Here is a 56,470-nt window from a genome sequence, read left to right as displayed (position 1 = left end):
GCTTCGAGCAGTACGACATCAACCTGCGCCTGCCGCCGCCGTTGATCCCGCGGGAACACCGCTACACGGTCGCCGGCCGTATCGGCGCCGACGGGCAGGAGCTTCGGCCGCTGGACGAGGCGGCACTGGAGGAGATCGCCGACAGGATTTCAGCCGAGGGCTTCGGCGCCGTCGCCATCGGTTTCATCCATGCCTACACCAATCCCGCGCATGAGCGGCGGGCAAGGGAAATTCTTGCGCGCAAGCTCGACATTCCGATCTCGATCAGTGCAGAGGTCTCGCCGCAGATGCGCGAGTTCGAGCGGTTCAACACAGTCTGCGCCAATGCCTACGTGCGCCCGCAGATCGGTGAATACCTTCTGCGCCTGCAGGAGCGGCTGAAACAGATGGGCGTGACGGGGCCGGTGTTCATGATCCACTCGGGCGGCGGCCTGATCTCGGTCGAGACGGCATCGCGGTTTCCGGTGCGGCTGGTCGAATCCGGCCCGGCCGGCGGCGCTATCTTCGCCGCAGACATCGCCCGCCGTTTCGGCATTTCGTCCGTTGTTTCCTACGACATGGGCGGCACCACCGCGAAGATCTGCCTCATCGAGGATTTCACGCCCCGCACGGCCCGCACCTTCGAGGTCGCGCGCACATACCGGTTCTGCAAGGGATCGGGCATGCCGATCTCGATCCCCGTCATCGAGATGATCGAGATCGGCGCGGGCGGCGGCTCCATCGCCTGGATCGACGCCATGGGCCGCATCCAGACCGGGCCCGAAAGCGCGGCTTCGGAGCCGGGCCCGGCCTGCTACGGCCGGGGCGGCGAAAGGCCGACCATCACCGACGCCGATCTTGTACTCGGCAAGATCGACCCCGACAACTTCGCCGGCGGCGCTATCAGGCTGGATCGCGGCGCTTCGGAGGCCGCCATCGCGCGCGATATCGGCGACCGCCTTTCGCTCGGCGCACTTTCGGCCGCCTTCGGCATCTGCGAGGTGGTGGACGAGAACATGGCCAATGCCGCGCGCGTTCACGCGGTGGAAAATGGCAAGAATATCTCCGACAACGTCATGATTGCCTTCGGCGGCGCGGCTCCGCTGCATGCGGCGAGACTGTGCGAGAAACTCGACATCGATCGCTGTCTGGTGCCGCGGGGTGCGGGTGTCGGCTCGGCCATCGGCTTCCTCAAGGCGCCGTTCGGCTATGAGGCGCTTGCCTCGCGGCTTGTGCGACTGTCGCGCTTCGACGCCGGCGAGGTCAACACGCTGCTCGACAGCCTGAAGACGACGGCGGAAGGTTTCGTGCGCGCCGGCACGGATCGGAGGATCGCGCGCGATATCACCGCCTTCATGCGCTATGCGGGGCAGGGCTGGGAGATTCCCGTTCCCTTGCCCGACCGTCCCTTCAACGCCCGCGACGCGGCATGGCTGATGGACGAATTTCGCTCCCATTATACCCACTTTTTCGGCCGCGCGATCGATGGCCTCGACGGGCTGGAGATCGAGATCGTCACCTGGTCGGTGAAGGCGCAGGACGAGCAGGAGGTGCCCGTGCACCACGAAATCACGCGCGGCAGCCGCACTGTTTCGTCCGCCGCCGTGCGCGACGTATTCGATCCGGCGACGGCCTCGATGCGAGGCTCGCTCATCATCGAGCGCGCCGATCTGCGGCCCGGCGACCGCGTGCCCGGCCCGGCGGTGATCGTGGAGCGCGAGACCTCCACGGTCGTCACCACCCTGTTCGACGCCGTGTTGCAAAACGACGGCTCCATCCTGCTCGTCCGCAAGGAGATCGTGGCATGAGCGACATCGGCAACATCCGCATGCAGGTGATGTGGAACCGCCTGGTTTCCGTCGTCGAGGAACAGGCGCTGACCCTGCTGCGCACCGCGTTCTCGACCTCGGTGCGTGAATCCGGCGACCTCTCGGCCGGCGTCTTCAACCCGAAGGGCGAGATGCTGGCGCAGGCGGTGACCGGCACGCCCGGCCACGTCAACACCATGGCGGAGGCGGTCGCTCATTTCATGGCCGCGATCCCGCGCGACGACATGTTCGTGGGCGACACCTACGTCACCAACGACCCCTGGCTCGGCACGGGACATCTGCACGACATCACCATGGTGTCGCCGTCGTTCCTCGACGGCAAGCTCGTCGCCTTCTTCGCCTGCACGGCGCATGTGGTCGACGTCGGGGGGCGCGGTTTCGGCGCGGACGGCAAGTCCGTCTACGAGGAGGGCATCCAGATCCCGATCATGAAATTCGCCGAGAAGGGCGTGGTCAATCGCGATCTCGTGCATCTGCTGCGGGTGAATGTGCGCGAGCCGAACCAGGTGGTTGGCGACTTCTATTCGCTTGCGGCATGCAACGACGTCGGCCGCCGCCGGCTGACCGGCATGATGCGCGAGGCAGGCCTGTCTTCCCTCGACGATCTCGGCACGTTCATCTTCTCGCGCACCCGCGAGGCGATGCTGGAGCGGATCGCCAGCCTGCCCAAGGGAAGCTGGTCTAACGAACTGACGACCGACGGCTATGACGAACCGGTGAAACTTGCCGCGACCGTGTCGGTCGGCGAGGGCGGCCTGCATGTCGACTTTTCCGGCACCGATGCGATGAGCCGATGGGGCATCAACGTCCCGATCATCTACAGCAAGGCTTACGCCTGCTATGCGCTCAAATGCGTCGTTGCACCCGACATCCCCAACAATGCGGCCTCGCTGGCCCTGTTCACGGTATCGTCGCCGACCAACATCCTCAACGCCGCGCGTCCGGCGCCGGTGTCCTTGCGTCACGTCATCGGGCACCTGGTGCCGGACCTGATCCTCGGCGCGCTGGCCACGGCGCTTCCTGGCCGGATCCTCGCCGAAGGAGCGGGCGCGCTGTGGAATATCCACCTGTCCGTGCGGCCTGTTGCCGGCGCGGAAGGGCGTCGCGCCGAGGTGCTGATGTTCAATTCCGGCGGCATGGGCGCGCGCCCCGGTCTCGACGGTCTTTCGGCCACGGCCTTCCCGTCCGGCGTTCACACCATGCCGATCGAGGCGACCGAGAACACGGGTCCGATCGTCATCTGGCGCAAGGAGCTGCGGCCTGATTCCGGTGGCGACGGCGAGTTTCGCGGCGGTCTCGGCCAGATCATCGAGATCGAGGCGCTCGCGGGCCACGAGTTCGATTTCTCGGCGATGTTCGACCGCGTCCGCCATCCGGCACGGGGGCGGGCAGGGGGAGTGGATGGCCGTGCAGGCGTCGCGCGGCTTGATGACGGCACGCCGATGCGACCAAAAGGCTGGCAGCACGTGCCGGCCGGCCGCCGGCTCGTGCTCGAATTGCCCGGCGGCGGCGGCTACGGCCCGCCCGAGCGCCGCAGCAGCGAGGCACGCCAGCTCGACCTGACCAGAGGATACGTTTCGGGGAGTTCCACATGAGCTATATTTCATCCCGGCTGTCGGTCGTGAAGCCGTCAGCCTCGATGGTTGCCTCGCAGGCAGCCAGAGCCTTGCGCGCCAAGGGCATCGATGTCATCGACCTCGGCCTCGGCGAGCCGGATTTTCCGACTCCGCCCCATATCATCGAAGCGGCCTTCGCGGCTGCCAGAGCGGGTGAGACGCTCTATACGGCCGCCGCCGGCACACTGGCTGTACGGGAGGCCGTGGCGGCAAAGTTTCGTCGCGAGAACGGGCTGGGTTACAGCGCGGATGACATCGTCGTCGCCAACGGCGCCAAGCAGATCATCTTCAACGCCCTGATGGCCACGCTGGAGCCGGGTGACGAGGTGATCGTGCCGGCGCCCTATTTCGTTTCCTACCCGGAAATGGTGAAGCTTCTCGGCGGTTCGCCCGTGGCGGTGGAGTGCCCGGAGGCCGATGGCTTCCGTCTCACCGCGGAGCGGCTCGAAGCCGCGATAACGCCGCGCACCAAATGGTTGTTCCTCAACACGCCGGGTAACCCCAGCGGCGCGACCTACGCGGAGGAGGACCTGAAGGCGCTCGGCGCGGTCCTTGCGCGGCACCCGCAGGTGCTCGTGCTCTCCGACGAAATCTATGAGCACATCATCTTCGACGGACGCACCTTCGTTTCCTTCGGCCAGGCGTGTCCCGGTCTGAGGGAACGCAGCCTGATCGTCAACGGCGTCGCCAAGTCCTACGCCATGACGGGTTGGCGCGTCGGCTATGCGGCGGGCCCGGCTCCGCTACTCAAGGCCATGTCGACGATCCAGAGCCAGTCCGTCACCTCGGTCTGTTCCATCGCGCAGGCCGCAACCGTCGCGGCCCTCAACGGGCCGCAGGACGGTGTGGCGCGATTCCGCGACGCATTCGAACGGCGCAGGAACCTCGTGGTCGACGGCATCGCCGGCATTGATGGCCTGACGCTCGCAGCACCGGAAGGTGCCTTTTATGCCTACATCGGCTGCGCCGGCCTGATCGGACGCCGGACACCGGACGGCACGGCGCTGGAAGACGACGCCGCGGTGTCGAACTACCTGCTGCACAGGGGCAGGGTTTCGTCGGTGCCGGGCGTGGCATACGGCCTGTCGCCCTATTTCCGCATCTCGACCGCCACCGCCGACGATATTCTGACCGAGGCAGTGGCGCGTATCGGGTCCGCCGTGGAAGAACTGGAGTAAATCGTTATGGCACGTTACGAACGCATTCTTCTCACGGGCGCCGCCGGCCGGCTGGGCACGGAACTGCGCAAGGGTCTGGCGCCGCTCGCCGGCAAGATCAGGCTGGGCGCGCGAAACGCCTTCGATGATCTTGCATCCAACGAGGAACAGGCTGTTTTCGATCTCGCCGACATGGAGGCCACTATCGAGGCGACCCGCGATTGCGATGCGATCGTCCATTTCGGCGGCGCATCGCTGGAATCGCCCTGGCAGACCATTCTCGACGCCAATATCCGCGGCTCTTATCATGTCTACGAAGGTGCGCGGAAACATGGCGCGCGACGTGTCGTCTATGCATCCTCGGTGCATGCCATCGGCTATCACGAGATCGAGGCCCACATCGGCGTCGATGCGCCCGTGCGGCCCGACAGCCTGTACGGAGTGTCGAAGAACTTCGTCGAGAGCCTGAGCCGCCTTTACTGGGACAAGTTCGGCATCGAATCCGTTTGTCTGCGTATCTTCTCGTCCTTCCCCGAACCGGCCGACCGGCGCATGCTCTGGTCCTACCTGTCCTTCGCCGATTGCATCCGGCTGGTCGAGGCGTCGCTGACCGCGCCGCGCGTCGGCCACACCATCTCGTTCGGCCTGTCGGACAACAAGGTGAAGACCGTGGACAACGGCGGCGCCAGCCACCTGGGCTACATTCCGCGGGACAGCTCGGAACCGTTCCGGGCAGCAGTCGAGGCAAGGACGCCCTTGCCCGATCCGAAGGCGGCGGCGGTGAAATATCTGGGGGGCTGGTTCTGCGAACTGGGGCATCCGGACGATGAAAAGCCGAATCCCTGACACCACCGGCGCACCACACCATCCCCCGGGCCGGCTGAGGACGGCCCCGCACGGGGGCTTCGGCGGGAGGATGCCGAAGTTCGTTTATGCAAACCCGCTGCATTGACGGCCGTCAATGCAGGCCGAACTCCTGCAGCAGCGCCTCGCGATAGCGCGTGAACGCCGGGGAACTGCGGTCACGCGGACGGGGCAGATCAATGTCGAGCAGCCGGGGTGCGCGATGCTTCTCCTTCGGCAGAACGAGCACCCGGTCGGCCAGATAAACCGCCTCTTCCAGATCGTGCGTCACCAGCACCATGGTCACCTGTTCCTCGTGCCAGATGCGGGTCAGTTCGTTCTGCATGGTGATTCTGGTCATGGCGTCGAGTGCCCCGAAGGGTTCGTCCAGCAGCAGGATCTCCGGCTGCACCGCCAGTGCGCGGGCAATGCCCACCCGTTGCGCCATGCCCCCGGAGAGCTGGCGCGGGAAGGCATCGGCGAAATCGGTGAGCCCCACGAGAGAAAGGTAGTGCCGCGCCTGCGCCTCGGCCTCCCTGCGCGGCACCTTGCGCGCCCCCTGCCGCAGCTCCAGCCCGAAGGCCACATTGCCGAGCACGTTCACCCAGGGAAGCAGGCGCGGCTCCTGGAAGATCATCGCCCGCTCCGCGCCGACGCCGCTGACCTGACGGCCGCTGACCCGCACATCGCCGGCGTCGGCCGTTTCCAGCCCCGCGAGGATGCGCAGCAGCGTCGTCTTGCCGGAGCCGCTGGCACCGACGATGACCAGGCTCTCCCCGGCGCCGATCGCGACATTCAGGTTGCGTATCACCGGGAAATCGCGGCCGGCAATGCGGAAGGACTTGGAGAGATCCCGGATCGAGACCTCCCCCCGCGTGGAAGCGGGGGAAGAGCCGTTGGCGGAAAGCGCTGCGGCTGTCATGGCGGACCTCAGTTCCCCGCCTTGGCGGAAGCGGGCCGGAAGATAATCCCGGACACGTTGATCTTGCCGGCGGGCAGGGTTCCTTCGCGCGAGAGAGCCTCCACCCAGAAGCCCACGTCGCGATCGGTGATCGGCGCGCCGGGCTGGAGACCGAAGCCGAGCCAGAATTTCGCCAGCCCGCCATCCTCGCCGCGCGAGTCGAGAAGCTTGCCGACCACCTTGCGCGCCTCCTCCGGGTTCTCGCGCGCCCAGTCCGCCGCGCGGGCCGCGCCCTCGACGAAGTAGCGGGCGGCCTTCGGGTGCGCCTCGGCGAAATCGCGGCGGAACACCACGAAACCGCCGGCGAGTTCGCCCAGCACATCGGTATCGGTGAAGATCGGCCGCACACCGCCATTGGCTTCGAGCTGGCCGCCGAAGGTGGTCTGCCAATAGCCGATGCCGGCGACGTCCACCTGCTTCGCGCGCAGCGTCTGTTCGAGCTGCGGGCCCGGCACCACCACCAGCTTGGCGGATTTCGGCGGCAGCCCCTTCTGGTGGAAGGCTTCGCGGATGGTGTAGTCGAGGTGCGCGCCGAGTGTGTTGACCGAGATGGTCTTGCCCTTCAGGTCCTCGATGGTCTTGATCGGGCTGTCCTCCAGCACGTAGAAGACGCTTTCCACGCCCTTCTTGATGCCATTGGACGGATAGGCGATGAGGAAGTCGTTACCGCCGGCGATGGAGTTCAAGACCGCCGAGGTGGCGGCGGAACCGAGATCGATGCTGCCGCCGGCAAGGGCGAACAGCGTCTCCGGCCCGCCACCGGCGAACCCCTTGTTCTCCAGCTTGATGCCATAGGGCTCATAGTAGCCCAGCACCTCCGCCAACTCGTGCGGGCTGACGCTGCCGCGGTTGGGGAGAAAGCGGAAGGTGTAGGGGTCGGACGCATCGGCCGGGGAAGCGGAGGTACCGGCGAAGGCGGGCGCGATGCCGGATGCTGCGAGGCCGGCGGCGAGAAGCGCGGCCGCGCCAAGCTTGCGGAAGGAAAAGGTCATGGTCGTGCCTTTCTGGTAGAGAACGGGAAAAGTGCGTCAGACGGGGGCGTTGCTCCACCGGCACAGGCGCCGCTGCAGGAGAACGATGGTGTAGTTGGCCGCGAGCCCCAGCGCCGCGAGCAGGAAGATGGCCGAGAACATCAACGGGATCTGGAAGTTGAACTGGGCGTTCATCACCTGGAAGCCGAGGCCCTGGTTCGCGCCGATCATCTCGGAGGCGATCAGCATCAGCAACGCCATCGTCGCCGACAGGCGCAGGCCCACGAATATGGAGGGCAGCGCCCCGGGCAGCACGACCCGGCGGAACACCTGCAGGCGCGAGGCGCCGTAAACCCGTGCCATCTCCACCAGCTTGGGGTCCACCTCCTTCACGCCGCCGATGGTGGACAGCAGGAGCGGGAATATCGTGGCCCAGAAGATGACGAACACCTTCGACAACTCCCCGAGCCCCAGCAGCAGGATGAAAACCGGGTAGAGGGCCAGCGCCGACGTCTGGCGGAAGAGCTGGAGAATGGGGTCCAGCGCCCGCTCCACCGCCCGGATCTGTCCCATGAAAAGGCCGAGCGGAACGGCCACCGCCACGGCAGCCACGAAGGCGATGCCCGATCGCTGCAGGCTGATGCCCAGGTCCGCCAGCAGCGAGCCTTGCGTCATGCCGCGCCAGAAGGCGGCGGCAATGTCATCCAGAGGCGGGAAGACGGAGGGGTTCACCCAGCGCTGGATGCTGGCCACATGCCACAGCAGCAGGAAACCGATGAGCAGTCCGTAGCGGGAAAGGAAACGCCCGGCCCCCTCCAGCAAGGACTGCAGCGGCTTTTGGCCGCCGGTTTCTTCCTCACCGTTGAGGGCGACGACGGTGCTGTTCACGTCCTGAACGCTCATGTCGTTCTCCTTCTGTGTGAGATGCTCACTCCGCCGCCTGCACGGCGGGGCGGCTCCAGCGGTTTTCCGGCTTGGGCAGGCCAAGATTCTCGCGCAGCGTCCGCCCCTCGTAGGCGGTGCGGAACAGGTTGCGCCGCTGCAGCTCCGGCACCACCAGATCGATGAAATCCTCAAGCGCGGTGGGCAGATAGGGCGGCAGGACGTTGAAGCCGTCGGCGGCTTCGTTCTCGAACCACTCCTGCAGCTTGTCGGCGGTCTGGAGGGCCGAGCCCACGAAGGTGTAATGGCCGCGCGCCGTCGCGATCCACGAATAAAGCTCGCGGATGGTGAAGTTGTTCTCATCGGCGATCTGGCGGATGAGTACCTGCCGGCTCTTGTTGCCCTCGGTCTCTGTCGCCGGGGGCAGGGGGCCGTCCAGCGGATAGCCGGAAAGGTCGAGCGTGCCGCCGGTGAGGGAGTTGAGGAGCGCCACGCCGTCTTCCGGAACGATCAGATCGGTGAGGGCGCGGTATTTCTCGCGCGCCTCTTCCTCTGTCCGCCCGACGAAGGGGGCGAAGCCGGGCATGATGAGCACATGGTCCGGATTGCGGCCCGCAGCCCTGGCGCGGCGCTTGATGTCGCGATAGAATTCCTGCGCGGAGTCGAGCGTCTGGTGGGCGGTGAAGATCACCTCCGCCGTTTCCGCCGCAAGCTGGCGGCCCGCCTCGGACGAACCCGCCTGCACGATCACCGGTTGTCCCTGCGGCGAGCGCGAGATGTTCAGCGGCCCCTGCACGCGGAAATGCCGGCCGCGATGGTCGATGGCGTGGACCTTGTCCCTGTCGAGGAAGCGGCCGGACGCCTTGTCGCGAATGAAGGCGTCATCCTCCCAGCTATCCCACAGGGCGGTCACTACCTCCACGTATTCGCGCGCCCGATCATACCGATCGGCATGGGGAAGCTGGTGGTCGAGGTTGAAGTTGCGGGCGGTGTCGTCGCCTACCGTGGTCACCACGTTCCAGCCTGCCCGGCCGCCGGAGATCAGGTCCAGCGAGGCGAACTTGCGGGCGGTGGTGAAGGGCTCCTCATAGGTCGTGGTGGCGGTGGCGATGAAGCCGAGATGGGTGGTAAGCGGCGCAAGCGCCGAAAACAGCGTCAGCGGCTCGAAGCCGGCCGCCTTGGCATTGCCGCCCTCCTTGCCGCCGATGGCGACGGAAAGGCCGTCGGCCAGAAAGTAGGCATCGAACAGGCCGCGCTCGGCAATCTGGGCGAGTTGGCGATGGAAGTCGAAACTCACCGCCCCGTCGGCCGGCTGGTCGGGATGACGCCAGGAAGCGATATGCTGGCCGCCACCCGGGAGAAAGGCTCCAAGCCTGATTTTGCGCGACATTTCAACTCCTTGTAACACCGCAGGAAATGGACATCCGGACGGAGGAACCCGGATTCGTCGGGCTGGCACGGCTGCGTACCCGAACGTCATCGCGAGTGTTACAAGCGGTCGCTTTTATGTCAACTAATTCTATATATTTTATGAAATTTGGAAGGGCAAAGTGTGAGCTTTTGATAACGGATTGATATTCAATGAATTATCGGGAGTTCCGGCTACGGCGGCCGGCGGGGCTCATGCCGCTCCGCCGTTTCGGAGAACGTTGCCACGCCGCGGCCTTGCGGGCAGGGCCGGCATGCCGGTTTTCTCGGCGACGCTGGCAAGTTTCGCATCGATGCGTACGGCCGCGTCGATCACGTGCCGGCGCATCAGTTCCTCGCCGGAGTGCGCGAAAGTCTCCTCCCGCAGGATCATCACCAGACTGCCGAGCACCCGTTTGTCGGGATCGAAGATCGGCGCGCCGATGCCGACGAGATCGGGTATGACCTCGCCGTGGGTGACGACGCATCCCTCCTTGCGCATGCGCGACATCGTCGTGCGGAACTCGTCCCAGTTCGATCCAAGGCCGGCGGCGCGGATCTCGTCGGCGTGCCAGAGCATGATGCTGCGCAGCTGGTAGGGCGTGAGATTGGACAGGATCACCTTTGCCATCGCGCCGCGGAACATCGGCATGGGGCGGCCGCGCTCATAGAACCGGGTGAGACTTTCGTCCGGCCAGGCGAGGTCGGCGCACATCACCTTGTTTCCATAATAGCTGCACAGCATGAAGTTGATCCGAAGCGCGCCCGCCACCTCGTGCATGACCGGGCTGGCGTTGGTCAGGAGGGGATCGGTCAGCCGCATCAGCCTGTCCAGCTCGATCACCCGCGGCCCCAGCACGTAGGTGTTGCCGGTCGCCGGCGCGAGGACGCCGGCCTTCGAGAGAGACTGCAGATAGCGGTAGGCCGTCGCCCGCGAGAGGCGCGTGAGCTGCATGACATCCTCAAGCTGCACACCGACCTTGTCATCGTCGAACAGGTCCAGAATGCCCAGCATCTTGTCCAGGCTCGTCATGCGGGTTTCCGTATCATTTGCTGGTCTCATAATCCTCCATCCGAGCCGACATGGTTATCGTGACGTAGCTTCCTATCACATTGCGCGGCCCTGAAGTCCGCCGCCAGGTCCAGGCATATAAGGTCCATACATATCAGGTCCGGGCATACCGGGCCCGCATCGCATTGCGGCCCCTTCCGGATATCCCCCGCCGGCCGAATCCCGCAGCGACCGCGCCGCTCCTTTTTCTCCCCGATCATGCATACAACAGTTTGACGTGGTCCGGAAATTGTTATAAATCTCATTATATGCGACAACTGATAATTATCCGATAATGGTTGCGCGTTCACAAGGGAGGTTGTTATGGCGCGTCTGGCGGGCAAGATCGCCCTCATCACCGGAGCCGGTGCCGGAATAGGGCGCGAGGCCGCTATTCTGTTTGCTGCCGAGGGTGCGAGCGTCGTGGTGGCGGAGCTGGACGGGACGGCCGGCGGAGAGACTGTTCGCCTCATCGAAGCTGCGGGCGGCCGCGCCTGCTTCGTTGCCATGGACGTGACCGAGCCCGAGAGCGTCGAAAGCGGCGTGCGGCAGGCAGTCGAGACGTTCGGCGCGCTGCACATCCTCTACAACAACGCCGGCGGCTCCACGATGCACGACGGCCCGGTAACCGAAGTGCCTCTCGACGAATTCTGGCGCGCCATCAGGCTCGATCTGCTGGGAACCTGGCTGGTTTGCCGCTACGGCATTCCGGAACTCATCAAGGCCGGGGGCGGCTCCGTCATCAACGCCTCTTCCGTGGTGGCCCTGATCGGCTGGGGCGGCAAGGACGCCTACACCGCCGCCAAGGGTGGCGTGACGGCGCTGACGCGCTCGATGGCGGTGGAGTATGCGCCCTACAAGGTGCGCGTGAACGCCGTCGCCCCCTGCGTGACACGCACGCCCCGGGTGATGGAGCAGCTTGCCGCCAACGCCACCACGCAAAAATTCGCCGAGCAGCACCTGCTCGGCCTTGCCGAGCCGCGCGATGTCGCCCAGGCGGCGCTGTTTCTCGCTTCCGACGAGGCGGCGCGCACGACCGGCCATATTATAAGGGTTGACAGCGGCCTGACGATCTCGTGACGGAAACCGGCAACACCAACCGGGAGAGAAACGGGAGATCGGCATGCAGCATCTCATGCGGGACAAGGTCGTCATTGTCACGGGCGCGGGTTCGCCCGCCGGCATCGGCCTGGCAACGGCGAAGGCATTCGCGGCGGCGGGCGCACGGGTCGCGATAACGGATGTGGCGGAAGGCAGTGCGCCGCGCCGCGCGCGGGACATCGGCGATGAAGTGCGGGGATACACCTGCGACGTCACCGACCGCGCCGCCTGCGAGGCCCTGGCGGAGGAAGTGCTGGATGCCTGGGGGCGGATCGACGTTCTCGTCAACAACGCCGGCATCACCCAGTCGCGCAAGGTCATGGACATCGCGCGCGCGGACTACGATCTGCTGATGGACGTCAACCTGCGCGGTGCCCTGCATATGTCGCAGGCGGTCATCCCGGCAATGGCCGCCCGGGGGTCGGGGTCGATCGTGTGCATCGCCTCCGTTGCCGCGCAGCGCGGCGGCGGCTTCGTCGGCGGTTCCCACTACGCGGCCTCGAAAGGCGGCGTGCTGGGTCTCGTCAAGGGCATGGCGCGCGAACTCGGCCCACAGGGCATTCGCGTCAACGCGGTCAATCCCGGCGTCATCATCACCGACATGAATTCCCGGGCCTTCGATGAGGCGCGGCGGCGGCAGATCGTCGAGAGCATTCCGCTCGGCCGTTTCGGCCGGCCCGAGGACGTGGCTGGCGTGTGTCTGTTCCTCGGCTCCGATCTGTCCGCCTACATGACCGGCAGCGAAATCGACGTGAACGGCGGCATCCACATTCACTGACAGCCCTATATCCGGAGGGACAGGACAATGCAGCCCCAGGTGCCGATCACGCCGAGCTTTCGCCTCGACGGCCGCCATGCGATCGTGACCGGCGGCGGGCGCGGCATCGGCTTCGCGCTTGCCGCCGCGCTCGCCCAGGCGGGTGCCCGCGTCACGCTCTGGGCACGCTCGCCCGATGAGATCGAGGACGCCGCCGCGACGATCCGCGCCCATGGCGGCGCGGCGCAAGGCCGCGCGGTGGATGTGCGCGACGGCAATGCCGTGCGTGAGGCGATGGACGCCGCCGAGCCGTGCGACATCCTTGTGAACAACGCCGGCACGAACCGGCCGCGCCCCTTCGTCGATGCGACGGAGGAGGAGTTCGATACAGTGATGGGCCTGAACGTGCGTGCCGCCTATTTCGTGGCGCAGGCGGCCGCGCGCCGCATGATTTCGGCCGGCCGGGCCGGCGCGATCGTCAACGTCTCGTCGCAGGCCGGGCATGTCGCCGCCGCCGGACGGTCCGCCTACACGATTTCCAAGTTCGCCGTCGAAGGGATGACCAAATCGCTCGCGGTCGAACTCGCACCGCGCGGAATCCGCGTCAACAGCCTGTGCCCGACCTTCATCGAAACCGAGATGACGCGCCCGGCCCTTTCCGATCCCGCATTCCGCGACTTCGTCCTGTCGCGCATCAGGCTCGGCCGTCTCGGCCGGGTCGAGGACCTGATGGGCGCCGCGGTCTTCCTCGCTTCGGACGCATCCGCGCTGATGACCGGGTCGTCGCTGATGGTGGACGGCGGATGGACCGCGGGATGAACGGCAGCAAGCCAACGACAGAGGCACAATACGGGGAACACGATCCATGTTCTATCACATCGTTCTGATGAGTTTCACGTCCGAGGCGAACGCGGCCTTTTTCGACAAGGTCGAACACTACGTGCGGCGGGTGCGCGCGGAGTGCGACGGCCTCGTCACCTATGCGATGGCGCAGAACGGCGCCTCGCGCAGCGACGGCCTCACTCACGGGGTGGTTGCGACCTTCCGGTCCTCGCAGGCTCACGACGCCTATCAGGTCTCCCCCGCGCATGTGGAAATGAAGACATATATGTCGCCCTTCATTTCCCGCATCGTCGTGCTCGATACCGAGGTGGCAGCATGAGCAGCGAAAACGGCACCGCGCCCATCGAGCGCTTCCTCACGCTCCACGGCCTTACCAGCTATGACGAACTGGTCGAACGCGCCGCGCGCGATCCCGAATGGTTCTGGCCGGCGGTCATGCAGTTTCACGGCCTGCACTTCTTCAAGCCATACGAGCGTCTGCTCGATGTGTCGAAGGGGCCGGAATGGGCAGAATGGTGCATCGGCGGCACCACCAACATCGCCTACAATTGCCTGAACCGCACCATCGCCAATGGTCTCGGCGGCAAGGACGCGGTCCTGTGGGAAGGGGAGGACGGCACGCGGCGGGCGGTGTCCTACGCGCAGCTGCAGGAGACCGTGGCCCGGGCCGCGGGCGGGCTCACGGCGCTCGGCATCGGCAGGGGCGACGTCGTGGGTCTGTTCATGCCCTCCGTTCCGGAAACCATCGCCGCCTTCCTCGCCATCGTCAGCATCGGCGCCATCGCGCTGCCGATGTTCTCCGGCTTCGGCGCGCAGGCAGTGGCCGAGCGTCTCGGGGACGCCGGTGCGGTCGCCGTCGTCACCGTGGATCGGACCTTGCGCCGCGGCAAGGCGATCGAGATGGCGGAAACGATCGATGCCTTGCGCGGCATGACGCCGTCGCTTCGCCATATCGTGGTCGTGCCGCGGGATGCGGCCCATCCAGATCCGCGCTGGCTCGGCTGGGCGGAGCTGCTCGCGACGGGCGAGCCGGTGGCGCCCGTGGAGCTGCCGGCCGAGACGCCGGCCATGCTGGTCTACACCTCGGGAACCTCGGGCAAGGCCAAGGGCACGGTCCACTCGCATTGCGGGTTCATGACGAAGGTGGCGCTCGACTTCGGCACCATCCTCGACCTGCGGCCCGACGACCGGCTGTTGTGGATGAGCGACATGGGCTGGCTCACGGGGCCGATACTGGCCGTCGCCTCGCCCATGGTCGGTGCGACCATGTTGCTGGCCGAGGGCGTTCCCGACTATCCCGAGCCCGGCCGGTTGTGGCGGCTGGCGCAGGATTACGGCATCACCTTCCTCGGCGTCGCGCCGACCATGGTGCGCGCCTTCATGCAGCAACCGCCCGGCACCGTGGAGAGCTACGACCTGTCGACGCTGCGCGTCACCGCCGCGACGGGCGAGCCGTGGACGCCGGAGGCGTGGAACTGGTTCCGCGACAAGGTATGCGGCAACCGGGCTCCGATCCTGAACTACTCGGGCGGCACCGAGATCGGCGGCGGCATCATCGCCAGCACGATCCTGCATCGCGACCTCAAGCCATGCGCCTTCGGCGGCCCCATCCCCGGCATGGGCGCGGTCGTCGTCGATCTGACGGGTCGCCCGCTGCCGCGCGGCGAGGTCGGCGAACTGGCGCTGACAGTTCCGTCGATCGGCCTGACGCGCGGCCTGTGGCGCGACCCGGACCGCTATCTTGAGAGCTACTGGTCGACCATCTCCGGCCTGTGGGTGCATGGCGACTTCGCGTCGGTCGACGCAGACGGGAACTGGTTCATCCACGGCCGCTCGGACGACACGATCAAGATCGCCGGCAAACGCACCGGACCGGCCGAGATCGAGGCGTTCCTGCTGGGCACCGGCAAGGTGGCCGAGGCTGCGGCGATCGGCGTCCCGGACCCGGTGAAGGGCTCTGCCGTGGTCTGCGTCTGCGTGCTCGCGCGCGGTGTCAGCGAGACGCCCGAGGTTGTGGACGAACTGCGGCGGGCCGTGGTCGAGGGGCTCGGATCGTCCTTCCGGCCGAAGGCGGTCGCGTTCGTCGGCGATCTTCCCAAGACCCGCAGCATGAAGATCATGCGCCGCGTGGTTCGGTCGATCTGGATCGGGGAGCCGGTCGGCGACGTGTCGGGGCTGGTGAATCCGGAGGCGGTCGCGCAGCTGCGCTCCCGGCCGGGCGAGGCGGAGGTTCCGACATGAGCGCCGCGGCATCGAATGGCGAAATCTTTCGCGGCTACGAGCGCCTGCGCTTCGAGAGGCCGCATCCCAACGTCCTGCGTATCGTCATGCACAATCCCGAGCGGCTGAACGCGGTCGATCAGGTCATGCACGGGGAGCTGGCGCGCGTCTGGCGCGATGTCGATGTCGACACTTCGGTGTCGGCGGTCATCATCACCGGCCACGGCGCCGCTTTCTCTGCCGGCGGCGACTTCCGCATGATCGAGCGGATCATGAACGACTTCGATACCAGGGCCCGGAACTGGAAGGAGGCGCGCGACATCGTCTTCAACCTGCTCAACTGTTCGAAGCCCGTGGTGAGCGCCATGCGCGGTCCCGCGGTCGGCGCGGGACTGGCCTGCGGCCTCCTCGCGGACATCCCGATCGCGGCGAAGGATGCGCGCATCATCGACGGCCATACCAGACTTGGCGTCGCGGCGGGCGACCATGCGGCGATCGTCTGGCCGCTGCTGTGCGGCATGGCCAAGGCCAAGTACCACCTTTTGCTGTGCGAGGCGTTGTCCGGCGAGGAGGCGGAGCGCATCGGCCTCGTCGCGCTGGCGGTGGACGACGCCGAGCTGGACGCCAGGGCTCTGGAGATCGCCGTCCGGCTGGCCGAGGGCGCGCCCAGCGCGATCCGCTGGACAAAATACGCGCTCAACAACTGGCTGCGTTCGGCCGGCCCGGCCTTCGACACGTCGCTGGCGCTGGAGTTTCTCGGCTTCTCCTCCCCGGATGTCAGGGAAGGCCTGGCAGCGCACCGCGAAAAACGACAGCCGGATTTTCCGCGCGAAAGCCCTCTCTGAACAACGGTGCCGAGGAAGCGGCGACAATCCCGTTGAGCACGATATAATATGTATCGCGTATGATGCGTATTGACGAAAATCGCATATTATGCGACTAATCACAAAAAATAACACAGGGTCTGGAGGGACCCCAAAGGGAGGAGGGCGGCAGCGCATGCCGATGGCCATGTCCGATGACATTATCCTCGCAACAGAAGGATTAACCAAGGATTTCAAGGGCTTTACGGCTGTGGACGACGTAACGTTGCGCGTCCGCCGCGGCAGCATCCATGCGCTGATCGGCCCCAACGGCGCCGGCAAGACGACATGCTTCAATCTCCTGACCAAGTTTCTGGAACCGACCAGGGGAACGATCACCTACAACGGCCGTAACATCACGGCGACGAAGCCCACCGATGTCGCGCGTCTCGGCATGGTCCGTTCTTTCCAGATATCGGCCGTGTTTCCTCACATGAGCGTCATGGAGAATGTCCGCATCGCGCTGCAGAAGAAGCGCGGCGAAAGCTTCGATTTCTGGCGTTCGGAGCGGACGCTCGACACGCTCGACGACGAAGTCCGCAATCTCGTCGGCGCCGTCGGGCTGGGCGATTTCGTCGCCGCAAAGGCCGTCGAGCTTCCCTACGGCCGCAAGCGGGCGCTGGAGATCGCCACGACGCTGGCGCTCGATCCGGAGATGCTTCTGCTCGACGAGCCGATGGCGGGCATGGGCCATGAGGATGTCGAGCGCATCGCGGCGCTGATCCGGCGCATCGCCGCCAACCGCACCATTCTGATGGTGGAGCACAACCTGTCGGTCGTCGCCTCGCTGTCGGACACGATCACCGTGCTGGCGCGCGGGCGGGTCCTGGCGCAGGGCGACTACGCCACCGTGTCGAAGGATCCGCGCGTGATCGAGGCGTACATCGGAGCAGGTCATGGCTGAGACGGCAAGGAACGTGGCACAGGCTGACCCGGCGCCGCAGCTCGCCGTCGAGAACCTGCACGCATGGTATGGCGAAAGCCACGTGCTGCACGGCGTCACCTTCGCGGTGAAGCCGGGCGAGGTGGTGACGCTGCTGGGGCGCAACGGGGCGGGCAAGACCACGACGCTCAAATCGATCATCGGCATCGTCGGCAGGCGCACCGGTTCCATCGCCTTCGCGGGCACCGAAACCATCGGCATGGTGTCGCGCGCCATCGCGCGCCTCGGTATCGCGTATGTGCCGGAGGAGCGCGGCATCTACGCCTCGCTCAACGTCGAGGAGAACCTGATGCTGCCGCCGCAGGTGCGGCCGGGCGGCTTCACGGTCGAGCAGATCTTCGAGCTGTTCCCGAACCTCAGGGAGCGGCTCGCGAGCCAGGGAACGAAGCTGTCGGGCGGCGAACAGCAGATGCTGGCCATCGCCCGCATCCTGCGCACCGGCGCCCGCACCCTGCTGCTCGACGAACCGACCGAAGGGTTGGCGCCGGTCATCATCCAGCAGATCGGCCGCACGCTGGCGCGGCTGAAGCAGGAGGGCTTCACGATCGTGCTGGTCGAGCAGAATTTCCGGTTCGCGCAATCGGTCGCGGATCGCCACTACATCGTCGAGCAGGGGCGGGTCATCGACATGATCGCCAACGACGAACTCGACGCCAACCACGACAAGCTCCAGACCTATCTCGGCGTCTGACGCCGGGCGGGTGAGGGGAGGGGAGGAAGAAAAATGAGACAGGCGAGATTGCCGGCACGGGCCGGATCGCAGCTTGCATCGGCATGGGCCGTGCCATGTTCGAGCTGATCGGCATCACACCCCAGGTTCTGTTCGGCCAGTTGCTGCTCGGTCTGATCAACGGATCGTTCTACGCGATCCTTTCCCTCGGACTGGCAGTGATCTTCGGGCTCCTGAACATCATCAATTTCACGCACGGTGCGCAGTACATGCTGGGCGCGTTCGCCGCCTGGATGCTGCTGAACTACGCCGGCATCGGCTATTGGTGGGCGCTGCTCCTCGCGCCGCTGATCGTCGGCGCCCTGGCGATAGTGGCGGAGCGGCTGCTGATATCGCGACTCTACAAGCTCGACCATCTGTACGGCCTGCTGCTCACCTTCGGGCTGGCGCTGGTCATCCAGGGGTTGTTCCGCAACTACTACGGCGCCTCGGGCCTGCCTTATGCCATCCCGCCGCTGCTTTCGGGCGGGCATAATCTCGGCTTCATGTTCCTGCCGAACTATCGCGGCTGGGTTGTCGTCGCGTCGCTCACGGTCTGCCTGACGACCTGGTACATGATCGAGAAAACCCGCCTGGGCTCGTATCTGCGGGCCGCCACCGAGAACCCCGTCCTGACCGAGGCCTTCGGTATCAACGTGCCGCGTCTGGTCACCCTGACCTACGCTTTCGGCGTCGCGCTCGCCGCCTTCGCGGGTGTGCTGGCGGCGCCGATCTATTCGGTCAATCCCAATATGGGCGCGGACATCATCATCGTCGTCTTCGCCGTGGTGGTGATCGGCGGCATGGGATCGATCCTCGGCTCCATCATCACCGGCTTCGGTCTCGGCCTCATCGAGGGGCTGACCAAGGTGTTCTATCCGGAAATCTCCGCGACCGTGATCTTCATCATCATGGCCATCGTCCTGCTCATCAAGCCGGCCGGCCTGTTCGGGAGGGCTACCTGATGGCCAATGTTTCCACGACCGTCGCGGCCGGCGTCGCACCCGCCTCCGGCGGCGACCGCACCCGGACCTTGCACCGGGCCATCTTCATCGGCCTTGCGCTGATGCTCGCAGTCGCGCCCTTCCTCGTCTATCCCGTTTTTCTGATGAAGGTGCTGTGCTTCGCGCTGTTCGCCTGCGCCTTCAACCTCCTGCTCGGCTTTGGCGGGCTGATGTCTTTCGGCCACGCCGCCTATTTCGGCATGGCGAGCTATGTCAGCGCGCACGCCGCCAAGGTATGGGGCCTCACGCCGGAACTCGCGATCCTGGCCGGCACCGCGGTGGCGATGGTGCTGGGCGCGGTGTTCGGCGCGCTCGCCGTGCGCCGCAAGGGAATCTACTTCGCCATGGTTACCCTTGCGCTGGCGCAGATGGTCTACTTCCTGTCCGTTCAGGCCCCTTTCACCGGCGGCGAGGACGGCATTCAGGCCGTGCCGCGCGGCAGGCTCCTCGGCCTCATCAGCTTCGCCGACGACCGCGTGCTGTATTATTTCGTCATGGCTGTCTTCATGGGCGGGCTCCTGCTCATCTACCGCGTCATCCATTCACCCTTCGGGCAGGTCTGCAAGGCGATCCGCGAGAACGAACCGCGCGCCATCTCGCTCGGCTACCGCCCGCTGCATTACAAACTGGCGATGTTCGTGCTCTCCGCCGGTCTCGCCGGCCTCGCCGGCGCCACCAAGGCCATCGTCTTCCAGCTCGCCTCTCTCACCGACGTTCATTGGTCGATGTCGGGAGAACCGGTGCTGATGACCCTCATCGGCGGCATCGGCACCGTATTCGGGCCCATCGCGGGCGCGCTCGTCGTCGTGTCGATGCAGAACTACCTCGCCCATCTCGGCGCGTGGGTCACTGTCGTGCAGGGCGGGATCTTCATCCTCGCAGTGCTCATCTTCAGGGAGGGCATCGTCGGCTTCATCGCGGGCCGGTTGAAGCAACAACTATAAAGCAGAATCCAAAGGAGGAATCGTAATGGGAAAACCCTGGAAATATCTGTTGCCGCTGGTGCTGGCCATGAACCTGACGGCGGGCGCGGCCGTGGCGGAAAAGGTGAAATTCGGCGTGCTGACGGACATGAGCGGCCCCTTCTCGGACCTCTCCGGCGCGGGATCGGTAGAGGCCGCGCGCCTCGCGATCGAGGATTTCGGCGGAGAGGTGCTGGGGGAGAAGATCGAGCTGATTTTCGCCGACCACCAGCACAAGCCCGACGTGGGCCTCAACACCGCGAGGCAATGGTATGACGTCGACGGCGTGGACGTCATCCTCGACGTGCCGAATTCCGCCATCGCGCTGGCGGTGAACACGCTCACCGCCGAGAAAAAGAAGATTGCGATCTATGCAAGCGCGGCCACCGACCGCTTGACCGAGGATTCGTGCAACGGCTACGGGCTGCACTGGACCTTCGACACCTATTCCCAGACGCGCGGCGCCGCCCGCGCCCTGATCGAGCAGGGGATCGACACCTGGTTTCTGCTTGTCGCGGACTATGCCTATGGCCACAGCATGGAGGAGGCCATGCGCGAAGCCGTCACCGGGGCCGGCGGCAAGATCGTCGGCAGCGTCCGTCATCCGCTGCAGACGCTCGACTTCTCCTCCTACCTGCTCCAGGCGCAGAATTCGGGCGCCAAGATCGTGGCGCTGGCGTCGGGCGGCGATGTGACGATCAATGCCATCAAGCAGGGCCGCGAGTTCGGCCTGCAGCAGGGCGGGCAGCGGCTGGCGAGCCTGCTCACCTTCATTACCGATGTGCATGGCCTTGGCCTCGACATGATGCAGGGCCTGCAATTCGCTGTGCCGTATTACTGGGACATGGATGACCAGACCCGCGCCTTCGCCAAGCGCTTCCACGAGCGCACGGGCAAGATGCCGGGCGAGGCGCAGGCCGGCATCTATTCGGGCGTGCTGCACTATCTCAGGGCGGTGAAGGCCGTGGGCAGCAAGGACTCCGACCAGGTGCTCACCTGGATGCGCGATAACCCCGTCGAGGACATGTTCTCGCGCCATGGCAAGCTGCTGCCCAATGGCCGCATGGTCCACGACATGTATCTGGTCGAGGTGAAGTCGCCCGCCGACAAGGCCTACGACTGGGATTATTACCGCGTGGTCTCCACCATTCCCGCGGAACGCGCCTTCCGGCCGCTTTCCGAGAGCGCCTGTCCGATCACCAAGGGCAAGTAATACCAACGCCTCCGGAAGGGACAAGCCGCCGCATGCCGGCGACCGCTCGCAACAGAAGGCCGCCCCATGAACAAGGGCGGCCTTTTCGGGTCGCGCCACGTGAATTGCGTATGAAAGGCAGGCGCGTATTCTTTGGAAACGCGCCTGCCGGTCCCGTCATACGGCGCGGCGACGGGCGGAGAAGCCGCCGTCGATGGTGACGACGGTGCCCGATATGTAGCTGGCACGCGCGGACGACAGGAAGGCGCACAGATCGGCGACTTCCTCCACGGATGCCGGCCGGCCGCCGGGGTATTTTTCGAACAGTTCCTGCCAGCGGTTTTCGTCGCCCAGCGTTTCGTCGGCCTTGCGCTTCATGAGCGTCGATACCCGCTCCGTCGCGACGGGGCCCGGGTTGATGCCGACGACCCGTATCCCGTCCTCGAAGCTCGCGCCGCCCAGCGCCTTGGTGAAGGACATCAACGCGGCATTGCCCGTGCTGCCCGCGATGAAGCCGGCATCCCAGTTTTCGCCCGAGTTGCCGATAATATTGACGATGACGCCTCCCTTGCCTTTCATTTTCATGTAGAAGGCGCGCGCCAGCGTAATATAGCCGAATACCTTGAGATCGAAGCTGCGTCGCCATGCCTCGCCGTCGAGATGTTCCAGCGAGCCGGCGGGGATGGCGCCCGCGTTGTTCACGAGAATATCGATATCGCCGGCATCGGCCGCAAGCTTTTCCGTCGCCTGCGCGTGCGACAGGTCGAGCGCGTGCAGGGCCACGCGAACCTTGTGCGCCGTTTCGATCTCCTTCCGGGCGGCTGCGAGCGCCTCGCCGTCGCGGGCGGCGAGATGAAGGTCGCAACCTTCCTTCGCCAGCGCTCGTGCAACCGCAAGGCCGATGCCTTTCGAGGCGCCGGTGATGAGCGCCGTCTTGCCGTCGAGTTCCAGATTCATGCTGTTCTCCCCCTGTCGTGCCCGGTGATCCGGCCGGTTATTCGGCAGCGCGGTGCCGATGCTCGAACAGCCGCACGCGGCGGGTCGGAGGCAGGATCCGGCTGTGCTCTGCCATAACTTTTAGTTTCCTATGCTAGACCAGAGCATCGTTATCGCCGCATTCCCTTTGTGTCAAAGTACACTTAACCAACAGGGCGAACGTCCGGGGAGGGAACCATGGATATCGAACTGCCCGAAGAGCAGCGAGCTTTTTTCAGCCCGGCCCGCAGGTCTGCCTTGTCGGAACAGGCCGAGAGCGCCGTGCGGCGCACGAATGCGCGGGAATGCGCCCGGCAGGCGGCGCAGAAGCTTGCGGATATGGAGCCTTCGGCAAGCGCTTTCCCCGCAAACGATCGCGGCCCGTGTGGGCTGCCAACGGATTCAGTGCTTGTCACTCGCGCCGCCAGCCGCCCGAAGCCGGGTGGCATGACCCACGCCTGCGACCTCACGCCGATCCACCCCCTCGTCAACCATGCCCCGGGGGACGGGGAGAAACGGTTTCTGCCCGGGCGTATCCGGAATTCGTGAGAGGTGGATCACGGCCGCCGCGGCGGGCGAAAAGGGAGGCGGCAATGGACGTCAGGGATGTCCGCGACGGCATGTCCGCATCGGGACCGCTATGATTTCCACCGCTGACAGCGGCGCCGCAAGCGGATCGTCCCGAAATGCGCTTCAATATTGAAAAATGCTCACCAGTATAAGGAGCCCATCATGGGCATAAAGAGCCAAAAGGACTTCCTGTCCGGTCTCATGTTCATAGCTTTGGGCATGGCTTACGTGATCGGCGCCAGCAGCTATAAGATCGGTTCGGCGTCGAATATGGGGCCCGGTTACTTCCCTCTTCTGCTCGCCATCCTGCTGACGGGCATCGGCGTTATGGTCACCTACTTTTCCCTTGCCGGCGAAGCGGATCCGGAGGGTGCGATTACCGATTTCGCGCCACGACCCCTGATATTCGTTCTTGCCGCCAATCTCGTCTTCGGTGTGCTTCTGGGCGGGCTTCCATCGTTAGGGCTTCCGTCGTTCGGCATGCTGGTGGCCATCGCAGGTCTGGTTTTCGTTGTCGGAATGGCGATCCGCCCGATGCGCATCAAGGAGATGGTCCTGACCGCCGCGATCCTGGCAGTCTGTTGCTATGTGATCTTTCATCTGGCCTTGCGGCTACCCGTGCCGTTCTGGCCGGCCTTTCTGTAAGCCGGATCGAGGGAACCGCAATGGATCTCATCAGCAACCTCGCAATCGGGTTCGAAACGGCCCTGACCGCCCAGAGCCTGTTCTACGCCTTTATCGGTTGCTTTCTGGGCACCATGATCGGTGTCTTGCCCGGCCTCGGGCCGGTCGCCACCATCGCCATGCTGCTGCCGATCACCTATGGCCTCGATCCTGTCAGCGCCCTGATCATGTTGAGCGGCATCTACTACGGCGCCCAATACGGCGGCTCGACCACGGCGATTCTCATCAACCTGCCCGGTGAATCCTCCTCGGTGGTCACCGCGCTCGACGGTTACCAGATGGCGCGCAACGGCCGGGCGGGGGCCGCTCTTTCGGTTGCCGCGCTCGGGTCGTTCTTCGCCGGCTGCGTCGGCACCCTGATTATCGCCGCCTTCGCGCCGGCAATGACCAGCATCGCTTTTCAGTTCGGGCCGGCGGAGTATTTCGCGCTCATGCTACTCGGCGTCGTATGTGCCGTGGTGCTGGCGACCGGCGCCCTGCTCAAGGCCATCGGCATGGTCATCATCGGGCTTTTGCTGGGGCTTGGCGGCACTGACATCACCTCCGGCGTCACGCGCTTCGCCTTCGGGATTCCGGAACTCTCCGACGGCATCAATTTCACGGTCGTCGCCATGGGCGTGTTCGGGCTGAGCGAGGTGATCGTCAACCTGTCGACGCCGCAGGGGCGCGAAGGTATGCTGGTCAACAAGATCGACCGGCTTTACCCCACCCGGGCGGAGGTCAGGGAATCGATGCCGGCGGTGTTGCGCGGCACATTTCTGGGATCGATCCTCGGCATCCTGCCCGGCGGCGGTGCACTGCTGTCGTCCTTTGCATCCTATTCACTGGAAAAGTGGATCGCCAAGGATTCCGTCCCGGCATTCGGGCGGGGCAACATCCGTGGCGTCGCCGGTCCGGAATCGGCCAACAACGCCGGCTCGCAGACCTCGTTCATCCCGATGCTGACCCTCGGCATTCCCTCCAACGCCGTCATGGCCCTGATGATCGGCGCCATGATGATCCAGAACATCCAGCCCGGACCGCAGGTCATGTCGAGCAACCCGCAGCTCTTCTGGGGCCTGATCGCATCGATGTGGGTCGGCAACCTGATGCTCGTCATCCTCAACCTGCCGCTGATCGGCATCTGGGTGCGGCTGCTGACGATCCCCTATCGGCTGCTGTTCCCGGTGATACTGCTGTTCTGCGTCATCGGCGTCTATTCTCTCAACAACAGTGTCTTCGATATCTGGATGCTGATGATCTTCGGGGTCGCGGGCTATGTTTTCCGTAAACTGGGCTGCGAATGCGCGCCGCTTCTGCTCGGCCTTATCCTTGGGCCGATGATGGAGGAATATCTGCGGCGGGCGCTGATCATTTCCCGCGGCGACTGGAGCGTTTTCCTCACCCACCCGATCTCGGCAGGGCTGCTTCTGGCTTCGGCGGCAATGATCGTCGTCGCCTCCGTTCCCTTCATCAGCAGAAAAAGGGAGGAGGCCTTTGTTGAAGACTAGCTCTTGTCGAAAAATACCGGAGCATCAGCCGCTGCTGGTAGCATAGATGAAAATGGCTGCCGAAATAAAATATGTAACTTGAATATATTCAAATTATGCAAATGAAAACATCAATAAAAATTGATGTTTTCTGAAAATGCCCGTGCCAGACGCGCGGCAGTGTAAATGCTCCGAGACTCCCTGAACTCGAACATAGTTAGTGGACGCCATGAAACTGAACATTCTATCCCGGATGATCGGCCTGGCCGCTGCCGGCTTTTTCTCCGCCGCCGTGCCAGTGCAGGCAGCAGACACCTATCCCGATCGAACCATACAGATGATCGTCCCATATGCGCCGGGCGGTACGACCGATCTGGCGGGGCGCATCGTCGCCAAGGCCATGGGGGCGGCGTTCGGACAGTCCGTCGTGGTCGAGAACAAGCCGGGAGCTGCCGGCTCGCTCGGCGTTGGGCAGGCGCTCCGGTCCGTGCCGGATGGATACACGATGGCCGTGTCCGGCGTATCCTCCACCATGATCCATGACCTGCTGGGCAGGGAATTGCCTTATGACCCCAAGAAGGATCTGAATGCCGTCGCCTATCTCGGCTCTTCGGGGATGGTCGTAATCACCGGTAACAACTCCGGCTTGAAGACGCTCGCGGATATCATCGAGCGATCCAAGAAGGAGCCGGGTTCGATTTCATTCGGGTCCGCCGGAAACGCATCGCCCGGACACATGGCAACCGAATACCTGGCCAGCATGGCAGGCATCAAGATGACCCATGTTCCGTATACCGGCGATTCTGCCCTGATGACTGATCTCATGTCAGGACGGATAGATTTCGCGACTGTCGGCATCGCCAGCGTGTTTTCCCACATGAAGGCGGGTTCCGTGAGGCCGCTGGCCATCACGTCCGCAGAACGCATCTCCACCTTCCCCGATGTTCCCACCGTGGCCGAAGCAGGCGACCTTGCCGGCTATGAGGCCGACATCTGGAACCTGTTGGTGCTGCCCAAGGGAACGCCCGCGGCCGTCGACCAGAAGCTCAACCAGACCATCAACCAGCTGATGCGCGAAAAAGGGGTTCGCGAAAGCCTGCTCGAAATCGGCTTCACTGCCCGCGAAATGGATATCGCCGAGATCCAGAACTTCATCCAGACCGAGCGCGAAAAGTGGGGCAAGGTGATCCGCGAGTCCAATATCAATGTCGAATAACTCACCCTTTCTTTCACTCAACCGGGAGCCATGCCCGTCATGAGCCAGACCATTACTGTGCGCAACCCGCGTACCGGCCAGTTCGACTATGAATTTCAGGCGACAGACCCAGCTCAACTCCCTGTCATTGCCCGGGAACTGAGGTCTCACCAGCCACAGTGGGAGCAGGAGGGTCTGGAGAGGCGTCTGGAGGTGCTCAACGCATGGCGCCACGAAGTCGACAAGGACCGCGATGTCATCCTGCAGGCGCTGATCGCCGACACGGGCCGTGTCGTGGAGTCGGAGCGGGAGTTGCTGCGCCTGCCCGGCAGCATCGACAAGCTCACCATCATGGCGCGCGAGGTGTTCACCGAACGCAGCCAGCGCCTGCGCTCGCTGAACCATGTCGATATTCATGGCGGGCTCAGCCCGTTTCCGCTGGTTGGCGTCATCAGCCCCTGGAATTTTCCGCTGTCGAGTTCGCTGCTCGACACCATTCCGGCGCTCGTCGCCGGATGTGCCGCCATCGTCAAGCCCAGCGAAGTCACGCCGCGTTTTGTCGCGCCGCTCGTGGCCACGCTGGAGCGCGTACCGGAAATGGCAAGCGTACTGCGCTACATCACCGGTGACGGCTCGTTGGGAGCGGCACTCATCGAGCACGTCGATGCCGTGTGCTTCACGGGCAGCGTGCCGACCGGGCAAAAAGTGGCGCAGGCGGCTGCGCGCGCCTTCATCCCTTCCTTTCTGGAACTGGGCGGCAAGGACCCCGCCATCGTCACGGCCAGCGCAGACATCGACAGGGCGGCCGCCGGGATCGTTCAGGGTGCCGTCGCCAATGCGGGCCAGGTCTGCGTGTCGATCGAGCGTGTATACGTGCCTGAGGCGATTGCGGAACCTTTCATCAACAAGCTGATCGAACATGCCCGGAAGGTCAGGCTGGCCTATCCCACGCTGCAGGACGGCACCCTCGGGCCGATCATCCAGGAAAGTCAGGCTCACATCATCAACCGTCACTTGCAGGATGCCGTCGACAAGGGTGCGAAAATCCTGTGCGGCGGCCCGGTGACCCAGCGTGACGGGGGCTGGTGGGCTGAACCCACCGTCATTACAGATGTCGATCATAGCATGGAGCTGATGACGGCGGAGACCTTCGGCCCTGTCATCCCTGTCATGACCTACGACTCCATCGACGAAGCCATCGCATTGGCCAACGACAGCAGCTACGGGCTGAGCGGTGCGGTTTTCGCCGGTTCGACGGAGGAGGGGCTGTCGATCGCCAGGCGCATCGATGTGGGGGCCGTCAGCATCAACGGCACCGGACTGGGCACTGCGGCCATCGGCGAAGGCGACATGCACGAGAAAAATGCCTTCAAGCACTCGGGGCTGGCAGGTTCGCGTCTCGGCTACGACTCGATCACGCGCTTCGTGCGCAAGAAAGCCTATCTGGTCGCCAACCCCGGCTAAATCAGTTCCAGCAAAAGCGGCCTCGCCATGGCGCTCTTTGCCGGGCGAGCGTTCCGCGCCGCCGTTCCCGGCATCCGATCCACTTTCAGGAGACCTCATGTCAGACTTTTCCGGCCAGATCGTATTCATCACTGGCGCCAGCGGCGGCATCGGCAGCCAGATTGCCCGTGAGTTCGCGCATGCTGGCGCCAGCGTCGTGCTGCACGATTTCGGGCTCGCAGAAGCGGCGCAATCACTGCAAAAGGAACTGGAGGCCGGCGGCGCCCGCACGTTGCTGGTGGACGGCGATCTTACCGATCCCGCCGTCAGCCGGACCATCGCGGGGCAGATTGATGGCGCCTTCGGCCGTCTGGATGTGCTGGTCAACAACGCCGGCGCTTCGCCCGACAAGATGGCCTTCGACCAGCTGCCCGCGGAAACATGGGATCGCGTGATCAGCATCAACCTGCGTTCGGTGTTTCTGGTGACGCAGGCCTGCCTGCCACTGTTGAAGAAATCCGCACGCGGGCGCGTCATCAACGTCAGTTCCACGGCGGCGCGCAATGGTGGGGCCCCCGGCGGCAGCGCTTATGCCGCCGCCAAAGGCGCGGTGTCCTCGCTGACCAAGGCGTTCGCCAAGGATTTCTGTGCAAGCGGCATCCACGTCAATGCGGTGGCGCCGGGTCTGGTGGATACCGCATTCTATGGCAACTTCAGCGTGGCCGAGAAGTATGCCGAACGCATCAAGGGCATTCCCGCAGGCCGGGTGGGGCAGCCGGCCGACATCGCCGGCCCGGTGCTTTTCCTGGCCAGTCCGATGGCCGACTATATCGTCGGCGAGGTTCTGGAGGTCAGCGGGGGCTTGTCGTTGATGGCGTGAGATCGAGCCAGGCTTCAGACGGCGGCCGGCCCGGCAAGCCACGGTCATCGCGGGCCGTCGCCTGGCCCCGAACCACGGCCTCGTCCGCCGCCGTCTCCCGGTGAGCCGAAACCGCCGCGGCCGCCGTCAGCTCCGGAGCCGCTGAAACCGCCGCCTCCCGCATTGCGTGGTCCCATCCCGTCCATGCCGAAGCGACTGTCTTCGGGCGACGGGCCCATCGGCCCCTGTCCCGGCACGCCCGGCGAGGCGCGATTTCTGCCGAAGGAGGGTTCGGCCATCGGCGACGGCTGTGGCGTGCGACCCGTCGGCTGTCCCGGTCCCGGTCCGCGTCCGGCTCCAGGCCCGCGGTCTCCGATGCGGCTGCTGCTGGGACCGACATTGTCGGCGATGGTCCGGCCCCGCTCGTCGACGGATGCGCTGATCACGACGCGAGCCTCGTCGAAATCCGCGCCCCGCGTCAGGCGGTGTCCGTCCAGCGCCAGCCCGGCCACGGTCTGGATGGCATCGCCGACCGAGCGCGCGAAGGTCTCGATGGACAGGCGGCGCAGGCCCGGCGTGTGGATGAAATCGTCCCGCCTGACTGACCGCGCGACGAACCACCCCTTCTCCCGGCTGCCGGTGAGTGTGACACGCCGGCCCACGGCCTCGGGCGGCACGCCCTTCAGTGGCAAGTTGCCGATCCAGAGCGCCTTGCCATCGTTGACGACAACGCCGGAAACCGTATCCGGCCGCGCTGATCGACCCGGCGCGCGGTACTCGATACGCGATGCAAAAATGGTTTCGTCGATCCGGCGAAGACCGTAGACGGCGACCCGCTGGCCCGCCCGCCACCGGTTCTGCCGCGTCAGGCCGGCCGTTTCCACCTGCTGGCCCAGAACCGTCAGCCCCGTCTGCGTGATCCGGTCTATGGGGCCGACGACCTCGCTGACAACGGCGATATGCGTGGTCGTGAAGCCTTCTCCGTCGGTCCGGGCGACGGTCTGCACCACCTGGCCGATGCGCAGGTCGCCCACGGATGCAGGGTTGCCGTCGAGCGTGACGCGGACATCCGGCCTGAAGCCGATGCGGCTGTCGTTGACGATGATGCTTCCGAAACGCTGAATGGTGCCGATGAAGCCTGTCCCGCCGAGCCCACGGTCACCGGCATAAGGCTTCGTTTCCTCATCGTTCGCCTTTCCCGGCCCGACGAGGGAGACAGAGCCGATGCCGGCGAGGCCAGCCAGAAACGTCCGACGGGAAAAGGCGGATGGACTCGTCATTCTGTCTCCCCATTTCCCGGGGCTCCGGCGGCATCTTCATCGCCGGTTTCGCGATAGATATAAATGCCAAAAATCCAACGGGCATTGCCTGCCTGTTGCTGTCCCGCCATCTTGTGCGCTTCTCTGTTGGCTTTTTGCAGCGCGTCCATGCCCAGCTTGCGGGAGAACGCCTCAAGTTGTGCGGCCATTTGCACGGAGAGGCCGTCGTAGTGAACCGCGCGCTCGAAAAAGGGCGGTTTTTCCACGCCGATGTTGGCGGCGGCGGCGGAGACGTGGTCATGCAGGTTGCGGCTGAAGTAATACAGCTTGCGTTCGTCGTCGGGCCGGGGGGCGAAGGCTTCCTCCCGCAACTGGACGCGGTCGTGCTCGTCAACCGCCGCGATGCCCCTGTCGATCCATTCGTCGAGCACCGAGCGCGGATGCACGTCCCTGGTGACCAGCGCGACCAGCTCCTCGAAAGAGGGCGCGTTGTCCACCGGCTGGCGGGGAAGCGGGAGGGGGTTGCCGTCCGCATCCGTAAAGCGGGAGGAGGCCAGCCATTGCGCGACGATCTGGCTGGTGCGCGATACGGAGGCCGGCGCCTTGTGTACCGGCGCGCCGGCGCCGCGCAGACGGGCGACCTCCTTGCGGTTGATGCCCGTCAGAAGGCTCACGCGGCTGTCCGTCTGGGACTTGCCGGGAATGCCGAATTCATGCTCGGCGACATTGACATAAAGGGCGCATAAAAGCTTGGCCAGGGCAGGATAGGTAAGGCCGCTGCGGATGCACAGCTTGACGATCGGCCGCAGAATCGCTTCCAGCGGACGATGAAGCCGCCCTGCATCCGGTAATTGATCCCGCCGCACGTCCGTCATTCCACGTGACAACCGTTTCTTGATGGTAAATTATCCCACATGCATATTTCAAAAACTTGCGATAATCAACCGGACGCCCCGATGAGTGCCCCGATTGCAAAAACAAACGTGTCCATGCCCGCCCCGCGTTGGGCGCCGGAATGTTCCATCGGTGATTTCAAGCACGGATATGGATTGGCCCGCCGACCCGCCGATGAACCGTGCGGGATATAGGTGGGAATAAATCCCATCAACCGTCGTGGACGTTCTTACAAAAAGTACGGATCGTGTCATTCCGGTTTCGTTTATCGCAATTAAGCGTGGGAAATAATGCCACGAAATATCTCAAACCGCCCTTGCCGGAAAATGGGATATGTTATAAATGTGGGAAAATATCCCATTCATGAGATAGTCAATATGCGTGACAGCGTTCCGGAACATGACAGCCTCCCTGTCAGGCACTGCAAGTCTTTTGGCCGCACACTCCGCACCTGGCCCTGCCTGATCCAGATTCGGCGCTGCGTGTGTGTCGGGCTGGCACTGGCCTTTCCTTACGCCCTGACTCTGCTGCACGAGGTTCTGCATCCATGACGGTGTATTTCTTCAGCAGATTGGCAGCCTCTGTTTTCGGGGTTGCCCTTGCGATTGTCTGGATAGGCATGGCCTGCCTGCTCGTGACTGCGGAGCTGGCGCGGGTGCGGGAACTCGATTGCTCTTACAGCATCTATCGGGATCCGGTAACCGGCCGGGATCAGCCCAAACATTCCTCTCTGGCGTCATGCAGGCGCTGAAAGGCACCCGTTGCAGATGACTCTTCTCATGCGCTTTGTTGCCTGGCTAGGCTCCATCGACTGGATATCCGTTGCGCAGTACGTGACGACGTTCGTGCAGATATCGCTCATACTAATCGCCGCCCTGATGCTCTCGGTAATCGTCATCGGCATTGCCGCGCTCGGGAGAGGGCGGCGGCGCAGGAAATGGGCACGAAGCGCGCGTGCCGCACCCGATGACGGTCGGTTCACCGGGGCGGGCAATTGCGCGACCAACGAACGGGATCGGGCAGGCCCGCAAGCGAAACCGGGGCGCCAGTCCGCCGCCAATGCGCGGACGTCGAACCGCGGGGCATAGCGGCGAAGTCCGCTGCCGGGCGGCCGCGCGCATTCTGTGGCCCTGCGGCATGAGTCGATTTCTCATCGAAAAATCGAGTGCTCGCTCCGCAAGCTCCGGCTGCAGCCGGAGCCTTGATGCCAGCCGTCTTCCGATCGCCGTCTTCCGGGCCCGAGGGCGCAAGGGGCTTCGACAGGGGCCGGTTGAACGGGCTGTCGGTATCTTCCTTTCACGTCTTATATAATACGCCAAATATTTATAAGAATAATTATAAACTGATTTCTTTCAGGAATATTTTTGCTATCGCGAAGATTATTGATTACTGTCAACACACGTTTATTTTACGTGGATTATGTTGCACGAGGATAGTTTCGCGGCGCGGCCTTTCAGGTCGATGCCGGCCATCGGTTCCGAAATTGTCGAAGAAAGGCATGCAGAGCGGTGTGTAATCGAGACGATTGCGCGCTGTTCGGGAGAAGAGCAGACCCTTATGCGGATGTTTCTGGCGATTCTGCTGTTATCGGCGCAGATTTTCATTCTCGATCCTTTTGTCGGCAGCGCATCTCCGCATGCCCAGACTCAGAATACCGAAGCACGGAGCGGTCTCGACTATGCGTTGCTCGTCTCGCGTATAGATGCGCTGCTCGCACAGGGTCTCGACGATTATCGCGCCGGCCGCGTGGATGCGGCGAAGACGGCCGTACAGCGCTCCTATTTTGAAATATTCGAGAATCTTGAAGGGCCCATTCGCGTCAATATCTCGGCAAGACGCAGCTACCAGCTCGAATCCGAATTCGGCGCCATACGGCGGCTGATGACGGAAGGTGCGACCATCGAAGAGGTCGAGGCGCGTATTCGCACGCATATCGCCGCGCTCGACGCGATCGTGCCGCAGCTTGAGAAAGGTCATCGCATCGTCGCCGAGCGGGGCGGCGATGCACCGGCCGTCCAGCCTGAGGCAGTCGCGGAGGAGGGCGCCGATATCGGCCCCAAAACCGTCGAACCCTATTGGGAGCGGGCGGTGGAAACCATCCACAGGCGCCTGCTGGAAGCTGCCGACGCGCTTGAGCGCGGCAACCCCGAAGAGGCGCGTGCGCTGATTCGCAAAGGCCAGTTCGACGGCTACAAGAACAGCCTGCTGGAGACGGCCATCCGCCGTTACGTCTCGCAGCAGCGTGACGGCGAATTCAACGCGGAGTTCAACCGCATCGTCGGCCTCGTCAACGACAACCGCGAGCCGCGGCTCGTTCGCGGTTCGGCGCGGGTGCTGCGGGACGATCTCACCGCGCTGCTGCTCGGCCTGCCGCTCGTCGGCACGGCGAAGGAGCAGGCGGAGGCGTCGACATCCTCCGCCGACTGGAATGCGGTTGCCCGCAAGATCCGCGATCAGGCGGCGCATGCCCTGTCTTTGGCCGCCGGGGGCGATGCGGCTGGCGCGGTCGGCATCCTGCAGGACACCTATTTCGACGTGTTCGAAGCGAGCGGCATGGAGGCGCGCGTGGGCGCGCGCGACAGCGCCTTCAAGACCCGCATCGAGGCGCATTTCAGCCGCCTGATGGCGCTCATCCGCGATGGCGCGCCCGCTCCCGCGTTGCACGAGGTGGCGGATAACCTCAACACCGACGTGGCGCAGGCCGCCGAGCTGCTCGGCGGGGCCGGGGCGGGAAGCTGGAGCGCGCTGTTCCTTGCCTCTCTGCTCATCATCGTGCGCGAGGGCTTCGAGGCCATCCTGATCGTTTCCGCCATTGTCGCCTATCTGGTCAAGACAGGGCACGGCGACAAGCGAGGCGTGATCGTCAACAGCGTCGTCGTGGCGGTCATCGCCAGCGTCATCACCGCGATCCTGCTCAAGCTCGTGTTCCGGACGTCCGCCGCCAGCCAGGAGGTGCTGGAGGGCGCGACGATGCTGCTTGCGGCCGTGGTGCTGTTTTTCACCAGCAACTGGCTGCTGGCCAAGGCCGAGGCGGCGCAATGGAGCGCGTTCATCAGGGGCAAGGTGGAGGGCGCCATCAGCGCCGGCTCGCTGAGGGCGCTGTGGTTCGTCTCGTTCCTCGCCGTCTATCGCGAGGGCGCGGAGACGGTGCTGTTCTATCAGGCGCTGACCATCGACACCGATGCCGCGGGCGTGATCGCCATCGCGGCGGGCTTCGCAGTCGGGGCGCTGGCGCTCGTCGCCGTTTACTGGGCGATGCAGAAGGGGGCGCTCAGGCTGCCGGTCGGCCCGTTCTTCCGCGTGACGGGGGCGATCCTCTACCTGATGGCGTTCGTCTTCGTCGGCAAGGGCATCTTCGAACTGATCGAGGGCAAGGTGATCACCCCGACACTCGTCGGCCGGGCGCCGGAAATCCCGTTGCTCGGCATCTATCCCTATCGGGAGACGCTGCTGCCGCAGGCCGTCTTCGTCGCCGTCACCGCGCTGTCGCTGGTGATCATCTGGCGGCGCGGCAAGCGGCAGGCTGCGGCGCTGCCGAAAGCTTCATGACCCATCCACCGAGGAGTTGCACCATGAAAAAGATTGCTCTCATAGCGGCCGGCCTCGCCTTCGTGGCGGCCTCCGGCGCGCAGGCCCAGCATCAGGGCGCGCATGAGCTGGTCGAGTATCCGATCGGCGAGCCGAAGGTCGTCAACGCGCTGGAGATCGGTGCGGTCTACCTCGCGCCCATCGATCTGGAGCCTGCCGGTATCGACCTGCCGGCGTCGCAGTCCGACATCCATCTGGAGGCCGATATCCACGCCGCCGAGGGCAACCCGAACGGCTTCGGCGCCGGCGAGTTCGTGCCTTACCTCACCGTCACCTACCGCCTTGAAAACAAGGACACCGGCAAGGTCCAGAGCGGCAACTTCATGCCCATGGTGGCTGTCGACGGGCCCCACTACGGCTCCAACATCAAGCTGCCGGGCGCCGGCAACTACAAGCTGGTCTATCACGTCGAACCGCCGGCCCGGCAGGGGTTCGGGCGTCACACCGACAGGGCGAGCGGCGTGGGCAAGTGGTTCGAGCCCTTCGATGTCGAGTTCGATTTCACCTTCGTGCCCCTGAAGTAAGTCGGGCGGACGGCGGCGCGGAGCACGGCATTGGCCTACTACATCACCATCGTGGCACAGACCCTGACCGTCGCGGCGCTCGCCGCGGCGCTCTGGCCCTTCGTCGCCGGTGCCCGGGAGGCCGGGCGGGCGGGCACGCTGCTTGCGCTGCTGGCGGGCGCGGCCGGGGGGTTCATTGCCGTTGCCGCCGCCGTCGGCCTGCCGCGTTCCGCGACCGCCATCGCCACGCTCGTGCATGCGGCGGCGCTGGTCGTGGTTCTGTCGGGATTGCTGTTGTTGCCGTTCGCCGCACGCATCGGTCGCGCATCGGCGGGCTGGCCGGCGCTATGGCGGCTTGCGGCGGGCTGCGTGCTGATCGCGACGGTGTCGACCCAGGGCGTTTTCGACGCCTGGCGGCTGAGCGCCAATCACACGCTGACGGCGACCGACGTCATCAATACCGAACTCATCGTCAATTGCGCCGCCATCGTCATCGCCCTCGCGGCCCTGACTGCGCTCGGGCTGCTGCTGGCGCGGGTGGCGCGCCTTGCCGGGCACACGGCCTCCACCCTCGCGCTCGCCGCCGCACTCCTGCTGCTCACCGTCGCGGGAGCCGAGAAGACGCTGCTCGGCATGCTGCGCATCGATCTCGTGCCGGTTACGGCCGGGCGCGTCTCCCTGGTGGCGCGGTTGTCGATCATCACGCCGTGGCTTGCCTACGGCCATCTCGTCATCGCCCTCGGCCTTGCCGCGACAGCGCTGGCGCGCCGGCTGCGCATACCGGAAGACGTCGCCGGCCGCATCGAGCGCCGGCGCTTGCGGGCGCGCGGCCTCGGCGAGCGGCGCTGGCGCAACGGCCTTGCGGCGACTGCGGCATTCCTGCTCGCCGTCATGCTCTATCAGGATCTGTATGCCTCGCGCCCGCCGCGCCTCTCCGAGGCCGTCGAGATGGTTCCCGACGAGCGCGGCACCATCCGCATTCCGGTCGAGAACGTTAAGGACGGCAACCTCCATCGCTTCGCCTACATCGCGTCGGACGGGCACAGGGTGCGCTTCTTCCTCGTCAACCGTTACGACGAGGCGCATGCAAGCATCGGCGTGGTGCTCGACGCCTGCCTGATCTGCGGGGAGGGCGGCTATGTCCAGCGCGGCGAGGAGATTTTCTGCATCGCCTGCAACGTGCGCATGTATCGCCCGAGTATCGGCAAGCCCGGCGGCTGCAACCCGATACCGCTTGACCACACGCTGGCGGACGGCGTCATCGTCATTGCGGCGGGTGCGCTGGAGAAAGGCACGCGCTACTTCAGCGAGGTCGTCGAGATCACGGTCGCCGACCCGGTGAGCGGCGCGGCGGTGAAGAATACGAACGCGCCGTATCAGTACGAGCACAACGGGCGCACCTGGTTCTTCGAGAACCGGGATACTTACGACCGTTTCCGCGCCACGCCGGATGCCTTCGTGAAGCCGACGCCCGGGCAGCCAGGGAGGGTGTGAACGATGTTCGTGCGCATGCTGCGCCAGTCCTTCGCCGGCAATCGGAAGCGCAAGGCGCTGGCGGCGATCACGGTGGCGCTTTCCGCCGCGCTGATCACCACGCTGTTCGCGCTCTCTGTCGATGTCGGCGACAAGATGGCGACGGAGATGAAGGCCTACGGGTCGAACATCCGTGTCACGCCGCGCTCGGAGAACATGCCCCTGATCATCGGCGGGCGGGATTTCAACCCGCTCCGGGGGCGCGACTTCATCGACGAGGCCGGTCTGCCGAAGCTCAAGGATATTTTCTGGCGGCACAACATCGTCGGCTTCGCACCGCGGCTGACGCTGCCGGTCGTGGCGGCGGATCAGGGTAGCGCGCCGGAGTTCAGCCTCATCGGCACCTATTTCGACAGGAACGTGCCGCTGCCCGACGATCCCGGCTATCGCACCGGGGTGCGCACCGTCAACCCGTTCTGGCACGTCGCGGGCGCTTGGCCGGCCGACGAAGCGGGCGACGGCCCGGTCGGCGTTCTCATCGGCGGCGGACTGGCGCAGCGGCTCGGCGCGGCCGTGGGCGCGGAGCTGGCGCTGGCCGCGCCGGAAACGCCGCTGGCGACCGCGGCCGTCGTGCGGGTGACGGGCATCCTCACCACGGGCGACATCGAGGATCAGGCGCTGGTCGCGCCGCTCGGCTTCGTGCAAAAGCTCGCCGGCCAGCCCGGCAAGTTCCAGTCCATCGACGTGAGCGCGCTCACGGTGGCCGAAAACGACCTGTCGCGCAAGGCGAGCCGGGGCGCGGAAGCGTTGACGCCGGAGGAATACGATGTCTGGTATTGCACCGCCTACGTCAGTTCCATCGCTCACCAGATCGAGGAGGCCATCCCCGGCGTCTCCGCACGGCCCATCTGGCAGGTGGCGTCGGGCGAGGGCGCGGTGATCGGGCGCATCCAGAGCCTGCTGTTCGTGGTCAGCGTGGCCGCGATTATCGCCGCCGCCATGGCGGTCGCGGCGCTGACGACGACGACCATCGCCGAGCGCGCGGCCGAAATAGGCCTGATGAAGGCGCTGGGCGCCGCGCCGTGGCAGATCTACCTGCTGTTCATCGGGGAGGCCGTGATCGTCGGGCTGGCCGGCGGCGCCATCGGCGTCGTCGCGGGCTACCTCATGGCGCAGGGCGTGGGCTGGAGTGTGTTCGGCACCGGCGTCGACGTGCGGCCCATCACCGTTCCCGTGGTGCTGGTGACGTCCGTCATCACGGTGCTGGTCGGGTCTATCGTGTCATCGCGCGAGATCGCCTCGCTGCTGCCGGCCGAGGTGCTGCATGGCCGACAGTAACACCCCCACCGCCGTCCCGGCCACGGCTCCCGTAGGTGCCCGCCGCGGCCGGCCGGTCGCGCGGCTGGCAATGTTCGCGCACCTTGTCTGGCGCTCGCTGCTCGTACGCAGCGGGCGGCTGGAGATCGCGCTCGGCGCCATCGTCATCGGCGCGGCGATTGTTTCCGCGTTGACCAGCCTCTATTTCGATATCTCGATCAAAATGAGCCAGGAGCTGCGCGCCTTCGGCCCCAATCTCATCGTCTCGCCGCGCGAGGTGGAGGCGGACGCGCCCGGCCGGCGCGGCGTCGACGAGGCGATGCTGCGCGCGGCCATCGCCGCCATTCCACCGGAGAAGCTGGTCAGCGGTAGTCCATATCTTTACGGGCTGGTCCGGCTCGATCTCGGCAACGCGGTTCTCATGGGGGCGGACCTCGCCGCACTCCACGCCATCTCGCCCTACTGGCAGGTGGAAGGTTCGTGGGTTAGCGCAGATTTCGACGACCGCAACGCCATGGTCGGCCGCCGGCTGGCGCAGAGCATGGAACTCGCGCCCGGAAGCGTCGTCACCATCGCCGGCGCCGACGGTGCGCAGGCGCGGGTGACGGTGAAGGGTGTCATGGACACCGGTGAAAACGAGGACAGCCAGATCGTCGTCAACCTGGGGCTGGCGCAGCGGCTGCTCGGCATGCCGGGCCGCGCCGATTTCGCCATGGTCAGCGTCGCGGCGCAGGGGCCGGAGGCCGACGCCATCACGGCGGCGCTGACGGAACGCTTCCCGGAACTCAACGCCCGCCCGATCCGCAAGGTATCCGAAAACGACGGTCAGATTCTGAAGCGTATCGAGGGCCTGATGGCGCTTGTCGCCGCCATCATTCTCGTCATCACCACGCTCAGCGTCAACGCGACGCTGACAGCCATGATCACCGAGCGCACGCCGCAGATCGGCCTGCAGAAGGCGCTCGGCGCCTCGAACCGCGATATCGTGGCGCAGATACTGGCCGAGACGGCGGCGATCTGCCTCGCGGCGGTCGCGATCGGGCTGCTGCTGGGTTTCGGCCTCGCGCAACTGCTGGGGCAGGCGGTGTTCGGCGCGTGGGTAACCTTCCGGCCGGTCGTCGTGCCGCTCACGCTCGGCGTGTCGCTGCTCGCCGCATTGCTTGCGGCCGTGCTGCCCGTTCGCGGCGCGGTGAATGTCGTGCCCGCCCGTGTGCTCAGAGGAGAATGAACGCGGTGAACCAGATCGACCGGCAAGCGCCGCTATCCACCGATGAAACGCGCCGCAAGGTCATCGGCCTCGACAGCCTGACCAAGGATTTCGGATCGGTTCGCGCCGTCGACAACGTCACCTTCGACGTCTTCGCCGGGGAGTTCGTCGGCATCATGGGGCCATCGGGGTCGGGCAAGACGACGCTGCTCAACATCCTGTCGCTGCTCGACGTACCGACCGGCGGCTCCTACCGGCTCGACGGCGTGGAAACCGCCCGGCTGACGGAAGCGGAACAGGTTGTCATTCGCCGCGAGAAGATCGGTCTCGTCTTTCAGCAGTTCCACCTCATTCCGTATCTGACGGCGGTGGAGAACCTGATGCTCGCCCAGTACTACCACTCCATGGCCGACCGGGGGGAGGCGATGGAGGCGCTCGACCGCATCGGGCTTGCCGACCGGGCGGACCATCTGCCCTCGCAGCTCTCGGGCGGAGAGCAGCAGCGCGTCTGCATCGCCCGCGCGCTCATCAACGACCCCGCCCTCATCCTTGCCGACGAGCCGACGGGAAACCTCGACGAAGGAAACGAGGAACGGGTCATGGGGCTGTTCAAGGAGTTGCAGGCCGGCGGGCGCACGATCATTCTGGTCACGCACAATCCGGATCTGGGGGCGCAGACGGATTACGTCATCCGGCTCCAGCACGGCAGGAGGGTTGCATGAAACGTCGCATGGCCTGGCTGTCCGCCTTCGCAATGGCGGCGCTGCTCGTCGGCTGCAAGGCGGAGCAGGAGATTGCCCGGGGCAAGCCCGTGGCCGAAATCGCCGCGATCACCTTCGACGGCACGCTGGTGAAGCTGGAGCATTTCCGTGGCAAGGTGGTGCTGCTCAACTTCTGGTCTGGCGGATGCGGGCCATGCATCGCCGAGATGCCGGCGCTCGACGCCGTCTATCGCGCTAACCGGGACAGGGGCAGCGGCTTCACGGTGCTTGCGCTGAACATGGGCGAGCCGGATGCGGCCGTGCAGCGGGCAGCCGCGCGGCTCGGCGTTTCCTTTCCCGTGCTGCTCGACGGCCTGAAGATCACGACCGATCGCTATCAGGTGGTCGGCGCCCCGACATCCTTCCTGATCGACGGCGAGGGCCGCCTGATCGAGAAGATCGTCGGGCCGGTGGATATCGCCGGGCTCGAAGCGAAGCTGGCCGGGCTGCTGTAGCGCAGGCCACCACAGGACAGGAACGCCTCAATGCGTGAGAAACTGCCCGACGTAGCTGGCGAGCGCCTCGACCTCCGCGTCGCTCAGCCCTTTCTTGAGCCGCTGGTAGGGCCGGGTGGGCGTGTCGATGGCACGGGCGGCCATCAGGTAATCGCGGACGGCATCTGCGGACAGGGAATCGAGCCGGCGGGCACGACCGCGCACGGTCTCCTGCCCGCCAGGCCCGTGGCAGGCGGCGCAGGCCTCGTCAAACAGCTGCCTGCCGTCGACCGCTTCCCCGGCGACAGCCGCCGGCTGCGGCAGGCAGCAAAGCGCCAGCGAGACGACGACGATTCGCGCCCCGCGCAGCCGGGAATGCTGTTCATGTATTGCCGTTTCCGGAGAAAAGGGAATAGCCATGCCGTTTCCAATAAGTACATGCGCCCGCTTCGGAAGAATTTTAATTTCGAATGGCGCAAGAGCATTTTCTTATTATCAATCGCAGGCTAGAGTGGCAAGCATGTTTCAATTTTGAACGATTGATACACAATCATGATGCGATATTGAGTTGTTATTGAAACTTCTTGTATCCGTCGAAACAGAAAATGAGGACGATCATGTCTCAGGAAAACTATCGGTGGAATGGTTATGGGCCGGGGCAGGGCCAGCGCATCGATGCGCTCGACGTTCTGGAAGGTGTGCTCAAGGATGGCTTCAGCGTCTCCAACCTCACCCGCATCGCCCGCGCCAGCGGTTCGAATTTCTGGGTGGGAGCGGCGATCGGCGCGGGCCTTGTCGTCCTCGCACGCCGTCCCGAAGTGCGCGCGGCGGTTTCTGGCGTTTTCCGAGGTGAGGCCGCGCCTGCCGCTGCTCCGTCTCGCGACGCCCCGCCGTCTGCAAATTGACCTAAAATCTGTCCTGTTTACGTTGGAACAGGACAGATTTTAGATTCCTATTTTGAGTGAATTCTGATCGGAACGCGCTCTATAGCATTTCGACATTTCATTGAAACGCCAGAATGCTATAAGTTTTTGATATTACGCGCTTTCTTCACGCAAACCGGTATCCACTTTGTTTGAAAACGCTTTAACGGAGCTGGGAAACGATCATGTCGAACAAGCAGGATGAGCAGGGTATTCATTACCACTATCATTTTTACGGCACCGGCCCCGGCGCGCAGGCCGGCCAGCAGCAGGGGGCCGACGCGCAGCAGGGCGATCCGCAAGGTGGTGGCTTCGGTCCGAACCCGTTCGCGGGAGGCCCGTTTCCGGGAGGCGCCGGGTCGGCGGGGGCGAACCTTCATGCGCATCCGGGGGCGGACTCCTTCGTCAAGGGCCTGCTGATCGGCGCGGGCGCCGCCTGGCTTCTCACCAACGAAGCGGCCCAGCGCACCATCATGCGCACGGCCGTGCAGCTCTGGACGGCCGTGCAGGGCGGCGTGGAGGAGCTGAAGGAAAAGCTGCACGATGCCGAGGCTGAAGTGGCCGCTGCGGCCACGGCCGGGCCCGAGGCCGGGGCGGCTGCCGCCACCCGGACGCCTGACGCCGGTGCGGCGGGTATCGGCGCAGCACCTGAACCGGCACAGGAGCCGGCCCGGCAACCTGCCGACAGCGATCCTTCCGTGATCGCGCCGCGCTTCTTCCAGGCCGGCAACTGAGCGGGCCATGGTGCGGGTCGTTCATGAACTGCCGGGACGTCTGCGTCTGAAGCTGGCGGAAACCCCCGATGCGCTCGCCCGCGCGGCGGCCGCCGTGCGCGATGTTCCCGGCGTCGCCCGCGTGCGCGTCAACCCCGGCTGCGGTTCGCTCGTGGTGCGTTACGACGGCGATCCGCAGGTGCGGACACGCATACTGGCCGACGCCGCTCATCCGCCGCCGGCGGCCTATCCGCTGGTGCAGCCGACGCCGGGCACGGAAGGGTCGCAGTTGGCGCTGGCGGGCGCGGCGGTGCTGGCCTCGCTCGTGCTGCCGCGCGATGCCGCGCGCCTGCTCACCGCCGCCAATGTGGCGGGCACGATCGTGCGCGGGGTTGCGGCCGCCGCTACAGAAGGTCTCAAGGTCGAGGTGCTCGACGCGCTGGCCATCGGCGTGCCGACGCTGCGCGGCCGCTTCGTCACCGCCAATTTCACCCGCTTCCTGATGGAACTTGCCACCTATATCGAGTCCACTACCGTGGAGCGTTCCGATGAGCTGCTGCGCTCCCTGCTGCACCGCAAGCCGGACGATGTGTGGGTGGAGCTTCCCGGCGGGCAGCTGGCACAGACGCCTTTCGCGAGCCTGAAGGGCGGGGAGCACGTGGCGGTCGGCCTCGGCGAAACCGTTCCCGTGGACGGCCGCGTGGTGTCGGGCGACGCCTATGTCGACCAGTCGGCGGTGACGGGCGAGAGCCTGCCGATTCCCCGTTCGCATGGCGACGAGGCGCTTGCCGGCAGCATCGTCACGGACGGACGTCTCGTGATCCGGGCGGAGCGCGTGGGCGAGGCCACGACCACGGGGCGCATCACCCGCTATATTCAGGAGGCGCTTGAGCGCCCGGCGGAAATCGAGTCCGTCTCCGAGGCGCTGGCTGACCGGCGCGTCGGCATCACGCTGGCTTCGGCCGCGGGTGTCTTCGCCGTCACGCGGGACTGGCGGCGCATCGAATCCGTGTTCATGGTCGACTATTCCTGCACCGTGAAGCTCGGCACGCCCATTGCCCTCAAGACGGCGATGTACAACGCGGCCCGGCGCGGCTGCCTGGTGAAAAGCGGCCAGACCGTGGAGACGCTGGCCGGCGTCGACACTGTCGTATTCGACAAGACGGGAACGCTGACCCACAACACCCTCGAAGTGACGGACATCGTGCCGCTTGCCGATCGGCTGACCGAGGACCGCGCCGTGGCGATCGTCGCGTCGCTGGGCGAACACACGTCCCATCCGATCGCGCGCGCGGTCGTCGAACTGGCCCGCGCCCGCAAGCTCGCCCATGTGGACCACGAGGAGGTGAATTTCATCGTCGGTCACGGCGTTCAGGGCATGATCGGCGGGGACGTCGTGCGCTTTGGCAGCCGCCATTATCTGGAGGACGACGAGCACATCTCATTCGCCCGTGAACGGGAACTGGTGCGGGACTTCCAGTCACAGGGCAAGTCGCTGCTCTATGCGGCATGCAACGACCGCCCGCTCGCCGTTTTCGCCCTGCGCGACCGGGTGCGCGCGGAAGCGGGGGACACGCTCCGCCGTCTGCGCGAGGCGGGCATCAGACGTCTCGTCATGATCACCGGCGATCATCGCGCCAAGGCGCTTGCGCTCGGCGAAGCGCTCGGGCTCGACGATGTCCACTATGAACAGCAGCCTGAAGACAAGGCCCGCATCGTGGCGGACCTCAAGGCAGCAGGGCACCGCGTCGCCTATGTCGGGGACGGCGTGAACGACGGGCCGGCGCTCATGATGGCGGATGTCGGCATCGCCATGCCACGCGCCGCCGATATCGCCCGTGCCACCGCCGACATCATTCTGCTGGACGATCACCTCGCGTCGCTTGCAACGGTGCTCGGCCTGTCGCAGGGCGCGATGAAGCTGATTCATTCGAATTTCAGGGTGGCTGTGGGCGTGAATTCCGCCATCCTCGCCGGCGCGGTATCCGGCCTTCTGCCATCGCTCGCGACTGCGACGCTTCACAACGGCACCACGATCGCCGTGCTCATCCGTTCCCTGCTGTCGGGGCGGCGGAGCTGACGGCCGGCCAGTGCGCGGCAGCCTCCAGACGTCCCCCGCGAAAAGGCGCTCCGGGAGACATTCCCGGAGCGCCGGCTTCAGGCCGGGCAGGACGGCTCAGCGATGCGTGGTGATGCGGCCGAAAGTGCTCTTCGTGCCCCAGACACCGCGGCGCAGGCATTCGAGCTGAAAGATCTGGCTGTGGTCGACGAACAGGTTGATGTCGATGCCATAGTTCTTGATGTACCACTCGAACACCTTGGGATCGGCCGCCTCGAACATGACGTTTGCCTGCCCGACCTCCTTCATGATCCTGGCCGCGACATCAGTGCGCCACGGATCGGCGTTCTCGGTGATGCCTTCGGATTCGATCATGATGATGTCGGCGCCGGCGTCGAGCGCCGCCCGTGCGGTGTCGATGAGGATCTGCGGGTCGCGCGTGCCCTCCGCCTCCAGTTCCTCGCGCGAGGTGTCGCCGCCGGCACCGAACTGGATGCCGATCTCGGGCTTGGCCTTCAGCCCGGCCTTCTTCACCTTCTCGACGAGGCGCAGCAGGTCCGGCACCGGCAACTGGATGAAGCCGGTGGACAGCTCGACATAATCGAAGCCGAGCCGCTTCACCTCGGCGATGTAGTCATCGACATGATGGGCGGCGCGCGCCAGCACGTTCTCGATCCATCCGCCCGTCGAGACGTAGAGGCCGTGATCGTGGCAGATGTCGAGGTATTTCCTCACCGCCTCCTCCGGCAGCAACGAGAAAGAGCCGCCGGAGAATTTGAAGCCGTCGATGTGCTCTCCGAATACTTCGAGTATTTCCCGAAGATAGGTCGGCGTGACTGATGCATAGTACGGCCCCCGGATTTCGGTGATCGACTTCGTGCGCGGCTTCGGGTCGCGGTTGTTCATCGGCACGAAGGGGAACAGGCGGTTCTTCCACACTTCGGACTGCTCCCGGGCGATTTCTTCCGTGCTCATGGCTATCTCCTTGCTTGGTCGGTTGGGGGGAAATCAGGCGTTGAGGTTCGCGAGGATGGTCGCGAAGTCGCGGATGCGCAGCTTCTCGATGTTCCGCACCGCGTCCACGATCGACGTGCGGGCACGCTCTGACGTGAACGGCTCCGCGAGGCCGTTGAACTTGGCGATGACCGTTTCCCAGCTCATCGGGCGGGTGCGGAAACCTTCGTAATCCGTCTTGTCGATGGAGAATTTCCGGCCGTCTTTCAACGTCACGGTGATGGTCGTCGCAACTTCCTGCGGGAAGCGGTCCGTGTAATCCTGGTTGGGGCGCACGGTGAAGCGTTTCAGCAGGCCCTGGATGTCGTCGCGCAGGATGCGCCCGGGCTCGTACTGCGCAGGCAGGACGTTGCCGTCGATCAGCGCCACGCCGACCATGTATTGCAGCGAGTGGTCGGCCTCCTCCTTGGTGCGGATGACGGTCTTGTCGCCTTCCTCGCCGCCGCCGATGATGTGATAGGCGACGTCGAAGATGTCGATCTCGATGCCGTCGATCTCATCGGCCTTGAAGCCATGCCGTTTCTGTAGTTCCAGCGCGCCCTCGATGGAGGACTGCGAATGGATCTCGGCGTTATATTTCTTGATGATCGACAGCTTCACGTTTTCGAGATCTTCCTTCGACCAGTCGATCTCGAACGGCCCGGCAATTGCTTCCTTGAAGCCCTTGTTGCCCTCGAACACTTCCTCCGGCCCGGTGATGCCGCGATAGGCGAGGAAGGCGGCATGCGTGCCCACGAAAGCGGTGTTCGGATAGGCGAGACCCTTCCAGTGCGACAGAGCGCCCGTGCGCGTCACGCGCAGCGCGTTGTTGCACGTGCCGCTGATGGCGATGGCGTTCGCCGTCTTCCCGGCGTCGAGCCGCAACGCCCGCGCGACGCCGGCCGCCACTGCATAGGCACCCTGCACGGTGTGGTCGAAGCCCCTGGCGCGCACCGGCGCGACATCGCACAGCCGACCCTGCACCTGATAGGCCACGGCGAGCGCCGCGAGGAATCCATCGCCGTCCTGATCGGCGTATTCGGAGGCGGCGAGCACCGCGCCGAGATTGTCGCTCTGGTGGCAGGTCTCGCCCTTGGCGAGATAGCTGTCCATGAAATCGAGGTAGCGGACGAGCGCGCCGTTGTAGAACGCCGCACGGTCCGGCGCCGTCTTGCCGCCGCCGATCAGCGTGGCGAGCGGTCTGCCGCCGAAATCCTCCACATGCGTGCGGATATACTTGATAGGCTCTCCATTGAGAGCGCCAATTGCCACGCCGATACTATCGAGGATACGCTTCTTCAGCTCATCGCGGGCCTCAGCGGACAGCGAGGCGGCATCCGCGGACGCAACGAAGCGGCCGAGGCGACGAACCTCGGTGTCTTTCGGATCCGAATTGTGGGCGTTCATATTCTCTCCTTGCACCGTTGTCGTGAAGGCAAAAAATGTAATTATTCCAGAAAAAATAATCTGGAATTATTATTTATTTATGATCGACTCTGGCGATCAACGTTATTGCGAGTCTCATCATTATTTGCTTATGTATTGAGAGTCAATCGGCATGTTGTATATTTAAGTTTCTATAACTCAGTAAACGGGGTGAGCAATGAGCAGGTCTGAAAACGGTGATACCGATCGCGCAGACAGCTTTTCCGGTGCGGAGCCGGGCGGGGAACCGATCGGCTTCTCCGATCTGGAGCCGGATGAGGTGCTGCTGGTGTCGCTGTTCCGCGGCTGGCGCCATGGCGCGCCCACGACAGCAGTCGCGGTGCATATGCTGGCTATTCGCCTGCGGAATCTCGATTATTATCAGTATATGGATATATTATTGGATGTTTTTGAAAGAATTTGTCCTGCAGGTTGCGGTCGGCCGGAGCAGATCGAGCATCCGCTGCTCGTGCCGGAGGAGGAGGCGCTCATCGGGCATATGGCGGCGCTGCTGCACCAGCCTGAAGGCGTGACGGGCGCGCGGCCGTTCAGCGTGCGCCCGGTGGCGGCGATCGCCCGGTCGGGCCGCGACCGTCTGGAAATGATGATCGCCCGAAGCTATCGCCTCGTGCATGCCCGCCTTCCCGTGGGCCTCTGATGTCGCGAATGCCGATCCCGCCGGCCGCCGCATCCGTCAGAAAGGAGCCGCCGCCGGAAACGGCCGGCTGAGGCCCGCCGCGCCGGCAAGCCCGAAGCGCCAGGGCTGATGAAGGTTGCGGGAAATGCCGATGCGTGTCCCGGTCACGATGTCCGCCGGCGATGCTGCGGGCGGCAGGACCAGAGACAGTTGTCCACCATCGAACGGAGCGCCGTTGTCCGTCAGGGAGATGCCAAGCGCCTGCGCCACACGGCCCGGCCCGGCGCAGAGCGGCATTCTGCCTTGCCGCCGTGCCTGCATGATCCCGAGCCCGATCCGCGGTTCGATCGCCCGGATCAGCACGGCTTCGCCGGGGCGCCCGACCACGTTGAGGCAAAGATGGATACCGTAGGACCGGTAGACATAGGCATGGCCGGCGGGCCCGAACATGGCGGCGTTCCGGGCGGTCGGGCCGCGAAAGCTGTGCGAGGCGGGATCGTCGCGTCCGTAAGCCTCGGTCTCGATGATGATGCCGCCAGCCCCCCGGACGACAAGCTGCGCGCCGATCAGCGCGCGCGCCAGATCGACTGCCGTCATCCCGGCATCAAAGGGCGGAAACACAGGCAACCTCCCTTGCAGCGGCTGAAAACACCCCGGTTCGTGAGGAACCGCTGCACGATATATCGCTACTGGCGCCGGCGCGCGGCACTCCGTCCGTCTTCATGACCGGTTATAGCGTCAGCATCGTCGTTTCCGACTGCTTCTGTCAGATACCCATCGTGCGGAAGCCGACGGATGCCGCGTCCACGTGACGCGGATCGGCCTTGCCCGCGAGACTTGCTGGGCTTCGAGACTTGCGGCGCTTCGAGACCTGCGGCGCTTCATGACACGGACGTCCGGCCGGTCCGCACCGATCAGGCGAACGCGGTGTCGACGTACTGCTGGACGCGGGCGAAGGCGGTCTGCGCGCCTGCGACTGCGCGCGCCTCCTGCTCCGGCACGAGTGTCGCCGCGTCGAGCGAGGCGGTGAATGTCCGCCAGTGCGCCGCGGGGCCCTCCGGCGCGGGGGCGAGATGCCGCGCGCCGAACGTATCCGACAGGCCGAGCTTCTCGGCCATCTTGCGCAGCAGCGCGGCGCCCATGTTCGAGCCTTCCGCCACATAGAGCCAGCCCAGCGCCGTGGCCGTGTCGACCGTATCCGGCGTGAAGAACGGCGGTGTGTCGCCGGCCGGAGCGTCCGCGCGCAGATCGGCGAGGTCGGCCGCGACCAGCCCGAGGCGCCGCCGTTCGGCAAGGCCCGGCAACAGGGCGCGCAGACCGGGATCGTCGTAGAGCGCGTCTATGTCGCGATGGAAACGGTGCTGCACGCCGAGAAAGCGCGTGTACCCCTCTACGCTCCCGAACGGATCCGCCGCCATGATCGATTTGTCGAGCCGGTCATGCGTTTCATGCGTCAGCGCCCTCAGGCGCCGCGAGCGGCTGTCGGCATTATCGAGGGATGGGTCGGATGTCGTGATCGTCATGAGAACAACCGTCGGGAAATATTCAAGGTATCGCTCGCCTGTACAGGGACCGTGGGAAAAGGCATCGCGCCCACCCCTCTAGCATGAATCGCCGCGTTGCATATAGCCTCACCTCGGCTGCCCGCGCGATGATATTTCATGCCGCGCGGGGCGGCCGCAGCGCCTCCGGCATGACGCGCCAGACGATTGCTGTGGCGCCGATGGCGCCCTGGGCTATGCAGATCGCGGTCACGATGGCGCAGCCGACAAGGCCGAAGGCCGGCAGCAGGATTGCGCCCAGAACGATGCAGGTGAAGAACTGCAGGAGATTCAGCGTGCGGAGCTGAACTCCATATCCCGTCATGGCGAGCAGGATGTCCTGACAGGGCAGCAGGCAGTTCACGAGCTGGCCCGCCGCCATGATGACGAGCGCCGTGGCGGCGATCTCGAAGCCATTCCCCAGGATGGACAGCAGATGGGACGGGAACAGCATCATCACCGCGATCATGGGGACCCCGAGCAGCGTGATGCACAGCCGGGTATTCGCATTGACGCGCCGCAGCTCCGCCATGTCGCCGCGCCGGTGGCTGGCAGCGAAGCGCGGCGCGGAGATCGTGCCGATGGCGAGGATGACGACCCACATCATCATGGATATGCGATGGGCCACGCTGAAGGCGCCGACAGTCGACGCATCCGTGAACATGCCCAGCGCCAGCATGGGGAGGGAACTGAGCGAGACCTGAACGATCTCGACGACGCTCAGCGGCAGCGCCGTGCGCCACAGCGCGGGCATGGCGTAGACACCTTCCGGAAGTGCCGGGGAGGTCGTGGTATCCGTCGTGCTTGCCGGGTGGCGCGCGAGGAAACGCAGGATCGGGACGACACCCAGAGCCGCCGCCGCCAGCATGGCCGCCGCCAGAAACACCAGCAGGTCCTCGATGGTGTTCGCGGCGTGGGCGACCAGGCCCAACACGGTCAGGGCCGGCCATAGCGAGTTCTGGATGAGCTGGGCGAGCACACCCTGCTGGAAACCGGCCAGAATGCCGCCGATGACGACGCTCAGCGTCCACGGAACGATGGCGAGCGCTGCCGTCTGCATCGGGGCCACCAGCGCGGGTTCGCCGAAGAGGTGAATCGACACCGGCTCGGCGAAGGCATAGGTCAGCAAGGCGGCGACGACGCCTCCGCAGGTCGTCAGCAGCATGCCTTTCAGCAGATCAGACCGCACCGAGGAAAAGTCCTTCACGGCGGCTGCCGCAGCCAGATGGCGTGTCAGCGCGCGCTCCAGCCCCATGCGCGCGATGGTGGAAGCGAGCCCCATCCATGTCAGGCACAGAAAGAACAGCCCGGCTTCGAAAACGCCGAACCGGTGGGCCGCCAGCACGTACAGGAGGAATTTCCCGATCACCTCCATGCCCCGCACGACAACGCCGACCCCGTAGACGGCCATTGCGGGAGCAAGCGACCATAACCGGCTGACCATGGATCCCATCAAGAATTCTCCCCGGAAACTGGCGCGCCCGCGGTGTGCTGCCGCCGTTGACGGTTGTCCGGGCCGCTTACGGCCGGCACGTTACCGTGGGCCATGGCCTGCGCTGGTAATAGGGCTGCAGGTCCAGCGTTTTCAGGCCGTTCCAGAGCGAATCGTTGTGTTCGGGACACATTGTCATGACGGCCTGCACCGGATTGCCCCGCCAGTGAGCGGGGATGTGGATGGTGACGAGGAACGAGTTGAACTGCGGCAGCGGATCGTTGATCCACCAGGAGGTCGGCAGGTGCTCCTCGAAATATTCCTTGAGAATGCGGCGCGGGTCGAAGGGATAGGGGTTTTCCTCCGGATTGATGAAGCCCTCAGGCGACGCCTCGCGCGGCATGCCCTGAAGGGATTGCGCCCGCGCGCCGTCGGCCTGCGGGAACACGATCCCGGCGGCGCCCACGATTGCGGCGGCGATTGTCCGCGCGATGCGTCTCATTTGTCCGGCCCCGTTCGACAATACCGCAGCCGGCTGCACCGGCCTGATACCGTCTAGCAGAAGCGAGCGCCCTGCGGGAGACCGTCTATGCGACTTCCTGGGGGCTTGGATGTGCGTCCTCATGATGGCAATGTCTCCGCGGCCGCCCCGGGCTCGGGGGCGGGCCGGGCGCCTGAGCCATTCGCCTCTTCTGGAGACGCAAGCATGACCATACGAACGGGATACCCTCGCGATGGCATCCACGATGTCTGCGTGGTCGGGAGCGGCCCGGCGGGGCTTGCGGCCGCCATCCACTGCGCGGAACTCGGCCTGTCCGTTGTCGTCGTCGAGGCGGGCGGCATGCTTCCGCAGGATGGCGCATCCCTGCCGCCCTATGGCGAGGTGGTCGATCCGGCCCGCCATGCGCCGCTCGACGTCGCCGTCTGCCGCGCTCTCGGGGGCAATTCGTGGTGGTGGGGCGGTTGCTGCATGCCGCTCGATCCCATCGATTTCGCGCCACGCGATTTCGTGGCGGATTCCGGATGGCCGATCGACGAGGAAGATATCGCGCCCTACTACGAGAAGACCGCCGCCTTCCTCGACTGCGGGCACCTCGTGTTCAGCAGTCCGGCCGTTGCGTTCCAGGCACTCGACGACAGCGGAGACGTGACCTTTTCCCGGCTCGAACGGTGGGCGCGCACGCGCGCGGCGCCGAAACGCCATGGCGCATTTCTGCGGGACGCCGCCGCCATCACCGTATGCCTCGGGACGACGGCGATCGCCATCGAGCAGGAGGACGGGCGCGCCCGCATCCGCGTTCGCGATGCCGGGGGAGAAGCGACGGTCAATGCACGCTTCCACGTTCTCGCCGGCGGCGGGCTCGGCTCCACGAAGCTGCTTCTGGAATACCGGCGGCGCCATCCCCCGGCCTTCGGAGGCAGGGAGGGGGCGCTCGGCCACTACTACATGGGGCACGTTCACGGATCGATTGCCGACATCGTCTTCGACAGGCCGGAACTGGCCGAAAGCGCGGATTTCTTTCTCGACGACGCGACATGGGTACGCCGCCGCCTCGCCATCACGCCGCAGGCCCAGATCGCACATGAAATCCTGAATACGTCCTTCTGGGTCGACAACCCGCCTTTCCACGATCACCGGCACCGCAGCGGTATCCTTTCGGCCGTCTTCCTGGCCCTGAGCTTTCCCGCCATCGGCCGTCTGCTCGTCTCCGAGGGTATCCGGCGCGTTCATATCGGCACGAACCGGAATTATGCGGCCCACCTCGCCAACGTCATTCTGAATCCGTTCTCGACCGTGGCGGCGGCCTGGCAAATCCTGCGGCAGCGATATCTCGACAAGCCGCGCCGGCCCGGCTTCCTCATCCGCAACAAGGCAGGGCGCTACGCGCTGACCTTCCATGCCGAACAGATGCCGCAGCGCGCGAGCACCGTCCTGCTGGCCGACGACGCTGCCGACGGCGCATTGCGCATCGATCTGCGCTTCTGTCCCGCGGACGCTGTTTCCATTGTCAGGGCGTATGATCTGGTTGACCGAAGCCTGAGAAGCAACGGCATCGGCCGGCTGGAGTATCACGTCCCCGCCGAGGAGCGGGAAGCGGCCGTGCTGGGGCAATTGACGGATGGCTACCACCAGGAAGGGTTGATGCGCATGGGGCACGCGCCGGCGACGAGCGTGGTCGACGGCAACTGCAAGGTGCACGGCTTCTCGAATCTTTACGTCGCCTCGACAGGCGTCATGACGACGAGCAGCCAGGCCAACCCCACCTTCACCGCCTGCGCCCTTGCGGTACGGCTCGCCCACCATCTGGCGGAGCCGGGTGCGCGGGAAACGGGTGCGCGCGACAGCAGCGGCGTCGCGGCGCCGACGTCAGTCTGACGCGCGGATGAAGCGGCTCAGGGAATCTTTCAGCACACTGTCCGGGTGGACGAACCAGAAATTGTTCAGATAGTGACGTCGGCTGTTGATGCGATAGCCCGGCTTTTCCAGCGCGAGGCTGTTCAGATCCTGAATGGCGCCGAGCTGCTCGGCCGTGGTGATGGAAACGGGCGTGAGGGCTCCGCCCACCGGCGACACGTAGGAAGCGTAGCCCGCTTCCCGCAACTCGGCGAACAGGTCCAGACAGCGAGAGTTGTGCCTCAGCTCGATCTCGATCAGCAACACGGGGTGCGCCTTCGCCAGCACCTCCCGCATACCGGCGATCACCTCGTTCTCGAAGCCCTCGACGTCGATCTTGATGAAATCGATGAGAGCAGGGTCGAGCCAGGTGCTCTCGCGGCAGAAGTCGTCCAGCCGGATGGTGTTGACCGCGATGTCGCGTCCCTGCGGAAACGCGGTGTGCAGCGAAGCCATGGCTGTCACCGCCTCGTTTTCCTGGACCGGAATCGAGAGCGTGGCGACGCCGTTCCTGTCCGAAAGCGCCTCGTTCCGGATGATGACGTGTTTCTGCCCGGCGAAAAGCATGTTAAGCAGCCGCTGCATGAACGGAACAGGCTCGAAACAGACAAGGGTCTTGCTGACGCGCGCGAGATGCAGCGCATAAGTGCCGGCATTGGCGCCAACGTCGATGCCGGTGCGGATGTCGAGAGAGGGGAGCAGCAGCTCGTCCGTATCCGAGTACAGTTTCAACGCCGGTACGATCAGTTTTCTGTAGATGTACTGAACATAAAGGCTACGCTTGAGGATATTTTTCAGGCTGCGGGAAAGGGAATTCGCTGAAGGCGTTTCTGACGAAGCTGTTACACGCACCAGCATCTCCTTTAGCGAAAAACGATCAGCAACATGCCCGCTTCATACCATCATATCAGGGAGGGTGACAACGGTTTCCGGCCCGCCCGCCTCTCCAAACGGTTGAAAAGCCGGCGTATCTCTTGCTAAAATCGGTTCGTGGAAGTTCGTCATGAAAAATTCTATTCTGTAAAAAAACAGTTTTTATATTTTGATATGCATATATAAGGCTATTTATTATAATCATATGTCAAATCATGGCACCTTGATGCACGGACAGTTGATCGCCCGCGACGGGTTCGCGCAACCAAAAGCCGCCGAACGGGTCTCGATCCAGTATCTGCGCGCCGTTGCGGCGCTGATGGTTGCGGGCGTCCATCTGCAGCCCCAGCTCGAACGTCTGGACCACGGCGGTGCGTGGCCCCAGTGGCTCATCGGCGGCGTGGACATCTTCTTTGTCATCAGCGGGTTCATCATGTGGCTGACGACGCGGGGGAGGCCGCAGACCCCGCTTGTCTTTTACCGCAGGCGCTTCCGGCGCATCGTACCGCTGTACTGGCTGATGACGGCGTTCATCGTCTCGGTCCTGCTGCTGGCGCCGGACCTGCTGTATAGCGCGCGCCTCGATCCGTGGCACGTGCTGGCCTCGTTCGCCTTTATTCCGTATCCCAACCCGGCGACCGGTTTGCTGGAGCCGCTGCTGATCCCGGGCTGGACGCTGAACTACGAGATGTTCTTCTATCTGCTGTTCGGCGCGGCCTTGCTGATTCCCGACCGCGGAAGGGTTATCGCCGTCTCCGTGCTGCTTTGCGCCATCGTGTCGCTGCAGGCGCTGAATCCGTCGCCGGACACCTTGCTGTCGTTCTACACGTCGAGCATCATCCTCGAATTCCTGCTGGGTATATGGATCGGCGTCTGGCACCTGCGGGAGCGCCGGCGGCCGACGGTGCATCTGTCCCTCACTCTGCTGGCCGGCGGTTTCGCCGCCATGGGCGTGCTGCCCACCCTCTGGCCGGAGCTGCCGCGTCTCATCGGCCTCGGCCTGCCGGCGGCGGTGATCGTCGCGGCGGCGCTGAGGCTTGAACAGGCCGGCGGCATCCCGGACTGGCGCGGTCTCCGGCTGCTCGGGGACGCTTCCTACTCCCTCTATCTGTCGCATCCGCTGGTGCTCTCGGCCGCCAGCCGGATCTGGAAACAGATGGGCCTGCCCGGCATCGGCGCGCCGGCATGGACATTCGTTCCGGCTGCCATGGCGGCCTGCGTCGCTGTCGCCATCGCCCTCTATCTGACGGTCGAACGCCCTCTCGCGACCCGCAGAAACCTGCGGCGCATGCCGCCGCCGGGCCGCCCTGCCGGAGCCGGCGATACCGGCGACGAACACAGTTATTGATTTTATTGATTTTGAACGAATTCTTATCGGTCAGATGATCCCATCCGACCGGAACGCGCTCCAAGGCTTTTCGCATTCTGATTGAAGCAGGAACGCGAAAAGCGCTTAAATCCGCGTGTCGATCCTGCGCCGAAAAAGCCGAGCTTTTTCCGCCAGAGACCGGTCCGCTGCAGCGCCGGCACAACGACCGGGCGCATCACGGCACCTGACGATCGCATCCGTCGAGCCGCATCGCGAGGCACATGTCCCGTGCGAGCGCCCGATAGTCGGTGCCGTGCTGGCAACCGGTTTCAGGGGAGCATACGCGCAGGGCGTAGAGCATCGCTCCGCCTTTGGCGTCGCGCCGGGCGGTGGCCATGAGCCTAGCCACGTCCTTGGCCGTGGGCACGGGCGAGGAGGGATCCACGGGCTGGGAAGCGATGCCCAGCAGCAAGGGGCCGCTCCAGACGCTGCGATAGGCGGCGAACGCGCGCTCGGGATCGTAGCGCGGCCCGGCGTCATATCCCATGATGGATACGATATCGATATGCCGGGCTGCGGATGAGCGCAGCACGCCCAGCATGGAGCCCGTCCACGGGCTGCGGGGCTGGTCTTCGGCGAAGGCGCCCTCGCCGTAGGCACCAACGCTCCAGACGGGAACGGTCAGGAGAAACGGACGCGGCAGCACGGCACGGATGCGCTCGATGTAGTCAGTCCACAGCGCGTAACTCCCGCAGACGATCTTCCCCGCCGGCAGCGTCGTGCAGGCGGGGTCCTCCGGCTCGAAATCGAGATCGATGCCGTCCGCCCCCAGATCGCGCACAAGCCGCGCCAGCGCATGCTCGTCGAAGCGATGCCAGTTCTTGCCGCCGACCGAGATGACGACGCGCGTGCCGGGATTGCGTTTCTTCAGCAGGCGAATGGCGTCTCTCAGGAGGGGGCCCGGATACGGATACTGAAGCCCGGTGCGGGAGATGTCGAGGTCGCCCGCATAGACGGCATCGGGTCGCGCGAAGGCGAGGGCCACGATATCCATGAAACCGGGAATGCCGGCCAGCGTCGTGGCTTCCGCCGTGGCGGCGGGCGTCTCGTACCAGCTTGCATGGTAGGCCAGAAAATGGCGTCGCTCCTTCGCCCGGGCGTTGTCCGCGCCGGCGAGAAGGAGGACAGCCGACAGGCAGGCGAGCAGCCAGCCTGCGTGACGGGTCAGAAGACGTCGCGTCCGGCCATGCCCTTGGTGACCGTCAGCAACATGATTTTTATATCGAGCCATAGGGACCAGTTTTCTACGTAATAGAGATCGAGCTCGATACCAGCCATGGCTTTCTCGAGGGTGTTGATGCCGCCGCGCATGCCGTTTATCTGCGCCCACCCCGTGATGCCCGGCTTCATCTGATAGCGGTTGGTGTACGCGCGCAGCGTTTCGTAGCGCAACGATTCGCCCACGAGCATGTTGGGGACGTGCGGCCGGGGGCCGACGACCGACATCTCCCCCTTCAGGACGTTGATGAGCTGGGGCAATTCATCGATCGAAAGCCGGCGCAGCCAGGCGCCGCAGCGGGTGATGCGGGGATTGTCCCGCTGCGTTCCGAGCGAGCCGTCGTCCGTGGGATCGACGGTCATGGTGCGCAGCTTGTAGACGCTGAACAGGCGGTTGTTATAGCCGACGCGCGTTTGCCGATACAGAACGGGGCCGGGGCCTTCCAGCTTGATGGCGATGGCGGCCAGCAGCAGGATGGGGGAGACGAGGATCAGGCCGATGGTTGCGACGACATAGTCCTCAAGCCACTTGATCAGGATGAGCGACCCTCTGAGCGGTCGGCGGACGACCTGCAGGCCGTGCAGGGCGGCGATGTTGACCACCGCCGCGAAACGCAGATCGAAGATGCGCGGAGTGAGCGGCACGATCGTATCGATCGCGAACCGGTTGAGCTTTTCGATCAGGCTGCCGATGGTGCCGGCCTCGCTCCACGGCAGGGCGATGACGACCACGTCGAAGGAATTGCGCGTCAGTTGCGGCAAAAGGTCATCCACCGTGCCGAGCACGGGCGCCTCCGGTGTCCGGACGTCGCCGCCGAAAGAAGCCGCGGCGCCGCGCGGTGCTTCGAGAAAAATGCCGACAAGCTGGAAGAAACGAGGTCGTAGTGAGGAATTAAGTTTTATCGCAATTGGATATGAATTGCGGCGAGCATGACGAAGCCCATGAAGTTTGCTATGAGCTTGTCGTACCG

Annotated in this window: 53 protein-coding genes (1 of these 53 cut by a window edge); 35 read left to right on the top strand and 18 right to left on the bottom strand. The window is 64.9% G+C overall.

Going from position 1 to position 56,470, the window contains the following annotated elements; all coding sequences use genetic code 11:
* The 4 genes in view from FHS82_RS14385 to FHS82_RS14370 are tightly spaced (at most 6 nt apart) and all read left to right on the top strand, a layout consistent with a single transcriptional unit that may run on beyond the window.
* Positions 1-1,787, top strand: the 3' portion of a protein-coding gene (locus FHS82_RS14385; protein ID WP_166954055.1) for a hydantoinase/oxoprolinase family protein. 310 nt of this gene lie to the left of the window's left edge; 1,787 of the gene's 2,097 nt are visible here — the last part of the coding sequence; its start codon lies beyond the left edge, outside the window; it ends in the stop codon at positions 1,785-1,787.
* A complete protein-coding gene (locus tag FHS82_RS14380) occupies positions 1,784-3,403 on the top strand; it encodes a hydantoinase B/oxoprolinase family protein (RefSeq protein ID WP_166954053.1) in 1,620 nt (539 codons plus the stop codon). The genes FHS82_RS14385 and FHS82_RS14380 overlap by 4 nt, the downstream gene beginning before the upstream one ends.
* Positions 3,400-4,602: a pyridoxal phosphate-dependent aminotransferase gene (locus tag FHS82_RS14375; RefSeq protein ID WP_166954051.1), complete on the top strand. Its 1,203-nt coding sequence runs from the start codon at positions 3,400-3,402 to the stop codon at positions 4,600-4,602. The genes FHS82_RS14380 and FHS82_RS14375 overlap by 4 nt, the downstream gene beginning before the upstream one ends.
* Positions 4,603-4,608: 6 nt before the next feature.
* Positions 4,609-5,427 carry an NAD-dependent epimerase/dehydratase family protein gene (locus FHS82_RS14370; RefSeq protein WP_166954049.1) on the top strand — a complete coding sequence of 273 codons (819 nt, stop codon included), beginning with the start codon at positions 4,609-4,611 and terminating at the stop codon, positions 5,425-5,427.
* Between the two features lie 112 nt (positions 5,428-5,539).
* Here FHS82_RS14370 and FHS82_RS14365 read toward each other — a convergent pair whose 3' ends face one another.
* The 5 genes from FHS82_RS14365 to FHS82_RS14345 all read right to left on the bottom strand — a co-directional run bounded on the left by FHS82_RS14365 (position 5,540) and on the right by FHS82_RS14345 (position 10,678).
* Entirely contained in the window at positions 5,540-6,346 is an 807-nt protein-coding gene (locus FHS82_RS14365) for an ABC transporter ATP-binding protein (RefSeq protein WP_166954047.1), read from the bottom strand.
* An 8-nt stretch (positions 6,347-6,354) separates the two neighbouring features.
* The gene (locus FHS82_RS14360) at positions 6,355-7,377 is read right to left on the bottom strand and encodes an ABC transporter substrate-binding protein (protein ID WP_166954045.1); all 1,023 of its coding nucleotides are present in this window, start codon (positions 7,375-7,377) and stop codon (positions 6,355-6,357) included.
* A 36-nt stretch (positions 7,378-7,413) separates the two neighbouring features.
* The gene (locus FHS82_RS14355) at positions 7,414-8,259 is read right to left on the bottom strand and encodes an ABC transporter permease (protein WP_166954043.1); all 846 of its coding nucleotides are present in this window, start codon (positions 8,257-8,259) and stop codon (positions 7,414-7,416) included.
* 25 nt (positions 8,260-8,284) lie between these two features.
* Entirely contained in the window at positions 8,285-9,628 is a 1,344-nt protein-coding gene (locus tag FHS82_RS14350; RefSeq protein WP_166954041.1) for an LLM class flavin-dependent oxidoreductase, read from the bottom strand.
* A 231-nt stretch (positions 9,629-9,859) separates the two neighbouring features.
* Entirely contained in the window at positions 9,860-10,678 is an 819-nt protein-coding gene (locus tag FHS82_RS14345; protein ID WP_166954039.1) for an IclR family transcriptional regulator, read from the bottom strand.
* A gap of 342 nt (positions 10,679-11,020) precedes the next feature.
* Here FHS82_RS14345 and FHS82_RS14340 point away from each other — a divergent pair, with 342 nt between their 5' ends.
* From FHS82_RS14340 to FHS82_RS14290, 11 genes are all read left to right on the top strand, one after another.
* A complete protein-coding gene (locus tag FHS82_RS14340) occupies positions 11,021-11,776 on the top strand; it encodes an SDR family NAD(P)-dependent oxidoreductase (protein ID WP_166954037.1) in 756 nt (251 codons plus the stop codon).
* A gap of 43 nt (positions 11,777-11,819) precedes the next feature.
* A complete protein-coding gene (locus FHS82_RS14335) occupies positions 11,820-12,575 on the top strand; it encodes an SDR family NAD(P)-dependent oxidoreductase (protein ID WP_166954035.1) in 756 nt (251 codons plus the stop codon).
* Between the two features lie 27 nt (positions 12,576-12,602).
* Positions 12,603-13,373 carry an SDR family NAD(P)-dependent oxidoreductase gene (locus FHS82_RS14330; protein ID WP_166954033.1) on the top strand — a complete coding sequence of 257 codons (771 nt, stop codon included), beginning with the start codon at positions 12,603-12,605 and terminating at the stop codon, positions 13,371-13,373.
* A gap of 46 nt (positions 13,374-13,419) precedes the next feature.
* Positions 13,420-13,716, top strand: coding sequence for a Dabb family protein (locus tag FHS82_RS14325; RefSeq protein ID WP_166954031.1), 297 nt, complete (start codon positions 13,420-13,422; stop codon positions 13,714-13,716).
* A complete protein-coding gene (locus FHS82_RS14320; protein WP_166954029.1) occupies positions 13,713-15,638 on the top strand; it encodes an AMP-binding protein in 1,926 nt (641 codons plus the stop codon). The genes FHS82_RS14325 and FHS82_RS14320 overlap by 4 nt, the downstream gene beginning before the upstream one ends.
* Positions 15,635-16,462 carry an enoyl-CoA hydratase/isomerase family protein gene (locus FHS82_RS14315; protein WP_166954027.1) on the top strand — a complete coding sequence of 276 codons (828 nt, stop codon included), beginning with the start codon at positions 15,635-15,637 and terminating at the stop codon, positions 16,460-16,462. The genes FHS82_RS14320 and FHS82_RS14315 overlap by 4 nt, the downstream gene beginning before the upstream one ends.
* Positions 16,463-16,628: 166 nt before the next feature.
* Positions 16,629-17,384 carry an ABC transporter ATP-binding protein gene (locus tag FHS82_RS14310; protein WP_166954025.1) on the top strand — a complete coding sequence of 252 codons (756 nt, stop codon included), beginning with the start codon at positions 16,629-16,631 and terminating at the stop codon, positions 17,382-17,384.
* A complete protein-coding gene (locus FHS82_RS14305) occupies positions 17,377-18,114 on the top strand; it encodes an ABC transporter ATP-binding protein (protein WP_166954023.1) in 738 nt (245 codons plus the stop codon). The genes FHS82_RS14310 and FHS82_RS14305 overlap by 8 nt, the downstream gene beginning before the upstream one ends.
* Before the next feature lie 95 nt (positions 18,115-18,209).
* Entirely contained in the window at positions 18,210-19,097 is an 888-nt protein-coding gene (locus FHS82_RS14300; RefSeq protein WP_166954021.1) for a branched-chain amino acid ABC transporter permease, read from the top strand.
* On the top strand, positions 19,097-20,080 hold the full coding sequence (locus tag FHS82_RS14295) for a branched-chain amino acid ABC transporter permease (RefSeq protein ID WP_166954019.1): 984 nt from the start codon (positions 19,097-19,099) through the stop codon (positions 20,078-20,080). Before FHS82_RS14300 ends, FHS82_RS14295 begins: the two co-directional genes overlap by 1 nt.
* Before the next feature lie 25 nt (positions 20,081-20,105).
* Positions 20,106-21,311 (top strand): ABC transporter substrate-binding protein, encoded by a 1,206-nt coding sequence (locus FHS82_RS14290; protein WP_166954017.1) that lies wholly within the window; start codon positions 20,106-20,108, stop codon positions 21,309-21,311.
* Positions 21,312-21,467: 156 nt separating this feature from the next.
* Here the strand turns inward: FHS82_RS14290 and FHS82_RS14285 are convergent, their stop codons facing one another.
* A complete protein-coding gene (locus FHS82_RS14285; protein WP_166954015.1) occupies positions 21,468-22,247 on the bottom strand; it encodes an SDR family oxidoreductase in 780 nt (259 codons plus the stop codon).
* A gap of 216 nt (positions 22,248-22,463) precedes the next feature.
* Between FHS82_RS14285 and FHS82_RS14280 the strand changes: the two genes are divergently transcribed.
* The 6 genes from FHS82_RS14280 to FHS82_RS14255 all read left to right on the top strand — a co-directional run bounded on the left by FHS82_RS14280 (position 22,464) and on the right by FHS82_RS14255 (position 28,506).
* Positions 22,464-22,814, top strand: coding sequence for a hypothetical protein (locus FHS82_RS14280; protein ID WP_166954012.1), 351 nt, complete (start codon positions 22,464-22,466; stop codon positions 22,812-22,814).
* Positions 22,815-22,997: 183 nt separating this feature from the next.
* Positions 22,998-23,480 (top strand): tripartite tricarboxylate transporter TctB family protein, encoded by a 483-nt coding sequence (locus tag FHS82_RS14275; protein WP_166954010.1) that lies wholly within the window; start codon positions 22,998-23,000, stop codon positions 23,478-23,480.
* Between the two features lie 20 nt (positions 23,481-23,500).
* Positions 23,501-25,009 (top strand): tripartite tricarboxylate transporter permease, encoded by a 1,509-nt coding sequence (locus tag FHS82_RS14270; protein ID WP_166954009.1) that lies wholly within the window; start codon positions 23,501-23,503, stop codon positions 25,007-25,009.
* A 208-nt stretch (positions 25,010-25,217) separates the two neighbouring features.
* Entirely contained in the window at positions 25,218-26,204 is a 987-nt protein-coding gene (locus FHS82_RS14265) for a Bug family tripartite tricarboxylate transporter substrate binding protein (RefSeq protein ID WP_166954008.1), read from the top strand.
* A 39-nt stretch (positions 26,205-26,243) separates the two neighbouring features.
* Positions 26,244-27,647, top strand: coding sequence for an aldehyde dehydrogenase family protein (locus FHS82_RS14260; RefSeq protein ID WP_166954007.1), 1,404 nt, complete (start codon positions 26,244-26,246; stop codon positions 27,645-27,647).
* A 37-nt stretch (positions 27,648-27,684) separates the two neighbouring features.
* Entirely contained in the window at positions 27,685-28,506 is an 822-nt protein-coding gene (locus FHS82_RS14255; RefSeq protein WP_166954006.1) for an SDR family NAD(P)-dependent oxidoreductase, read from the top strand.
* 44 nt (positions 28,507-28,550) lie between these two features.
* Here FHS82_RS14255 and FHS82_RS14250 read toward each other — a convergent pair whose 3' ends face one another.
* Complete coding sequence (locus FHS82_RS14250; protein ID WP_166954005.1) at positions 28,551-29,765, bottom strand: DUF5666 domain-containing protein; 1,215 nt, start codon at positions 29,763-29,765, stop codon at positions 28,551-28,553.
* Positions 29,762-30,619 (bottom strand): DUF6502 family protein, encoded by an 858-nt coding sequence (locus FHS82_RS14245; RefSeq protein WP_166954004.1) that lies wholly within the window; start codon positions 30,617-30,619, stop codon positions 29,762-29,764. Before FHS82_RS14245 ends, FHS82_RS14250 begins: the two co-directional genes overlap by 4 nt.
* A 786-nt stretch (positions 30,620-31,405) precedes the next feature.
* Between FHS82_RS14245 and FHS82_RS14240 the strand changes: the two genes are divergently transcribed.
* From FHS82_RS14240 to FHS82_RS14205, 8 genes are all read left to right on the top strand, one after another.
* Positions 31,406-31,726, top strand: coding sequence for a hypothetical protein (locus FHS82_RS14240; RefSeq protein ID WP_166954002.1), 321 nt, complete (start codon positions 31,406-31,408; stop codon positions 31,724-31,726).
* Between the two features lie 469 nt (positions 31,727-32,195).
* Positions 32,196-34,187: an FTR1 family iron permease gene (locus FHS82_RS14235; RefSeq protein ID WP_166954000.1), complete on the top strand. Its 1,992-nt coding sequence runs from the start codon at positions 32,196-32,198 to the stop codon at positions 34,185-34,187.
* 23 nt (positions 34,188-34,210) lie between these two features.
* On the top strand, positions 34,211-34,750 hold the full coding sequence (locus FHS82_RS14230) for an iron transporter (RefSeq protein ID WP_166953998.1): 540 nt from the start codon (positions 34,211-34,213) through the stop codon (positions 34,748-34,750).
* A gap of 30 nt (positions 34,751-34,780) precedes the next feature.
* Entirely contained in the window at positions 34,781-36,223 is a 1,443-nt protein-coding gene (locus FHS82_RS14225; RefSeq protein ID WP_166953996.1) for a Fe-S-containing protein, read from the top strand.
* A 3-nt stretch (positions 36,224-36,226) separates the two neighbouring features.
* Positions 36,227-37,540, top strand: coding sequence for an ABC transporter permease (locus FHS82_RS14220; protein ID WP_166953994.1), 1,314 nt, complete (start codon positions 36,227-36,229; stop codon positions 37,538-37,540).
* Entirely contained in the window at positions 37,527-38,747 is a 1,221-nt protein-coding gene (locus tag FHS82_RS14215) for an ABC transporter permease (RefSeq protein WP_208394259.1), read from the top strand. The genes FHS82_RS14220 and FHS82_RS14215 overlap by 14 nt, the downstream gene beginning before the upstream one ends.
* A gap of 5 nt (positions 38,748-38,752) precedes the next feature.
* Positions 38,753-39,448 (top strand): ABC transporter ATP-binding protein, encoded by a 696-nt coding sequence (locus FHS82_RS14210; RefSeq protein ID WP_208394258.1) that lies wholly within the window; start codon positions 38,753-38,755, stop codon positions 39,446-39,448.
* The gene (locus FHS82_RS14205; RefSeq protein WP_166953990.1) at positions 39,445-39,942 is read left to right on the top strand and encodes a TlpA family protein disulfide reductase; all 498 of its coding nucleotides are present in this window, start codon (positions 39,445-39,447) and stop codon (positions 39,940-39,942) included. The genes FHS82_RS14210 and FHS82_RS14205 overlap by 4 nt, the downstream gene beginning before the upstream one ends.
* 27 nt (positions 39,943-39,969) lie before the next feature.
* Here FHS82_RS14205 and FHS82_RS14200 read toward each other — a convergent pair whose 3' ends face one another.
* Positions 39,970-40,341, bottom strand: a complete 372-nt coding sequence (locus tag FHS82_RS14200) for a c-type cytochrome (protein WP_166953988.1) — start codon at positions 40,339-40,341, stop codon at positions 39,970-39,972.
* A gap of 197 nt (positions 40,342-40,538) precedes the next feature.
* Here FHS82_RS14200 and FHS82_RS14195 point away from each other — a divergent pair, with 197 nt between their 5' ends.
* The 3 genes from FHS82_RS14195 to FHS82_RS14185 all read left to right on the top strand — a co-directional run bounded on the left by FHS82_RS14195 (position 40,539) and on the right by FHS82_RS14185 (position 43,637).
* Positions 40,539-40,826, top strand: coding sequence for a hypothetical protein (locus tag FHS82_RS14195; protein WP_166953986.1), 288 nt, complete (start codon positions 40,539-40,541; stop codon positions 40,824-40,826).
* A gap of 203 nt (positions 40,827-41,029) precedes the next feature.
* Positions 41,030-41,578: a hypothetical protein gene (locus FHS82_RS14190; protein ID WP_166953984.1), complete on the top strand. Its 549-nt coding sequence runs from the start codon at positions 41,030-41,032 to the stop codon at positions 41,576-41,578.
* Positions 41,579-41,585: 7 nt separating this feature from the next.
* Complete coding sequence (locus FHS82_RS14185) at positions 41,586-43,637, top strand: heavy metal translocating P-type ATPase (RefSeq protein WP_166953982.1); 2,052 nt, start codon at positions 41,586-41,588, stop codon at positions 43,635-43,637.
* Positions 43,638-43,733: 96 nt separating this feature from the next.
* Here the strand turns inward: FHS82_RS14185 and FHS82_RS14180 are convergent, their stop codons facing one another.
* Together FHS82_RS14180 and FHS82_RS14175 are read right to left on the bottom strand one after the other, a co-directional pair.
* Positions 43,734-44,591: a phosphosulfolactate synthase gene (locus FHS82_RS14180; protein ID WP_246225353.1), complete on the bottom strand. Its 858-nt coding sequence runs from the start codon at positions 44,589-44,591 to the stop codon at positions 43,734-43,736.
* Positions 44,592-44,624: 33 nt separating this feature from the next.
* The gene (locus FHS82_RS14175; protein ID WP_166953980.1) at positions 44,625-46,016 is read right to left on the bottom strand and encodes an MmgE/PrpD family protein; all 1,392 of its coding nucleotides are present in this window, start codon (positions 46,014-46,016) and stop codon (positions 44,625-44,627) included.
* A 196-nt stretch (positions 46,017-46,212) separates the two neighbouring features.
* On the opposite strand from FHS82_RS14175, the gene FHS82_RS14170 reads away from it, so the two are divergent.
* Positions 46,213-46,692 carry a hypothetical protein gene (locus tag FHS82_RS14170; RefSeq protein WP_166953978.1) on the top strand — a complete coding sequence of 160 codons (480 nt, stop codon included), beginning with the start codon at positions 46,213-46,215 and terminating at the stop codon, positions 46,690-46,692.
* 36 nt (positions 46,693-46,728) lie between these two features.
* Here the strand turns inward: FHS82_RS14170 and FHS82_RS14165 are convergent, their stop codons facing one another.
* From FHS82_RS14165 to FHS82_RS14150, 4 genes are all read right to left on the bottom strand, one after another.
* Positions 46,729-47,268: a DNA-3-methyladenine glycosylase gene (locus FHS82_RS14165; RefSeq protein ID WP_166954462.1), complete on the bottom strand. Its 540-nt coding sequence runs from the start codon at positions 47,266-47,268 to the stop codon at positions 46,729-46,731.
* A 317-nt stretch (positions 47,269-47,585) separates the two neighbouring features.
* A complete protein-coding gene (locus FHS82_RS14160) occupies positions 47,586-48,194 on the bottom strand; it encodes a biliverdin-producing heme oxygenase (protein ID WP_166953976.1) in 609 nt (202 codons plus the stop codon).
* Positions 48,195-48,330: 136 nt separating this feature from the next.
* A complete protein-coding gene (locus FHS82_RS14155) occupies positions 48,331-49,665 on the bottom strand; it encodes a lipopolysaccharide biosynthesis protein (protein ID WP_208394257.1) in 1,335 nt (444 codons plus the stop codon).
* Between the two features lie 67 nt (positions 49,666-49,732).
* Positions 49,733-50,146 carry a hypothetical protein gene (locus FHS82_RS14150; protein ID WP_166953974.1) on the bottom strand — a complete coding sequence of 138 codons (414 nt, stop codon included), beginning with the start codon at positions 50,144-50,146 and terminating at the stop codon, positions 49,733-49,735.
* 204 nt (positions 50,147-50,350) lie between these two features.
* Here FHS82_RS14150 and FHS82_RS14145 point away from each other — a divergent pair, with 204 nt between their 5' ends.
* Positions 50,351-52,021 (top strand): FAD-dependent oxidoreductase, encoded by a 1,671-nt coding sequence (locus tag FHS82_RS14145; RefSeq protein ID WP_166953972.1) that lies wholly within the window; start codon positions 50,351-50,353, stop codon positions 52,019-52,021.
* Here FHS82_RS14145 and FHS82_RS14140 read toward each other — a convergent pair.
* Entirely contained in the window at positions 52,013-52,771 is a 759-nt protein-coding gene (locus FHS82_RS14140; protein WP_166953970.1) for an FkbM family methyltransferase, read from the bottom strand. The two genes, FHS82_RS14145 and FHS82_RS14140, sit on opposite strands and share 9 nt — an antisense overlap.
* A 367-nt stretch (positions 52,772-53,138) precedes the next feature.
* Between FHS82_RS14140 and FHS82_RS14135 the strand changes: the two genes are divergently transcribed.
* On the top strand, positions 53,139-54,260 hold the full coding sequence (locus FHS82_RS14135; RefSeq protein WP_166953968.1) for an acyltransferase family protein: 1,122 nt from the start codon (positions 53,139-53,141) through the stop codon (positions 54,258-54,260).
* A gap of 196 nt (positions 54,261-54,456) precedes the next feature.
* On the opposite strand, the gene FHS82_RS14130 is transcribed toward FHS82_RS14135, so the two are convergent.
* Both FHS82_RS14130 and FHS82_RS14125 read right to left on the bottom strand, forming a co-directional pair.
* Positions 54,457-55,512 (bottom strand): glycoside hydrolase family 18 protein, encoded by a 1,056-nt coding sequence (locus tag FHS82_RS14130; protein WP_166953966.1) that lies wholly within the window; start codon positions 55,510-55,512, stop codon positions 54,457-54,459.
* Entirely contained in the window at positions 55,446-56,285 is an 840-nt protein-coding gene (locus FHS82_RS14125) for an exopolysaccharide biosynthesis polyprenyl glycosylphosphotransferase (RefSeq protein WP_343042582.1), read from the bottom strand. The genes FHS82_RS14130 and FHS82_RS14125 overlap by 67 nt, the downstream gene beginning before the upstream one ends.
* Between the last annotated feature and the right edge of the window lie 185 nt (positions 56,286-56,470).

This window comes from Pseudochelatococcus lubricantis (assembly GCF_011762225.1).
Classification (GTDB): Bacteria; Pseudomonadota; Alphaproteobacteria; order Rhizobiales; family Beijerinckiaceae; genus Pseudochelatococcus; species Pseudochelatococcus lubricantis.
Note: the sequence above shows the minus strand (reverse complement) of the source record. Positions and strands in the feature narration are given on the sequence as shown.

Coding starts and splice junctions, on each gene's coding strand:
- FHS82_RS14155 (WP_208394257.1), bottom strand. CDS start 49,665: ATGGGATCCATGGTCAGCCGGTTATGGTCGCTTGCTCCCGCAATGGCC.
- FHS82_RS14150 (WP_166953974.1), bottom strand. CDS start 50,146: ATGAGACGCATCGCGCGGACAATCGCCGCCGCAATCGTGGGCGCCGCC.
- FHS82_RS14285 (WP_166954015.1), bottom strand. CDS start 22,247: ATGAATCTGGAACTCGACGGCAAGACGGCGCTCATCACCGGCGCCTCG.
- FHS82_RS14265 (WP_166954008.1), top strand. CDS start 25,218: ATGAAACTGAACATTCTATCCCGGATGATCGGCCTGGCCGCTGCCGGC.
- FHS82_RS14160 (WP_166953976.1), bottom strand. CDS start 48,194: ATGACGATCACGACATCCGACCCATCCCTCGATAATGCCGACAGCCGC.
- FHS82_RS14380 (WP_166954053.1), top strand. CDS start 1,784: ATGAGCGACATCGGCAACATCCGCATGCAGGTGATGTGGAACCGCCTG.
- FHS82_RS14325 (WP_166954031.1), top strand. CDS start 13,420: ATGTTCTATCACATCGTTCTGATGAGTTTCACGTCCGAGGCGAACGCG.
- FHS82_RS14235 (WP_166954000.1), top strand. CDS start 32,196: ATGCGGATGTTTCTGGCGATTCTGCTGTTATCGGCGCAGATTTTCATT.
- FHS82_RS14240 (WP_166954002.1), top strand. CDS start 31,406: ATGACTCTTCTCATGCGCTTTGTTGCCTGGCTAGGCTCCATCGACTGG.
- FHS82_RS14250 (WP_166954005.1), bottom strand. CDS start 29,765: ATGACGAGTCCATCCGCCTTTTCCCGTCGGACGTTTCTGGCTGGCCTC.
- FHS82_RS14305 (WP_166954023.1), top strand. CDS start 17,377: ATGGCTGAGACGGCAAGGAACGTGGCACAGGCTGACCCGGCGCCGCAG.
- FHS82_RS14200 (WP_166953988.1), bottom strand. CDS start 40,341: ATGGCTATTCCCTTTTCTCCGGAAACGGCAATACATGAACAGCATTCC.
- FHS82_RS14170 (WP_166953978.1), top strand. CDS start 46,213: ATGAGCAGGTCTGAAAACGGTGATACCGATCGCGCAGACAGCTTTTCC.
- FHS82_RS14260 (WP_166954007.1), top strand. CDS start 26,244: ATGAGCCAGACCATTACTGTGCGCAACCCGCGTACCGGCCAGTTCGAC.
- FHS82_RS14330 (WP_166954033.1), top strand. CDS start 12,603: ATGCAGCCCCAGGTGCCGATCACGCCGAGCTTTCGCCTCGACGGCCGC.
- FHS82_RS14310 (WP_166954025.1), top strand. CDS start 16,629: ATGTCCGATGACATTATCCTCGCAACAGAAGGATTAACCAAGGATTTC.
- FHS82_RS14245 (WP_166954004.1), bottom strand. CDS start 30,619: ATGACGGACGTGCGGCGGGATCAATTACCGGATGCAGGGCGGCTTCAT.
- FHS82_RS14300 (WP_166954021.1), top strand. CDS start 18,210: ATGTTCGAGCTGATCGGCATCACACCCCAGGTTCTGTTCGGCCAGTTG.
- FHS82_RS14275 (WP_166954010.1), top strand. CDS start 22,998: ATGGGCATAAAGAGCCAAAAGGACTTCCTGTCCGGTCTCATGTTCATA.
- FHS82_RS14370 (WP_166954049.1), top strand. CDS start 4,609: ATGGCACGTTACGAACGCATTCTTCTCACGGGCGCCGCCGGCCGGCTG.
- FHS82_RS14350 (WP_166954041.1), bottom strand. CDS start 9,628: ATGTCGCGCAAAATCAGGCTTGGAGCCTTTCTCCCGGGTGGCGGCCAG.
- FHS82_RS14205 (WP_166953990.1), top strand. CDS start 39,445: ATGAAACGTCGCATGGCCTGGCTGTCCGCCTTCGCAATGGCGGCGCTG.
- FHS82_RS14165 (WP_166954462.1), bottom strand. CDS start 47,268: ATGACGGCAGTCGATCTGGCGCGCGCGCTGATCGGCGCGCAGCTTGTC.
- FHS82_RS14270 (WP_166954009.1), top strand. CDS start 23,501: ATGGATCTCATCAGCAACCTCGCAATCGGGTTCGAAACGGCCCTGACC.
- FHS82_RS14135 (WP_166953968.1), top strand. CDS start 53,139: ATGCACGGACAGTTGATCGCCCGCGACGGGTTCGCGCAACCAAAAGCC.
- FHS82_RS14340 (WP_166954037.1), top strand. CDS start 11,021: ATGGCGCGTCTGGCGGGCAAGATCGCCCTCATCACCGGAGCCGGTGCC.
- FHS82_RS14175 (WP_166953980.1), bottom strand. CDS start 46,016: ATGAACGCCCACAATTCGGATCCGAAAGACACCGAGGTTCGTCGCCTC.
- FHS82_RS14365 (WP_166954047.1), bottom strand. CDS start 6,346: ATGACAGCCGCAGCGCTTTCCGCCAACGGCTCTTCCCCCGCTTCCACG.
- FHS82_RS14335 (WP_166954035.1), top strand. CDS start 11,820: ATGCAGCATCTCATGCGGGACAAGGTCGTCATTGTCACGGGCGCGGGT.
- FHS82_RS14195 (WP_166953986.1), top strand. CDS start 40,539: ATGTCTCAGGAAAACTATCGGTGGAATGGTTATGGGCCGGGGCAGGGC.
- FHS82_RS14355 (WP_166954043.1), bottom strand. CDS start 8,259: ATGAGCGTTCAGGACGTGAACAGCACCGTCGTCGCCCTCAACGGTGAG.
- FHS82_RS14320 (WP_166954029.1), top strand. CDS start 13,713: ATGAGCAGCGAAAACGGCACCGCGCCCATCGAGCGCTTCCTCACGCTC.
- FHS82_RS14295 (WP_166954019.1), top strand. CDS start 19,097: ATGGCCAATGTTTCCACGACCGTCGCGGCCGGCGTCGCACCCGCCTCC.
- FHS82_RS14220 (WP_166953994.1), top strand. CDS start 36,227: ATGTTCGTGCGCATGCTGCGCCAGTCCTTCGCCGGCAATCGGAAGCGC.
- FHS82_RS14145 (WP_166953972.1), top strand. CDS start 50,351: ATGACCATACGAACGGGATACCCTCGCGATGGCATCCACGATGTCTGC.
- FHS82_RS14215 (WP_208394259.1), top strand. CDS start 37,527: ATGGCCGACAGTAACACCCCCACCGCCGTCCCGGCCACGGCTCCCGTA.
- FHS82_RS14130 (WP_166953966.1), bottom strand. CDS start 55,512: ATGGCTCGATATAAAAATCATGTTGCTGACGGTCACCAAGGGCATGGC.
- FHS82_RS14230 (WP_166953998.1), top strand. CDS start 34,211: ATGAAAAAGATTGCTCTCATAGCGGCCGGCCTCGCCTTCGTGGCGGCC.
- FHS82_RS14190 (WP_166953984.1), top strand. CDS start 41,030: ATGTCGAACAAGCAGGATGAGCAGGGTATTCATTACCACTATCATTTT.
- FHS82_RS14180 (WP_246225353.1), bottom strand. CDS start 44,591: ATGAGCACGGAAGAAATCGCCCGGGAGCAGTCCGAAGTGTGGAAGAAC.
- FHS82_RS14360 (WP_166954045.1), bottom strand. CDS start 7,377: ATGACCTTTTCCTTCCGCAAGCTTGGCGCGGCCGCGCTTCTCGCCGCC.
- FHS82_RS14375 (WP_166954051.1), top strand. CDS start 3,400: ATGAGCTATATTTCATCCCGGCTGTCGGTCGTGAAGCCGTCAGCCTCG.
- FHS82_RS14345 (WP_166954039.1), bottom strand. CDS start 10,678: ATGACGAGCCTGGACAAGATGCTGGGCATTCTGGACCTGTTCGACGAT.
- FHS82_RS14280 (WP_166954012.1), top strand. CDS start 22,464: ATGGATATCGAACTGCCCGAAGAGCAGCGAGCTTTTTTCAGCCCGGCC.
- FHS82_RS14290 (WP_166954017.1), top strand. CDS start 20,106: ATGGGAAAACCCTGGAAATATCTGTTGCCGCTGGTGCTGGCCATGAAC.
- FHS82_RS14315 (WP_166954027.1), top strand. CDS start 15,635: ATGAGCGCCGCGGCATCGAATGGCGAAATCTTTCGCGGCTACGAGCGC.
- FHS82_RS14185 (WP_166953982.1), top strand. CDS start 41,586: ATGGTGCGGGTCGTTCATGAACTGCCGGGACGTCTGCGTCTGAAGCTG.